65 protein-coding genes and 1 tRNA gene (2 of these 66 cut by a window edge) are annotated in these 53,578 nt (G+C 65.6%); 24 read left to right on the forward strand and 42 right to left on the reverse strand.

Annotated elements, in window-relative coordinates:
- The 3 genes from P1IM2_RS08955 to P1IM2_RS08965 form a co-directional block, all read right to left on the reverse strand.
- On the reverse strand, window positions 1–262 hold the 5' end (the start) of the coding sequence (locus P1IM2_RS08955; protein WP_062902654.1) for a DUF2271 domain-containing protein. 269 nt of this gene lie to the left of the window's left edge; only the first 262 of its 531 coding nucleotides appear in the window; it begins with the start codon at window positions 260–262; its stop codon lies beyond the left edge, outside the window.
- 9 nt (window positions 263–271) lie between these two features.
- On the reverse strand, window positions 272–913 hold the full coding sequence (locus P1IM2_RS08960; RefSeq protein WP_186402225.1) for a PepSY-associated TM helix domain-containing protein: 642 nt from the start codon (window positions 911–913) through the stop codon (window positions 272–274).
- 141 nt (window positions 914–1,054) lie between these two features.
- Window positions 1,055–1,144, reverse strand: a tRNA-Ser gene (locus P1IM2_RS08965).
- A gap of 238 nt (window positions 1,145–1,382) precedes the next feature.
- Here P1IM2_RS08965 and P1IM2_RS08970 point away from each other — a divergent pair.
- Window positions 1,383–2,153, forward strand: coding sequence for a DUF1134 domain-containing protein (locus tag P1IM2_RS08970; protein ID WP_186402226.1), 771 nt, complete (start codon window positions 1,383–1,385; stop codon window positions 2,151–2,153).
- 108 nt (window positions 2,154–2,261) lie between these two features.
- On the opposite strand, the gene P1IM2_RS08975 is transcribed toward P1IM2_RS08970, so the two are convergent.
- From P1IM2_RS08975 to petA, 5 genes are read right to left on the reverse strand one after another with little or no spacing between them, the layout of a single operon-like run.
- Window positions 2,262–2,636, reverse strand: coding sequence for a hypothetical protein (locus P1IM2_RS08975; protein ID WP_186402227.1), 375 nt, complete (start codon window positions 2,634–2,636; stop codon window positions 2,262–2,264).
- 48 nt (window positions 2,637–2,684) lie between these two features.
- On the reverse strand, window positions 2,685–3,239 hold the full coding sequence (locus P1IM2_RS08980) for an adenine phosphoribosyltransferase (RefSeq protein WP_186402228.1): 555 nt from the start codon (window positions 3,237–3,239) through the stop codon (window positions 2,685–2,687).
- Window positions 3,240–3,276: 37 nt separating this feature from the next.
- Window positions 3,277–4,089 carry a cytochrome c1 gene (locus P1IM2_RS08985; RefSeq protein ID WP_003050484.1) on the reverse strand — a complete coding sequence of 271 codons (813 nt, stop codon included), beginning with the start codon at window positions 4,087–4,089 and terminating at the stop codon, window positions 3,277–3,279.
- Window positions 4,090–4,120: 31 nt separating this feature from the next.
- The gene (locus P1IM2_RS08990; RefSeq protein WP_062902658.1) at window positions 4,121–5,404 is read right to left on the reverse strand and encodes a cytochrome b; all 1,284 of its coding nucleotides are present in this window, start codon (window positions 5,402–5,404) and stop codon (window positions 4,121–4,123) included.
- Between the two features lie 13 nt (window positions 5,405–5,417).
- Window positions 5,418–5,975: a ubiquinol-cytochrome c reductase iron-sulfur subunit gene (gene petA / locus P1IM2_RS08995; protein WP_003050479.1), complete on the reverse strand. Its 558-nt coding sequence runs from the start codon at window positions 5,973–5,975 to the stop codon at window positions 5,418–5,420.
- 214 nt (window positions 5,976–6,189) lie between these two features.
- On the opposite strand from petA, the gene P1IM2_RS09000 reads away from it, so the two are divergent.
- Window positions 6,190–6,648, forward strand: a complete 459-nt coding sequence (locus P1IM2_RS09000) for a tRNA (cytidine(34)-2'-O)-methyltransferase (RefSeq protein ID WP_186402229.1) — start codon at window positions 6,190–6,192, stop codon at window positions 6,646–6,648.
- Window positions 6,645–7,505: an oxygen-dependent coproporphyrinogen oxidase gene (gene hemF, locus P1IM2_RS09005; protein ID WP_186402230.1), complete on the forward strand. Its 861-nt coding sequence runs from the start codon at window positions 6,645–6,647 to the stop codon at window positions 7,503–7,505. The genes P1IM2_RS09000 and hemF overlap by 4 nt, the downstream gene beginning before the upstream one ends.
- 60 nt (window positions 7,506–7,565) lie before the next feature.
- Here the strand turns inward: hemF and P1IM2_RS09010 are convergent, their stop codons facing one another.
- Both P1IM2_RS09010 and P1IM2_RS09015 read right to left on the reverse strand, forming a co-directional pair.
- Window positions 7,566–8,426 (reverse strand): hypothetical protein, encoded by an 861-nt coding sequence (locus P1IM2_RS09010; protein ID WP_186402231.1) that lies wholly within the window; start codon window positions 8,424–8,426, stop codon window positions 7,566–7,568.
- A 25-nt stretch (window positions 8,427–8,451) separates the two neighbouring features.
- A complete protein-coding gene (locus tag P1IM2_RS09015) occupies window positions 8,452–9,195 on the reverse strand; it encodes a glycerophosphoryl diester phosphodiesterase membrane domain-containing protein (protein WP_062902662.1) in 744 nt (247 codons plus the stop codon).
- 128 nt (window positions 9,196–9,323) lie between these two features.
- On the opposite strand from P1IM2_RS09015, the gene lipB reads away from it, so the two are divergent.
- Both lipB and P1IM2_RS09025 read left to right on the forward strand, forming a co-directional pair.
- On the forward strand, window positions 9,324–9,977 hold the full coding sequence (lipB, locus tag P1IM2_RS09020; RefSeq protein WP_186402232.1) for a lipoyl(octanoyl) transferase LipB: 654 nt from the start codon (window positions 9,324–9,326) through the stop codon (window positions 9,975–9,977).
- Window positions 9,978–9,986: 9 nt separating this feature from the next.
- Window positions 9,987–10,316: a hypothetical protein gene (locus P1IM2_RS09025; RefSeq protein WP_062902663.1), complete on the forward strand. Its 330-nt coding sequence runs from the start codon at window positions 9,987–9,989 to the stop codon at window positions 10,314–10,316.
- A gap of 21 nt (window positions 10,317–10,337) precedes the next feature.
- Here the strand turns inward: P1IM2_RS09025 and queE are convergent, their stop codons facing one another.
- From queE to P1IM2_RS09055, 6 genes are all read right to left on the reverse strand, one after another.
- Entirely contained in the window at window positions 10,338–10,970 is a 633-nt protein-coding gene (gene queE, locus P1IM2_RS09030) for a 7-carboxy-7-deazaguanine synthase (RefSeq protein ID WP_062902664.1), read from the reverse strand.
- 3 nt (window positions 10,971–10,973) lie between these two features.
- Window positions 10,974–11,666, reverse strand: coding sequence for a 7-cyano-7-deazaguanine synthase QueC (gene queC, locus P1IM2_RS09035; RefSeq protein ID WP_062903239.1), 693 nt, complete (start codon window positions 11,664–11,666; stop codon window positions 10,974–10,976).
- Window positions 11,667–11,851: 185 nt separating this feature from the next.
- Window positions 11,852–12,223, reverse strand: coding sequence for a hypothetical protein (locus P1IM2_RS09040; protein WP_234178632.1), 372 nt, complete (start codon window positions 12,221–12,223; stop codon window positions 11,852–11,854).
- A 160-nt stretch (window positions 12,224–12,383) separates the two neighbouring features.
- Window positions 12,384–13,298 (reverse strand): Hsp33 family molecular chaperone HslO, encoded by a 915-nt coding sequence (locus tag P1IM2_RS09045; protein WP_186402233.1) that lies wholly within the window; start codon window positions 13,296–13,298, stop codon window positions 12,384–12,386.
- Complete coding sequence (argF, locus tag P1IM2_RS09050; RefSeq protein WP_186402234.1) at window positions 13,295–14,233, reverse strand: ornithine carbamoyltransferase; 939 nt, start codon at window positions 14,231–14,233, stop codon at window positions 13,295–13,297. The genes P1IM2_RS09045 and argF overlap by 4 nt, the downstream gene beginning before the upstream one ends.
- Complete coding sequence (locus tag P1IM2_RS09055) at window positions 14,230–15,417, reverse strand: aspartate aminotransferase family protein (protein ID WP_186402235.1); 1,188 nt, start codon at window positions 15,415–15,417, stop codon at window positions 14,230–14,232. The genes argF and P1IM2_RS09055 overlap by 4 nt, the downstream gene beginning before the upstream one ends.
- Before the next feature lie 160 nt (window positions 15,418–15,577).
- Here P1IM2_RS09055 and P1IM2_RS09060 point away from each other — a divergent pair, with 160 nt between their 5' ends.
- A complete protein-coding gene (locus P1IM2_RS09060) occupies window positions 15,578–16,018 on the forward strand; it encodes a hypothetical protein (RefSeq protein ID WP_222103019.1) in 441 nt (146 codons plus the stop codon).
- Window positions 16,015–16,938, forward strand: a complete 924-nt coding sequence (locus tag P1IM2_RS09065; RefSeq protein ID WP_186402237.1) for a cation diffusion facilitator family transporter — start codon at window positions 16,015–16,017, stop codon at window positions 16,936–16,938. The genes P1IM2_RS09060 and P1IM2_RS09065 overlap by 4 nt, the downstream gene beginning before the upstream one ends.
- Here P1IM2_RS09065 and P1IM2_RS09070 read toward each other — a convergent pair whose 3' ends face one another.
- On the reverse strand, window positions 16,939–17,925 hold the full coding sequence (locus P1IM2_RS09070) for an LLM class flavin-dependent oxidoreductase (protein ID WP_186402238.1): 987 nt from the start codon (window positions 17,923–17,925) through the stop codon (window positions 16,939–16,941).
- Between the two features lie 49 nt (window positions 17,926–17,974).
- Window positions 17,975–18,427 carry an Lrp/AsnC family transcriptional regulator gene (locus P1IM2_RS09075; protein ID WP_186402239.1) on the reverse strand — a complete coding sequence of 151 codons (453 nt, stop codon included), beginning with the start codon at window positions 18,425–18,427 and terminating at the stop codon, window positions 17,975–17,977.
- 74 nt (window positions 18,428–18,501) lie between these two features.
- Here P1IM2_RS09075 and P1IM2_RS09080 point away from each other — a divergent pair, with 74 nt between their 5' ends.
- Entirely contained in the window at window positions 18,502–19,092 is a 591-nt protein-coding gene (locus P1IM2_RS09080; protein ID WP_186402240.1) for a LysE family translocator, read from the forward strand.
- Window positions 19,093–19,159: 67 nt separating this feature from the next.
- Window positions 19,160–20,176 carry an aldo/keto reductase gene (locus P1IM2_RS09085; RefSeq protein ID WP_062902672.1) on the forward strand — a complete coding sequence of 339 codons (1,017 nt, stop codon included), beginning with the start codon at window positions 19,160–19,162 and terminating at the stop codon, window positions 20,174–20,176.
- Here P1IM2_RS09085 and P1IM2_RS09090 read toward each other — a convergent pair.
- From P1IM2_RS09090 to P1IM2_RS09100, 3 genes are all read right to left on the reverse strand, one after another.
- Window positions 20,161–20,700: a hypothetical protein gene (locus P1IM2_RS09090; protein WP_222103020.1), complete on the reverse strand. Its 540-nt coding sequence runs from the start codon at window positions 20,698–20,700 to the stop codon at window positions 20,161–20,163. The two genes, P1IM2_RS09085 and P1IM2_RS09090, sit on opposite strands and share 16 nt — an antisense overlap.
- 58 nt (window positions 20,701–20,758) lie before the next feature.
- Window positions 20,759–21,628 (reverse strand): dienelactone hydrolase family protein, encoded by an 870-nt coding sequence (locus P1IM2_RS09095; protein ID WP_186402242.1) that lies wholly within the window; start codon window positions 21,626–21,628, stop codon window positions 20,759–20,761.
- A 135-nt stretch (window positions 21,629–21,763) separates the two neighbouring features.
- Entirely contained in the window at window positions 21,764–22,435 is a 672-nt protein-coding gene (locus P1IM2_RS09100) for an HAD family phosphatase (protein WP_186402243.1), read from the reverse strand.
- Window positions 22,436–22,497: 62 nt separating this feature from the next.
- Here P1IM2_RS09100 and P1IM2_RS09105 point away from each other — a divergent pair, with 62 nt between their 5' ends.
- Entirely contained in the window at window positions 22,498–22,686 is a 189-nt protein-coding gene (locus P1IM2_RS09105; protein ID WP_058811798.1) for a hypothetical protein, read from the forward strand.
- A gap of 10 nt (window positions 22,687–22,696) precedes the next feature.
- Here the strand turns inward: P1IM2_RS09105 and P1IM2_RS09110 are convergent, their stop codons facing one another.
- The 6 genes from P1IM2_RS09110 to glmU are packed head-to-tail and all read right to left on the reverse strand — an operon-like array spanning window position 22,697 to window position 27,414.
- Complete coding sequence (locus tag P1IM2_RS09110; protein ID WP_186402244.1) at window positions 22,697–23,110, reverse strand: GFA family protein; 414 nt, start codon at window positions 23,108–23,110, stop codon at window positions 22,697–22,699.
- Entirely contained in the window at window positions 23,107–24,930 is a 1,824-nt protein-coding gene (glmS, locus tag P1IM2_RS09115) for a glutamine--fructose-6-phosphate transaminase (isomerizing) (RefSeq protein WP_062902677.1), read from the reverse strand. The genes P1IM2_RS09110 and glmS overlap by 4 nt, the downstream gene beginning before the upstream one ends.
- A 15-nt stretch (window positions 24,931–24,945) precedes the next feature.
- Window positions 24,946–25,314, reverse strand: a complete 369-nt coding sequence (locus P1IM2_RS09120; RefSeq protein ID WP_062902678.1) for a type II toxin-antitoxin system VapC family toxin — start codon at window positions 25,312–25,314, stop codon at window positions 24,946–24,948.
- The gene (locus P1IM2_RS09125) at window positions 25,311–25,697 is read right to left on the reverse strand and encodes a ribbon-helix-helix protein, CopG family (RefSeq protein ID WP_062902679.1); all 387 of its coding nucleotides are present in this window, start codon (window positions 25,695–25,697) and stop codon (window positions 25,311–25,313) included. Before P1IM2_RS09125 ends, P1IM2_RS09120 begins: the two co-directional genes overlap by 4 nt.
- 38 nt (window positions 25,698–25,735) lie before the next feature.
- Window positions 25,736–26,050 (reverse strand): hypothetical protein, encoded by a 315-nt coding sequence (locus P1IM2_RS09130; RefSeq protein ID WP_186402245.1) that lies wholly within the window; start codon window positions 26,048–26,050, stop codon window positions 25,736–25,738.
- Window positions 26,047–27,414 carry a bifunctional UDP-N-acetylglucosamine diphosphorylase/glucosamine-1-phosphate N-acetyltransferase GlmU gene (glmU, locus tag P1IM2_RS09135; RefSeq protein ID WP_186402246.1) on the reverse strand — a complete coding sequence of 456 codons (1,368 nt, stop codon included), beginning with the start codon at window positions 27,412–27,414 and terminating at the stop codon, window positions 26,047–26,049. Before glmU ends, P1IM2_RS09130 begins: the two co-directional genes overlap by 4 nt.
- 48 nt (window positions 27,415–27,462) lie before the next feature.
- Between glmU and P1IM2_RS09140 the strand changes: the two genes are divergently transcribed.
- On the forward strand, window positions 27,463–28,125 hold the full coding sequence (locus tag P1IM2_RS09140; RefSeq protein WP_082820068.1) for an HAD-IA family hydrolase: 663 nt from the start codon (window positions 27,463–27,465) through the stop codon (window positions 28,123–28,125).
- Here P1IM2_RS09140 and P1IM2_RS09145 read toward each other — a convergent pair.
- From P1IM2_RS09145 to P1IM2_RS09180, 8 genes are read right to left on the reverse strand one after another with little or no spacing between them, the layout of a single operon-like run.
- Window positions 28,122–29,135 (reverse strand): nucleotidyltransferase family protein, encoded by a 1,014-nt coding sequence (locus tag P1IM2_RS09145; RefSeq protein WP_186402247.1) that lies wholly within the window; start codon window positions 29,133–29,135, stop codon window positions 28,122–28,124. The genes P1IM2_RS09140 and P1IM2_RS09145 overlap by 4 nt on opposite strands.
- Window positions 29,132–29,998, reverse strand: a complete 867-nt coding sequence (locus P1IM2_RS09150) for an HprK-related kinase A (protein WP_186402248.1) — start codon at window positions 29,996–29,998, stop codon at window positions 29,132–29,134. Before P1IM2_RS09150 ends, P1IM2_RS09145 begins: the two co-directional genes overlap by 4 nt.
- On the reverse strand, window positions 29,995–30,282 hold the full coding sequence (locus P1IM2_RS09155; RefSeq protein ID WP_186402249.1) for an HPr-rel-A system PqqD family peptide chaperone: 288 nt from the start codon (window positions 30,280–30,282) through the stop codon (window positions 29,995–29,997). Before P1IM2_RS09155 ends, P1IM2_RS09150 begins: the two co-directional genes overlap by 4 nt.
- Window positions 30,272–30,721, reverse strand: a complete 450-nt coding sequence (locus tag P1IM2_RS09160) for a MarR family winged helix-turn-helix transcriptional regulator (protein WP_186402250.1) — start codon at window positions 30,719–30,721, stop codon at window positions 30,272–30,274. Before P1IM2_RS09160 ends, P1IM2_RS09155 begins: the two co-directional genes overlap by 11 nt.
- A gap of 36 nt (window positions 30,722–30,757) precedes the next feature.
- Window positions 30,758–32,845 (reverse strand): TonB-dependent receptor, encoded by a 2,088-nt coding sequence (locus tag P1IM2_RS09165; protein WP_186402251.1) that lies wholly within the window; start codon window positions 32,843–32,845, stop codon window positions 30,758–30,760.
- Complete coding sequence (gene maiA, locus P1IM2_RS09170; protein ID WP_186402252.1) at window positions 32,842–33,474, reverse strand: maleylacetoacetate isomerase; 633 nt, start codon at window positions 33,472–33,474, stop codon at window positions 32,842–32,844. Before maiA ends, P1IM2_RS09165 begins: the two co-directional genes overlap by 4 nt.
- A gap of 9 nt (window positions 33,475–33,483) precedes the next feature.
- The gene (locus tag P1IM2_RS09175) at window positions 33,484–34,509 is read right to left on the reverse strand and encodes an SO2930 family diheme c-type cytochrome (RefSeq protein WP_186402253.1); all 1,026 of its coding nucleotides are present in this window, start codon (window positions 34,507–34,509) and stop codon (window positions 33,484–33,486) included.
- Window positions 34,506–35,708, reverse strand: a complete 1,203-nt coding sequence (locus tag P1IM2_RS09180) for a parallel beta-helix domain-containing protein (protein WP_186402254.1) — start codon at window positions 35,706–35,708, stop codon at window positions 34,506–34,508. The genes P1IM2_RS09175 and P1IM2_RS09180 overlap by 4 nt, the downstream gene beginning before the upstream one ends.
- 111 nt (window positions 35,709–35,819) lie before the next feature.
- On the opposite strand from P1IM2_RS09180, the gene P1IM2_RS09185 reads away from it, so the two are divergent.
- Window positions 35,820–36,350 carry a DinB family protein gene (locus P1IM2_RS09185; protein WP_186402255.1) on the forward strand — a complete coding sequence of 177 codons (531 nt, stop codon included), beginning with the start codon at window positions 35,820–35,822 and terminating at the stop codon, window positions 36,348–36,350.
- 126 nt (window positions 36,351–36,476) lie between these two features.
- Here P1IM2_RS09185 and P1IM2_RS09190 read toward each other — a convergent pair whose 3' ends face one another.
- Together P1IM2_RS09190 and P1IM2_RS09195 are read right to left on the reverse strand one after the other, a co-directional pair.
- The gene (locus tag P1IM2_RS09190; protein ID WP_186402256.1) at window positions 36,477–36,755 is read right to left on the reverse strand and encodes a hypothetical protein; all 279 of its coding nucleotides are present in this window, start codon (window positions 36,753–36,755) and stop codon (window positions 36,477–36,479) included.
- A 579-nt stretch (window positions 36,756–37,334) separates the two neighbouring features.
- Entirely contained in the window at window positions 37,335–38,654 is a 1,320-nt protein-coding gene (locus P1IM2_RS09195; RefSeq protein WP_186402257.1) for a serpin family protein, read from the reverse strand.
- 392 nt (window positions 38,655–39,046) lie between these two features.
- On the opposite strand from P1IM2_RS09195, the gene P1IM2_RS09200 reads away from it, so the two are divergent.
- A complete protein-coding gene (locus P1IM2_RS09200) occupies window positions 39,047–39,952 on the forward strand; it encodes a hydrogen peroxide-inducible genes activator (RefSeq protein WP_186402258.1) in 906 nt (301 codons plus the stop codon).
- A 131-nt stretch (window positions 39,953–40,083) separates the two neighbouring features.
- On the forward strand, window positions 40,084–40,479 hold the full coding sequence (locus P1IM2_RS09205; RefSeq protein WP_186402259.1) for a hypothetical protein: 396 nt from the start codon (window positions 40,084–40,086) through the stop codon (window positions 40,477–40,479).
- 39 nt (window positions 40,480–40,518) lie between these two features.
- On the opposite strand, the gene P1IM2_RS09210 is transcribed toward P1IM2_RS09205, so the two are convergent.
- From P1IM2_RS09210 to pgsA, 3 genes are read right to left on the reverse strand one after another with little or no spacing between them, the layout of a single operon-like run.
- Entirely contained in the window at window positions 40,519–40,959 is a 441-nt protein-coding gene (locus P1IM2_RS09210) for a molybdenum cofactor biosynthesis protein MoaE (protein WP_062902695.1), read from the reverse strand.
- Window positions 40,956–41,213 (reverse strand): MoaD/ThiS family protein, encoded by a 258-nt coding sequence (locus P1IM2_RS09215; RefSeq protein WP_217372376.1) that lies wholly within the window; start codon window positions 41,211–41,213, stop codon window positions 40,956–40,958. Before P1IM2_RS09215 ends, P1IM2_RS09210 begins: the two co-directional genes overlap by 4 nt.
- Before the next feature lie 5 nt (window positions 41,214–41,218).
- A complete protein-coding gene (gene pgsA, locus P1IM2_RS09220; protein WP_062902696.1) occupies window positions 41,219–41,791 on the reverse strand; it encodes a CDP-diacylglycerol--glycerol-3-phosphate 3-phosphatidyltransferase in 573 nt (190 codons plus the stop codon).
- Between the two features lie 135 nt (window positions 41,792–41,926).
- On the opposite strand from pgsA, the gene P1IM2_RS09225 reads away from it, so the two are divergent.
- Window positions 41,927–43,222 (forward strand): MFS transporter, encoded by a 1,296-nt coding sequence (locus P1IM2_RS09225; protein ID WP_062902697.1) that lies wholly within the window; start codon window positions 41,927–41,929, stop codon window positions 43,220–43,222.
- A 21-nt stretch (window positions 43,223–43,243) separates the two neighbouring features.
- On the opposite strand, the gene P1IM2_RS09230 is transcribed toward P1IM2_RS09225, so the two are convergent.
- Entirely contained in the window at window positions 43,244–43,798 is a 555-nt protein-coding gene (locus tag P1IM2_RS09230) for a septal ring lytic transglycosylase RlpA family protein (protein WP_186402260.1), read from the reverse strand.
- A gap of 3 nt (window positions 43,799–43,801) precedes the next feature.
- Window positions 43,802–44,686 carry a phosphoserine phosphatase SerB gene (serB, locus tag P1IM2_RS09235; protein WP_186402261.1) on the reverse strand — a complete coding sequence of 295 codons (885 nt, stop codon included), beginning with the start codon at window positions 44,684–44,686 and terminating at the stop codon, window positions 43,802–43,804.
- Between serB and miaA the strand changes: the two genes are divergently transcribed.
- From miaA to P1IM2_RS09280, 9 genes are all read left to right on the forward strand, one after another.
- Window positions 44,685–45,644 (forward strand): tRNA (adenosine(37)-N6)-dimethylallyltransferase MiaA, encoded by a 960-nt coding sequence (gene miaA / locus P1IM2_RS09240; protein WP_186402262.1) that lies wholly within the window; start codon window positions 44,685–44,687, stop codon window positions 45,642–45,644. The two genes, serB and miaA, sit on opposite strands and share 2 nt — an antisense overlap.
- A 96-nt stretch (window positions 45,645–45,740) precedes the next feature.
- Window positions 45,741–47,495 carry a biosynthetic-type acetolactate synthase large subunit gene (ilvB, locus tag P1IM2_RS09245; protein WP_058813435.1) on the forward strand — a complete coding sequence of 585 codons (1,755 nt, stop codon included), beginning with the start codon at window positions 45,741–45,743 and terminating at the stop codon, window positions 47,493–47,495.
- Between the two features lie 163 nt (window positions 47,496–47,658).
- Window positions 47,659–48,174, forward strand: coding sequence for an acetolactate synthase small subunit (ilvN, locus tag P1IM2_RS09250; RefSeq protein WP_062902701.1), 516 nt, complete (start codon window positions 47,659–47,661; stop codon window positions 48,172–48,174).
- A 92-nt stretch (window positions 48,175–48,266) separates the two neighbouring features.
- A complete protein-coding gene (gene ilvC, locus P1IM2_RS09255) occupies window positions 48,267–49,301 on the forward strand; it encodes a ketol-acid reductoisomerase (RefSeq protein ID WP_062903244.1) in 1,035 nt (344 codons plus the stop codon).
- Window positions 49,302–49,447: 146 nt separating this feature from the next.
- Window positions 49,448–50,590: an 8-amino-7-oxononanoate synthase gene (locus tag P1IM2_RS09260; protein WP_186402263.1), complete on the forward strand. Its 1,143-nt coding sequence runs from the start codon at window positions 49,448–49,450 to the stop codon at window positions 50,588–50,590.
- Entirely contained in the window at window positions 50,587–51,195 is a 609-nt protein-coding gene (gene bioD, locus P1IM2_RS09265) for a dethiobiotin synthase (protein ID WP_062902703.1), read from the forward strand. The genes P1IM2_RS09260 and bioD overlap by 4 nt, the downstream gene beginning before the upstream one ends.
- 118 nt (window positions 51,196–51,313) lie before the next feature.
- Window positions 51,314–52,558 (forward strand): adenosylmethionine--8-amino-7-oxononanoate transaminase, encoded by a 1,245-nt coding sequence (locus P1IM2_RS09270; protein WP_186402264.1) that lies wholly within the window; start codon window positions 51,314–51,316, stop codon window positions 52,556–52,558.
- 67 nt (window positions 52,559–52,625) lie between these two features.
- Window positions 52,626–53,042 (forward strand): hypothetical protein, encoded by a 417-nt coding sequence (locus P1IM2_RS09275; RefSeq protein ID WP_062902705.1) that lies wholly within the window; start codon window positions 52,626–52,628, stop codon window positions 53,040–53,042.
- Between the two features lie 145 nt (window positions 53,043–53,187).
- A protein-coding gene (locus P1IM2_RS09280) for a CHAT domain-containing protein (protein ID WP_186402265.1) crosses the window boundary here: on the forward strand, window positions 53,188–53,578 show its start. 3,056 nt of this gene lie beyond the right edge of the window; only the first 391 of its 3,447 coding nucleotides appear in the window; the start codon lies at window positions 53,188–53,190; its stop codon lies beyond the right edge, outside the window.

The raw sequence follows: 53,578 nt of genomic DNA on the forward strand, positions 1-53,578 counted from the left end.
ACTGCCGCACGTCGCGCAGCCATTTGGTGCCCTCGTTATTCTTCATGTCATGGTCGTACCAGATCGCGACGGTCCTCGCGGGCGCGCCGGCCTTCTCTACCCAGATGGCGACATAGGGCCGATGATATTCGGCGACCTTGATCTGCGGGATAGTGACGCTGACCTCCATCATCCCCGGATCGGCGGCGAGCGCCGGCGCCGACAGCGCCGCGCCCAGCCCCAGCGAGGCGCCGGTCAGGACGGATCGAAACTCGGTTTGCATGGCATCTCCTTAATGGATGAAGAGGATCGCGATGGTGGCGGGGATCGCCACCCCCGCGCCGACGAGCGGCCAGGTGCTCTTGCGCTTGGCCGAATGAAGCTGAAGCAGCACAAGCCCGGTCAGCGCGAACACCAGGCAGGCAAAGGCGAATATGTCGATGAACAGGCTCCACGCGCCGCCCGAATTGCGCCCTTTGTGCAGATCGTTGAGATAGGAAATCCAGCCGCGGTCGGTGATTTCCGCGGTGGCGGCGCCCGTCGCGCGATCGATCGCGACCCAGGCATCGCCGCCGGGACGCGGCGCGGCCATGTAGACCTCGTCGGCGGACCATTCGGCTTCGCCCGCACGGACCGGAAAATTCGCCTCGACCCACGCCGCAACCGGCGCGGGGAGCGTCCTCTTGCCGTCCGCCGGGTCCGCCGCCGCCAGCGCTTCGAGCAGCGGCGCCGGCAATTGCGCGCTACGCTCGGCGACGCGCGGTGCCCCCTCTATATCGGCGGCATGGTTCAGCGTGAAACCGGTGATCGCGAACAACAGCAGCCCGATCAGGCTGATAGCCGAGCTCATCCAGTGCCACATGTGAAGCTGTTTGAGCCAGAAGGCGCGGCGGCTCTTCTTGGTCGGCGTGTGCGTTGGGGTCGGTGCGTGCATGGAGGAGAGAGGCCCTTGAAATTTGGCCCTCACTATCGCGAACGATTCGCATTTACAATAGATAAGCGGGCGAAATTTGCGCGCATGCCCGCAGCCGCGGGCGACCGCCGCGAGCTGCTCGAGACAGATGGAAGGAAGAGGTGGCGGAGACGGAGGGATTCGAACCCTCGGTACGGTTCCCCGTACGACGCTTTAGCAAAGCGTTGGTTTCAGCCACTCACCCACGTCTCCGCATGGTCTGCCGCGCGAACGGCAGGTTGGCCTGAGCGGGCGCTATAGCCAGACCGATCCCGCCCCGCAACGCCTAACATTGGCCTTTTTGTCACTTATTCCCCTATTGGTCGGTGGAAATGATTCGGTCCGGCGCAAAATCGACTCAAGTCATCGCCCGTTCATTGCCGCGCCGACAGGATGAGTCATGGTTAACCCGGCTTGCGGCGCCCGAAGCCGCCGATTTTTGGGGGATTATATGCGGAATGCGCTCACCAATCTTGCCGTTGCGGCTCTCGCCTCGATCGAGCTGATGCTCGCCGGGCCGGCGGCGCACGCACAGATGACATCGGTCGATCCCAATACGGCGATCGATTCTGACCTCAACAATCCGGCGCCCCCGCCGCCTCCCCCGCCCGCCACGACGACCAGCGACCCGTCGCTCGACAGCGACCTTGCGACCGGTGCCGAACAATATTCGGTCACCTCGCCCGACGCGAGCACGACCACCGCTGCGCCTGCAACCGGAACGACGGCCGCCGATGGCACCACATACAAGGAAGACGATCTGATCGGCGCCGCCGAAGGGGTCTTCGGCAAGGGCGCGCAGGGCCTCGCCGGCCTCATCGAAGATATTCTGAAGAAGCAGGGCGAGCCCAACGCTTATATCGTCGGCCGCGAAGCTGGCGGCGCGCTTGGTATCGGGCTGCGCTACGGATCGGGCACACTGTACCACAAGATCGAGGGTGAACGCCCCGTCTACTGGACCGGTCCCTCGATCGGCTTCGACGCGGGCGCCAATGCCGGCAACACCTTCGTGCTGGTCTACAATCTGTTCGACAGCGAGGATCTCTACAAACGTTATCCGGCGGGCGAAGGCGCCGCCTATCTCATTGGCGGCTTCAATGCGAGCTATCTGCGGCGCGGCGACGTAGTCCTCATCCCGATCCGCGTCGGCGTCGGCGCGCGGCTCGGCGCCAATATCGGCTATATGAAATTCCGCAAAAAACAGAGCTGGGTGCCCTTCTGAAGCACCCGCCACCCCCAAAGGGCGATGGGCCCGCGTCTCCGGACGCGGGCCTTTTTCTTTGAAGGGAAGCCGCGTTGCGGCGCGGTGGGATATGAGTGGAATCGGCCCTTAAGCAGACTCTAGCTCAATCTTTTGATCCGCCTCTCGGGGCACGATCCATCCGAATATCACTGGCACCAAGCTGATGATTGATCCGCCGATGTTGAAAGCTACATGATCCGAAAGATGCCATGTTGGTCCGATGCCAAACTGGAGGATCATCAAAAGCAACCACGCAGTGGATAGCTTCGCATCGCGAAGGCGATGATAAGTCATTATCGTCAGGGCAATCCCGGCAACGACTGCAACGAGAAAGATAAACCACGCGGGAATGCCGATATTTGCCGACGCTAAAGCAACGCCAGTAATTGCTACAAGCGCTGCCGAACCAATCCGATAGCGCGACCTCTCCCCGTAGCGTCTCACATTCATCGGCATCATCAACAGCCTAAGATATGATCCGTCCACTGACCACTTCAACTCCGCCGCACCTCAATCGCCGTCGAAGGCGATCAGCGTTTCGCACGCGAGGCCCGCGGCCTCGAGCCGCTGCGAGCCGCCGAGGTCGGGAAGGTCGATGACGAACAGCGCCGCGGCGACGTCGGCGCCGACGCTGCGCATCAATTCGGCGGTCGCGAGAATGGTCCCGCCGGTGGCGAGCAGATCATCGACCAGCACGACGCGGTGGCCCTCGGTGACGGCGCCTTCGTGCAGCTCGAGCCGGTCGGTGCCATATTCCAGTTCATAGTCGACGCCGATGGTCACGCCGGGCAGCTTGCCGGCTTTGCGCACCGGCACCAGCCCGATACCGAGCGCGGTCGCCATCGCCGCGCCGAACAGAAAACCGCGCGCCTCTATCGCCACGATCAGGTCGGGGCGATAGCGGGCCGCGCGGTCTGCCAGGCGGCGGACGCTTTCGGAAAAGCCCGCCGCGTCGCCGATCAATGTCGTGATGTCGCGAAACTGGATCCCGGGTTTCGGGAAATCGGGGATCGTGCGCACCAGCCCCGAAAGGTCGAGGTCGGGACGCGGCGGAAGGGCGATCATCCTCGACCGCCCTTCGCTATGCCCGCGTCCCCAATCCTCAATGTTCCTTGCCGGCCCAGATGTTCCGGTACGACAGATAGGCAAGGATGGTGAAGATCAGAAGGTAGAGGAACACGGCCCAGCCGGTCCACACGCGCTTCACCAGCTTGGGTTCTGCCGTCCACACAAGGAAGGCGGTCACGTCCTTTGCCATGCTCTTGAGGTCGTTCGGCGAACCGTCCGCGAAGGTCACCTGACCATCGGCCAGCGGCGGTGCCATCGCGAGGTTGAGGTTCGCGAAATAGGGGTTGTAATGCAGGCCGGTCGCCGGCTGCAGTTCCTTCGGCAGGTTCGCCGGCGGGTTCTGGAAGCCGGTGATCAGCGAATAGACGTAATTCTTGCCGTCTTCGCGCGCCTTGGTGATCAGCGAAAGATCGGGCGGCAGCGCATTGTTGTTCGCCGCGCGCGCCGCGGTTTCGTTCGCATAGGGCGCCGGGAAGTGATCCGACGGCAGGCCGGTGCGGGTCGCCGGCTCGCCCGTGTCGGGGTTGATCGACGGGATATTGTCATAGCTTTTGGCAAAGCTCTTCACCTGACCCTCGGTATAGCCGAGTTCGGCGATGTCGCGGAACGCGACGAGATTCAGGCTGTGACAGGCCGAGCATACTTCCTTGTACACCTGCATTCCGCGCTGCAGCTGGGCTTTGTCCCAATGCGGGAACATGCCGTCGCTGGCGAGCGCGAGGTGGCGCGGGTGCTTGTGGAATTCATGCACCGCGTTGGGCTCGTTCGAGAGCGGCGTGGTGAAGATCGCGCACAGCAGCGCCAGGATGAAACCCAGGCCGACGAGAAATCCGAGCGGACGAACCATGGCTGTATCAGCTCCTATAAAAGTCCGGCGCTCAGGCCGTTGCCGGGGCCGACGACGCGTCGGCATTCTTGGCGAGGACCGCCTCGGTGATCGAATTCGGCATCGGAAGCGGCCGTTCGATCCGCGAGATGATCGGCAGGATGATCAGGAAGTGCGCAAAATAATAGGCCGCGCACAGCTGGCTGAGGATCACATAGGGCTGCTCCGCCGGGCTCTTGCCGCAATAGCCCAGGATGAACACGTCGACGACGAGGATCCAGAAGAAGATGCGGTTGAGCGGACGATAGTTCGACGACTTCACCGGCGAGCTGTCGAGCCACGGCAGGAAGAAGAGCAGCGCGATCGCCGCGAACATCGCGATGACGCCCCACAGCTTCGCATCGATCCACAGGAAGTTGAAGGTGAAGGCGCGCAGAATCGCGTAGAACGGCCAGAAATACCATTCGGGAACGATGTGCGCCGGCGTCGAAAGCGGATTCGCCGGGATATAATTGTCCGGGTGACCGAGCAGGTTCGGGCTGAAGAAGGTCAGCGCCACGAAGATCATCAGGAACACGCCGAGGCCGAAACCGTCCTTCGCGGTGTAATAGGGATGGAAGGGGACGGTGTCCTGTTCGTCCTTCACCTCGATACCGGTCGGGTTCGACGAGCCCGGGATATGCAGCGCCCAGATGTGCAGGATGATGACGCCCGCGATCACGAAGGGCAGCAGATAGTGGAGCGAGAAGAAGCGGTTGAGCGCGGCGTTGTCCGGCGCAAAACCGCCGAGCAGCCAGACGCGGATCGGTTCGCCCACGGCGGGTATCGCCGAGAAGAAGCCGGTGATCACCTGCGCGCCCCAGAAGCTCATCTGGCCCCAGGGAAGGACATAGCCCATGAAGGCGGTCGCCATCATCAGGAGGAATATCACGACGCCGAGCAGCCACACCATTTCGCGCGGCGCCTTGTACGAACCGTAATAAAGGCCGCGGAAGATGTGCAGATAGACGACGATGAAGAACATGCTCGCGCCGTTCATATGCGCGTAGCGCAGGAACCAGCCGGCGTTCACGTCGCGCATGATATGCTCGACCGAGTTGAACGCGACGCCCGCATTGGCGGCATAATGCATCGCCAGCACGATGCCGGTGATGATCTGGATCGCGAGCGCGGCCCCGGCGAGGACGCCGAAGTTCCAGAAATAGTTGAGGTTGCGCGGCACCGGATAGCCGGCCCCGATCGCATTATAGACGAGACGCGGCAGCGGCAGCTTCGCGTCGAGCCACTTCATCAGCGGCTGCTGGGGTTCATAGTTCTTGGCCCAGGGAAAGCTCATCTTATCTCGCTCCTCAGCCGATCGTCACGACGGTGTCGCTGTTGAATTCATAAGGCGGCACGAACAGATTCTTCGGCGCCGGGCCTTTGCGGATACGCGCCGCGGTGTCGTAGTGCGAACCGTGGCACGGGCAGAAATAGCCACCATAATCGCCGCGCGGCTCGCCCTCGGCGGCGCCGAGCGGCACGCAGCCCAAGTGGGTGCAGACGCCTAGCGTGATCAGCCAGTTTTCCTTGCCGGGCTTGGTGCGCTCGTCGAGCGTCTGCGGATCGCGCAGATCGCTCAGTGGCACCTTCTTCGCCTCGGCGATTTCGACGGGCGTCAGGTTGCGGACGAACACCGGCTGCTTGCGCCAGCTCGTCTTGATCGCCTGACCCGACTGGATCGCGGAAATGTCGATTTCGGTCGACGAAAGCGCCAGCACGTCCGCTGACGGATTCATCTGGTTCACCAGCGGCAAAACGACGGTGGCCGCACCAACACCCGCGAAGCTGACCGCCGCGATATTGATGAAGTCCCGGCGCCGCACGCCATCCTCGATGCCGGCGTTGAGATTGGATTCACTGGCCATTCGATTGCCCTTGCGCTGGGTGAACTGACAATGGTTCTCGGAAAACTGGCCACCCCGTTTTACGCGCGCAAAGCGTCGCAAATCCCGGCGGCCCCTCCGGGAATTGCGGGCCTGATAGCCGCACACAACAGCCTTGCCAACAGGCAATTTCCGCTTTGTGACCGCTATGTTGCCCCCTCTCGATTCCGCAAGCGCGCGAAGCTAAGGCGGAGCGATGCAAATCGCCCTGTTTCAGCCCGACATCGCCGGTAACGTCGGCACCATCCTGCGAACCGCGGCCTGTCTCGGCGCGCGCGCGCACATCATCGAACCGTGCGGCTTTCCTTTTTCCGACCAGGCACTACGCCGCGCCGGAATGGATTATGCCGTGCGCGCCAATGTGCAGCGCCACGCCGATTGGGCGGGCTTCGGCGACTGGAACCGGGCCGAAGGCGGGCGGCTGGTGCTGATGACCACCGCGGGCGCGACCGCCCTGCCCGATTTCGTGTTTCAAGAGGACGACGTGCTGCTGCTCGGCGCGGAGTCGTCGGGCGTCCCCGCGCATGTCCATGCCGCCGCGGCGGCGCGGGTCGCGATTCCGATGCGGCCGGGCTTTCGGTCCTTGAATGTCGCGGTCGCGGCTGGCATCGCGCTGGCCGAGGCACTCCGGCAGACGAAAGGCTTTGCGTCATGATTTCGCTCGATCCCCAGCAACAGGCGGCGCGCGACTGGTTCGAGTCGCTGCGCGACCGGATCTGCGCCGCGTTCGAGGCGATCGAGGCCGAGGCGGGCAGCGACGCGCGCTTTACCTATACGCCGTGGGACCGCGAGGCCGAGGGTGTTGCGGCGGGCGAAGGCGGCGGCGGCGTGCGCGGGGTGATGACCGGCCAGGTTTTCGAAAAGGTCGGGGTCAATGTTTCGACCGTCGCGGGCGAGTTCGCGCCCGATTTCGCTCAGTCGATCAACGGCGCCGAAAGCGACCCGCGCTTCTTCGCCACCGGCATCAGCCTCGTCGCGCATATGGCCAATCCGCATGTTCCGGCGGTGCATATGAACACCCGCTTTCTCGCGACGACTAAGCGCTGGTTCGGCGGCGGTGCCGACCTCAACCCGCCCATCCCCTATGCCGAGGACACCGACGCCTTTCATGCGCGGCTGCGCGCCGCCTGCGCGCCCTTCGGTCCCGATGCCTATGCCCGCTATTCGAAATGGGCGGAGGATTATTTCTATATCCCGCATCGCGGCGTCCATCGCGGCGTCGGAGGGATCTTCTACGATCATCTCGAATGCGCCGACGATGCAGGCTTCGACCGCAATTTCGAGTTCACCCGCGCCGTGGGCGAGGCCTTCCTCGACATCTTCCCTCAGATCGTGCGGCGCCGGATGAACCAGCCCTTCACCGAAGCCGAGCGCGAGGAGCAACTGGTGTGGCGCGGTCGCTACGCCGAATTCAACCTCGTCTACGACCGCGGCACGCTGTTCGGGCTCAAGACCGGCGGCAATATCGACGCGATCCTGATGAGCCTGCCGCCGCTCGCCAAATGGAGCTGACGAAAAAGGGGCGCCGCGTCGGCTGCGGGCGCCCCTGAATTTTGCGATATTGACCGTCGATCAGGCGAATACGCTGCCCGCATCGACGGGCCCGAGCGCGCGGTAGATGCCCGCCGGAATCCCGACCTGCAGATAGGCGACGGGAATGCTCATCACGATGCTGCCGACGATCAGGCCGACCATCGATCCCGCGCCCGGCATCCCGCCGCTCGCAAAAACCGAAAAGCCGACCACCGCGCCAAGGATCATCGCGATCACCAGGAAGGCGATGCCCAGCAGGATGAAATAGGCAAAGATCTTCCACTGCGCCGCGCCGGTGATCCGCCACGATTCGGACAGGCCGGTCAGGACGTTGAAGGTCCGCTTGTCGGCCATGATCGGCCCGGTGCAGCACAGCCGCGCCGCGAGCCAGACGATGAACAGCAGGAACAGCGGCACGAGGATCAACATCGCGAAGCCCATCCCCGCCAGCGCCGATTCGCTCGGCTGGCGGCCGCTGAGCAGCGCCGGCGCAAAGGCGCCGCCGAAGAGCAGAAAACCGATGATGCCGATCACGAAGAGGATCGCCGCCGTGAAAAGCAGCACGGGCAGCGCGGCGACCAGCCCATAGCCGAGGGCCCCCCCGACATTTTCCTGACCATCGCTAAAGCCCAACCGCCACGAAGCAAAATAGCTGCCCGTCTGGAGGATGTAATTGACCAGGCCCAGCAGCATCGCAAAACCGCTGAACGCGGCGAAAGCCCCTGCCCCGCTCGTCATCCGCGCCGGATCGAAGGCGGCCATGCCGCCGCCGAGCGCGAGTTGCAGGATCAGCGGCACCGCGATGCCGACGCCGATCAGCGCGATGGCATGCTCGGCGGCACGGCCGCTGAAAAAGCTGGTCGCATAGGACCAGGCCTGACTGATGCTGATATTATTCACATCCATTCTCCCCTGTTGGACATGGTCAGGCGAAAATATCTCCCGCCTGGGTTGTCGCCAGCTGCCGATAGGCGGCCGCCGAAATCGCGATCGAGATCATCGTCGCGACGAGCCCGAAGCCCGCTTCGACCAACCCGCCGAGCATCTTGCCGACGCTGCCGGCGCCGCCGATCATGCCGACGAGCCCGCCCACCAGCGAGGCGGCGATGATGACGACCAGCGTGACGAGAAACAGGAAGAGGAAAATGCGCCAGCCATTGCCGCGCGTCATCTGCCAGCTCGTCGCGATCACCTCGACCGGATTGCGGATCGCGCGGTCGGCGACCAGCGGCGCGACGAAAGCGAGCCGCCCGATCAGATAAAGCCCCGGAATGACGAGCAGCAGAAAGCCGACGCCCAGCATCAGGCCGGTCAATATCTGCACCGCCACGATGGTGAGCAGCATCGAGGCGGCAAAGCCCAGCGCCTCGCCGACGCTGGTGCTCGACCGCGACAGCCACAGCCGCATGATCGCCACTGTCCCGAACATGGTGAACAGCGCAACGCCGATCTGATACGGCAGCATCTGAAGGATATTCTGCCGCATTGCTGCGGTCAGCTGGTCGATCGTCGCTTCGGCGGGCGGCTCGATCGGCGCCGGGCCGAACCAGGCCACCGCAAGCGCCGGCAGGAAAAGGAAAACCGCCGCGATGGTGCCGGTGAGCGGGCGGTGCGCCTTCAGAAGCTGAATGGCATCGTCCCACGCCGCGCCCATATCGAATTTTGCCATTGATACCCCGTCATTTATCGCTTCGGATTGGCGCTGAACCTGACTGGCTTCGCGGCCAAAGTCCAGCCCCGTTCGGTGCGGTTGCCGCCCCCTTGCGCTTCGCGCCCGCGCGGGGCAGAAGCCGCGCGATGTCCGCGCTCCCGCCTCCCGAATGGACCGTTTCGCCCGGCCTTGTCGATTATCCCGCCGCGCTTGTCGATATGGAGGCGCGCGCCGCCGCGATCCATGCAGGCACGGCGGGCGAGCGCATCTGGCTGCTCGAACATCCGCCGCTCTATACCGCCGGGACCAGCGCCGACCCCGCTGAGCTGCTCGACCCGCGCTTTCCGGTCTATGACGCGGGCCGCGGCGGGCGCTACACTTATCATGGCCCCGGCCAGCGCGTCGGCTATGTTCAGCTCGACCTCGCGCAGCGCGGGCGCGACGTGCGCGCCTATGTCCATGCGCTCGAAGGCTGGGTGATCGACGCGCTCGCGCGGCTCGGCGTCGAAGCGCGCCGCGCCGAGGGGCGGATCGGCATCTGGACCGATGACCGCGAGGGCCGCGAGGCCAAGATCGGCGCGATCGGCGTCCGCGTCCGGCGCTGGGTGACGCTCCACGGCTTTTCGCTCAACGTCGCGCCCGACATGACGCATTTCGGCGGCATCGTACCATGCGGCATCGCCGAATTTCCGGTGACGAGCCTGGCGGAGCTTGGTCGCCCCGCTGATTTCGCCGCAGTCGACGCCGCGCTCGCCGACGCCCTTCCGGCCTTTCTCGACAAGCTCGCGGCCAGCGATTAGGACCGGCACATGACGCGGATCATCCTCACCTCGCTCCTCACCCTGTCGCTCGCCGCCTGCGGAGGCAGCGAAGGCAGCAAGACCACGACCAAGCTCGACGCGGTCGAGGTCGAACCCGGCGCGATCAGCGACTCGATGATCGTCCTCGACAATGCGGCGAGCGACGGCACCGCGGTCGACACGAGCGTACCGAGCGACAATATGAAAAAGCCCGACAGCAAGGCCGACGACGAAAGCGCCGACAGCAGCAGCAGCGATGCAGCGCCCGCGGATCAGAGCGACAATCCCGACGCCGTTCCCGCTCCGGCGGCAAAGAAGGCCCAGGTCGACAGCCAGTAGGGCGGTCGCGAGCCTCTTCGCTCAGCGCAGCCCCAGCGTCTTGTGCGTCTGGAGCGACAGGCGCCAGCGCGGATCGCGCATCACCAGATCGATACAGTTCCGGACATTGTCCGCGGCATTGGCATCGTCGAGCGGCTGGATCAGCCGATGCGCAAAATCGAGTTCTGCGAGCCGTTCGACATCGCTTCCCGGCTGCGGCCACACCAGCTTGAGTTCGTCGCCGCTCGTCTGGACCAGTTCGCTGCCTGCCTTGGGACTGATACAGATCCAGTCGATCAGCCGCGGCACCGGCAGCGTACCGTTGCTTTCGATCGCGACGGTGAAGCCCTCGCCATGCAGCGCCTCGATCAGCGCATCGTCGACCTGCAACATCGGCTCGCCGCCGGTGAGCACGACATAGCGGTCCCCTTGCGCCGCCCCCCATGTTTCGCCAATCCGCTCCGCCAGCGCCGCAGCATCGGCATATTTGCCGCCCAGCGTCCCGTCGGTGCCGACGAAATCGGTGTCGCAGAATTTGCAGATCGCCCTGGCGCGGTCCTGCTCGCGCCCCGTCCACAGGTTGCAACCCGCAAAGCGGCAGAAGACCGCGCGCCGTCCGGCCTGCGCCCCCTCGCCCTGCAGCGTCAGGAATATTTCCTTGACCGCATAGGTCATGGGTCAGGCCTCGACTGCGTAGCGCGTCGGGTCGGCGAGCCCGGCGTCGGCGAAGCCCTTGCGGCGCAGGCGGCAGCTGTCACACAGGCCGCAATGCAGTCCCTCGGGCGTCGGGTCGTAACAGGACCAGCTCATCCCCGCATCCATGCCGAGCCGCGCCGCCTCGGCCGCGATGTCGGCCTTGGTCATATGCTGCAGCGGCGCATGGATCACAAAATCGACCCCCTTGTCGCCGTCGCGCGTCGCGAGCTGCGCGAGATGCTGGAAGCCCGCGATGAATTCGGGGCGGCAATCGGGATAGCCTGAATAGTCGAGCGCGTTGACGCCGATGAAGATGTCCTGCGACCGCCGCGCTTCGGCGAGGCCGAGCGTCAGCGACAGGAAGATCAGGTTGCGCGCGGGAACATAGGTGACGGGAATATCCTCGCACACGCCGTCCTTGGGCACATCGATGTCGGCGGTCAGCGCCGACCCGCCGAAGCGCCGCAGATCGAGCGGCAGCACGATATGCTCGGCCGCGCCCACCGCCGTCGCAATCCGCGCCGCCGAGTCCAGCTCGACGCGGTGCCGCTGGTTGTAATCGACGGTCAGTGCAACGATCCGTGCCCCCGCCTCGCGCGCCAGTCCTGCGCAAACCATCGAGTCCAGACCGCCCGACAGAAGGACGATCACCGTTTTTCCGGAAAGATCCTGCATCGCGGCGCGATACGCCCGCGCCGCGCTTCGCGCAAGACCGCGATTTGTGCGGCGCACCAAAGAAAATGGGCCGCGCGTCGTTCGACGAGCGGCCCAGTGCGGCATGAATGCCGTTAGGGAGAAGGACACACATCGGCGTGTCGCAATCCCCCTTCTAGCGAAGGATGGTTAACAAAAGGTTTGTTTCAGCAGCCGCCGGCGCGGCGCGCCTCGATCGCCTGCGAGAAGGGCTTGCCGTCGGCGATCCCCTGCGTGTCGATCTGAACGAGGCGGTTCGTTTCGCTGCGGATCGTGGTGCGGCCATGCCCGGCGCCGGGGCAGGTGTAATGCACCGTCACCGATGTCGGCGTATCCTCGATCACATAGCGCGAGCAGGTCGCGCGCGGATGATAGACCTGGATCAGGCGGCGCGCGTCACCCAGACATACGGTCTGGAGTACCGCATCCGTGCCGCGCTCGCGCAGCTGCCAACTGCCCTTTTCCAGCCGGTCGAGCATGGCCAGCGTCGGCGCCTGCGCAGGCACCGCGCTCGCCGCTCCGGTCAGGGCAAGCGCCATCGCCGATATGCGAAACATGGGAGAGAAGATCGTCATTTGCACCTTGTCCACCGGCCGTTCCGTGTGGAACGGCAACGACCCCGCGCATCACCTAATCATCGAACCCGCATATTTCAACCATTCAGCGCACGCATGCCTCGCTTCATCGACGGCCCGTGCGTCAGTGGCGGGTCGCGATCTCGGCGAGCGGGACGGGGAACAACCGCGAACAAAAGGCGCAATCGACCTGGATGATCCCCTCTTCGTCGGCCATTTCCTGCCGTTCGGCTTCGGGAAACTGTGCCAGCACCCGCGCATAATGGTCGATGTTGCAGCGGCAGCCGCGCGACACCGCCACGCCGGGTTCGACGCGCACTTCCTCTTCGTGGAACAGCCGCCACGCCAACGTCTCGAGCGAGGCCGCGGCGTCGGTCAGTTCCTCGTCCTTCAGCGTCGCCGCAATCGTGCGCGCATGGTCCCATTCGGGATGATCGGCGCGCGCTTCGATCCGGTCGCGCCCGACCTCGCCGTCGGGCAGATGCTGCAGCAGCAGCCCGCCGGCGACACAGCCGAGCTCAGCGTCGTGCCGCGCGCAAAGGCGGACGAGGCTCGGTATCTGCTCGGACTGCTCGAAATAATGTTCGGCGGCATCGGCGATCGACGATCCTTCGAGCGGGACGATCCCCTGCCAGCGCTCGCCGCTCACCGCCTGATCGAAGGTGATCGCCAGAAAACCCTCGCCGAACAGACCGAACAGCGTCGGATCGGGGCCGACCTCGGCCAGTCGTTCGGCATCGAACTTCAGATAGCCACGCAGCTCGCCAGCGCGATAATCGCAGACGAGCAGATCGACGGGACCGCCGCCGGTCTGCGCCTGCAGCGTCATCTGGCTTTCATCGTCCTTGAGCGTCGAACCGAGCAGCACGGTCAGCACCAGCGCCTCGGCGAGCAGCTTTTCCATCACCGGCGGATAGCTGTGCGCCGCCATGATGCGGTTGAGCACCGGCCCCAGCCGCACGAAGCGGCCGCGGACATGCCGCTCGGCGATGGTGAAGATCAGGGGTTCGTCGAACCAGGTTTCGCGCGTCTCGCTCACAATTTCCCCAACGCCCACAAAAGAACCGATTTCTGTGCATGGACGCGGTTTTCCGCCTCGTCCCACACGCGCGACTGCGCGCCGTCGATCACCGCATCGACCACCTCTTCGCCGCGATGAGCGGGCAGGCAGTGGAGGAAGAGCGCATCGCCCTTCGCCTTGCCCATCAATCGCTCATCGACCTGATAGGGCGCCATTGCGGCCAGTTTGTTGTGGGCATGCTCCTGCCCCATCGACACCCAGGTATCGGTGACGACGATATCGGCGCCCGCGACCGCCTCGGCCGCGTCGCGCAGGATGTCGATGCGCGCGCCCTGTGCGCGGGCCGCCTCGACGAAGCGCATGTCGGGGTCGTAGCCTTGCGGTACCCCGGCGCGAACATTGAAGCCGAACAGCCCCGCCGCCTCGATCAGCGAGGCGAGCACATTATTGCCATCGCCAAGCCACGCGAGCTCAAGGCCGGGCAAGGCCTTGCCGCCCTCGACGATCGTCAGCAGGTCGGCAACGATCTGGCACGGGTGCGACAGGTCGGTCAGCCCGTTGATCACGGGGACGCTGGCATGTTCGGCCAGCTCCTCGATCTTCGCATGATCATCGGTGCGGATCATGATCGCATCGACATAGCGCGACAGGACGCGCGCCGTATCGGCGATGGTTTCGCCGCGGCCGATCTGCATCGACCCCGCTTCCATCACCATCGCGCTGCCGCCGAGCTGGCGGATCGCCATGTCGAACGACGCGCGCGTGCGGGTCGAATTCTTCTCGAAGATCATCGCCAGCACATGGCCCGCAAGCGGCGCGTCGGCATCGACCCGGCCCTTGGGCCAGGCTGCGCGCGCCGTCTTGCGGTCGATCGCGCCGGCAAGCATCGCCGCGATGGCATCCCCGCCCGCGTCGGACAGGTTCAGGAAATGCCGCAGCGCGGGTGCGCTCATGCTTCCGGCGGCGTGTAGCTCGCCGCCCCCGCCGACAGTTTCTCGATACATTCGTCGATATGACCCTGTTCGATGTTCAGCGGCGGCAGGATGCGCACGACATTGTCGCCCGCCGCGACCGTCAGCAGTCCGTGGTTGTCGCGCAGATGCGCGACGAAGGCACGGCTGTCGGACTTCATCTTGATGCCGAGCATCAGGCCCATGCCGCGGATGCTTTCGAACAGATGATCGTGATTGGGGATAAGCTGTTCGAGCGCGCCGCGCAGCCGCTCGCCCGTCGCCTTGACCTGATCCATGAAGCCCTCCTCCAGGATGACGTCGAACACCGCCTGCCCCGCCGCCATCGCCAGCGGATTGCCGCCATAGGTCGATCCGTGCGTGCCGATGACCATGCCGCGCGCCGCCTTTTCGGTGGCAAGGCAGGCGCCGAGCGGGAAGCCGCCGCCGATGCCCTTTGCGGTCGCCATGATGTCGGGCGCGACGCCGAACTGTTCATGGGCATAGAGCGATCCGGTGCGCGCGACGCCGCACTGGACCTCGTCGAACACCAGCATCAGGTCGCGTTCGTTGCAGATGTCGCGCAGCCCCTGCAGAAAGGGTTGCGACGCCGGGCGGATACCGCCTTCGCCCTGCACGGGTTCGAGCAGGAAGCCCGCCGTGCTGTCGTCGACCAGATCGAGCGCGGCGTTGAGATCGTCGAAGGGCGCATAGGCAAAGCCCGGAAGCAACGGGTCGAAGCCCTTGCGCAGCTTTTCCTGATTGGTCGCCGAAATCGTGCCGAGCGTGCGCCCATGAAACGCATTGTTGAAGGTGATGAGCGTGTGCTTGTGCGCATTGCCCGCGCTTGAATGATAGGCGCGCGCGGTCTTGATCGCACATTCGACCGCCTCGGCGCCCGAATTGGTGAAGAACACCGTATCGGCGAACGTATTGTCGACCAGCCGCTGCGCAAAGGCTTCACCCTGCGGGCTGCCGTAAAGGTTCGACACATGCATCAGCGTCGCCGCCTGATCCTGGATCGCCTTCGTCAGATGCGGATGGCCGTGACCGAGGAGGTTGACCGCGATGCCGCTCGCGAAATCGAGATAACGCTCGCCGCGCTCGCCGATCAGATAGGCGCCCTCGCCTCGCACCGGACGCACACCGCACCGGGGGTAAACGGGCATCAGCGGCGTGATCGACATATCGGGCACCTTTCCAAAAAGCCTAAAGTAAAAAGGCGACCCCAAAGCGGGCCGCCCTTGCACGGGCCGCCCCTATACCGCCGCCGCCAGAGGCGCGTCAACACGGCGCCTGACCCTGTCCTGTTCGATGCAACCAAGCCCTTTGATCCGCGTTCGCCCAATGATGCGAAAGATGCCCGCGCTCCTGTTGCTGCCCCTGCTGCTCGCCGCATGCGACGGCATGCCGCGCGATGCCGGCGGCACCAGCGAACGCATTTCCCGCACCGGCACGATGCGCGTCATCGTCCTTCCCGCGACACCCGACGCCGCGCCCGCGCTCGCCCTGCTCGGTCGCTACGCTGCGGCGCATGGCGCAACCCTCGCGCGCGTCGAGGCGCATGGCGAGCACGCCCTCCACATGCTTGAAGAAGGCGATGTCGATGCGGTGGTCGGCCATTTCGCCAAGGCCTCGCCGTGGAAGACCGAAATCGCGCTGTCGAAGCCGCTGACGCATGGCGAGCCCGACGATGCCGACACGCCCGTCCTGCGCATTGCGCGCCGCAATGGAGAAAATGCCCTCGTCCTCGCTACCGACCGCATGGTCGCAGAGGCGCGGCGATGACCGTCCACGGCGGTATTGATCCCGTCATCGCCGCCGACGTCCGGCGCGGCGAACGGCTCGAATGGTGGACGCTCTTCTGGATGAGCAGCGTGATCGTGCTGATGTGGCTGACGATGGGCGCCAGCCAGGCGATGAAATCGGCGGTGATCGAAGATTTTCTGAGCCTGGTGCCCGCGATCGTCTTCCTGCTCGCGGCGCGATGGGAACGCCGCGATCCGAACCGGCGCTTTCCCTTCGGCTATCGGCGGGGCAACAGCCTGGCCTTTCTGATCGCGGCAACCGCGCTGCTCTCGGTCGGTGCCTTCCTGTCCTATGAAAGCATCACCACGCTCATCCGCCGCGAACATCCCACCGTCGGCGGCGTCACCCTCTTCGGCCACACGGTCTGGCTCGGCTGGCTGATGATCGCGGCGCTGGTCTATTCGATCGTCCCGCCGATCATCCTCGGCCGGATCAAGCAGCCCGTTGCCGAACGCATCAAGGACAAGGTGCTGCACACCGACGCGCTGATGCAAAAGGCCGATTGGCAGACCGGGCTGGCGGGCATCGCGGGCATCGTCGGCATCGGTCTCGGCTGGTGGTGGGCCGATGCGACGGCAGCGCTGTTCATCGCGCTGTCGATCGTCAAGGACGCGATCGGCGCGCTCGATCAGGCGGTCGCCGAACTGCTCGACGGGACGCCGCGCAAACTGGCCTCGAACGAACTGTCCGACGATGCCGAGGATCTGATCGCGGCGCTCAAGGCCCGCTATGGCGATGTCAGCGTGCGGCTGCGCGAAACGGGCCGCTATATCGATGCCGAGGTCGATTGCCCTTCGCCCGCCGACGTGCCGACCGCCGCCGACCTGATGGGCGACGACGCGGCGTGGCGCCTCGCCAGTCTGAGCTTCCGTCCCGAACCGAGCGATCCGCCCGCCTGATCAGAGGCGCTTCGCCGCCTCGATCGCGATGGCGAGCGAGCGCTTGCGCGCGACATGGTCGTACATCGACGACGCGACGATCACCTCGTCGGCGCCGGTGCGCGCGGCAAAACTCTCTAGGCCCGCGGCGATGTCGTCGACCGTGCCGACCGCCGAACATTGCAGCACATGGTCGAGGATCGCGCGCGCATTGGGCGGAAGGCTGTCCTTGTAACCCGCCAGCGGCGGCTTCATCTTGCCCGGATTGCCGGTGCGCAGCGCGACGAACGCCTGCTGCTGCGACGAGGCGAGCAATTCGGCCTCCTCGCGCGTGTCGGCGGCGAAGACGTTGAACGCGGCGGCGGCGTAGGGCTCGGCCAGCTGCTCCGAGGGCCGGAACTGGCGGCGATAGATGTCGAGCGCCTCGTCGAGCGCGTCGGGCGCGAAATGACTGGCAAAGGCATAGGGCAGCCCGAGCATCGCCGCGAGCTGCGCGCCGAACAGGCTCGACCCCAGGATCCACAGCGGCACATTCGTCCCCTCGCCCGGCACCGCGCGGATACCCAGCCGGTCGTCCCCGGCAAGGAAGGCCTGCAATTCGACCACATCCTGCGGAAACTGGCGCTCGTCGCTCGCAAGATTGCGGCGCAGCGCCTGCGCGACGCGGCCGTCCGATCCCGGCGCGCGGCCAAGGCCCAGGTCGATGCGGCCGGGAAACAGCGCCTCCAGCGTCCCGAATTGTTCGGCGATCACCATCGGCGCATGATTGGGCAGCATGATTCCGCCGGCGCCGATCCGGATGGTCGACGTCGCCTGCCCGATATGCGCGAGTACCACCGACGTCGCCGCACTCGCGATCCCCGCCATCCCGTGATGCTCGGCCACCCAGTAACGCGCATAGCCGAGCGCTTCGGCATGGCGGGCAAGATCGGCGGCATTGGCGAGCGACTGGGCGATCGTGCCCGTGTCGGTGACGGGGACGAGATCGAGGAAGGACAGTTTCAGCATGAAACCGATATGCGGTGGCGGACGATGAGGTTCAAGGCGTTACCCTCGATCAAGCCCGCTCGTCCTTCGGCGAATCCATCAGCACATAGGTGGTGATCGAATGGACCTGCGGCAGCACGCCGAGCACTTCGGTATGGAAATGCTTGTACGCCGCCAGATCCTGCGTCTCGACGCGTAGCAGATATTCGATCGTCCCGGTAATATTGTGGCATTCGCGCACTTCGGGTGCGAGCGCCATCGCCGCTTCGAAATCGCTCTGCGACTTCTTCGTGTGCGACGACAGGCCGACGGTCACATAGGCCAGAAAGGTCAGCCCCAGCTTCGCCGGATCGACCACCGCGCGATAGCCCTTGATGACCCCGCTGCGCTCGAGTTCCTGCACGCGGCGCAGACACGCCGAGGGCGACAGCCCGACGCGGTCGGCGAGCTCGATGTTGGAGATTCGCCCCTCGCTCGCAAGTTCGCGCAATATCTTGCGGTCAATCTGATCCAGTCCAGCCATAAGTTGCAAAACTTATCACATTGACGCCCAAATTTGCAACCCGCCGGGACAGTTTCGCCCTTATGTTGCGCGGCATGCAACAGACCACCTTCGCCGCGCTTGCCGCCTTTGCCCTCGTCTCGTCGATCACGCCGGGGCCGAACAACATGATGCTGATGGCTTCGGGCGCCAATTTCGGACTGCGCCGCACCGCGCCGCATGCGCTCGGCGTGGGGTTCGGCTTCACGCTCATGATCGTCCTCGTCGGCGTCGGGCTGATGGGCCTGTTCGACCTGTTTCCGGTGTTGAACCTCATCCTCAAGGTCGTGAGCGTCGCCTATCTGCTGTGGCTGGCGTGGAAGATGGCCAACGCCGGCGCGCCGAGCGGCGGCGACAGCCTGCGCGGCAGACCGATGAGCTTCGGGCAGGCGGTGCTGTTCCAGTGGGTCAATCCCAAGGCCTGGTCGATGGCGCTGACCGCGATCGCGCTCTATGCGCCCGATCGCAATATCGCCGCGGTCCTGCTCGTCGCCGCGATTTTCGGCGTCATCAACCTGCCCTCGACCAGCCTGTGGGCGGTGATGGGCGTTTCGCTGCGCGGCTGGCTGTCATCGCCCGCACGGCTGCGCGCCTTCAACTGGACGATGGCGGCGCTGCTCGTCGGATCGCTCGCGTTGCTGATCTGATTGCAAGGTTGCGATCCGCAACCTATGCACGGGCCAGCTACCCCTCTCGAGACCGGAGATCCGCCCCATGAAAACGCGCCGCCTGGGCCAGAGCGCCATCCACGTCACCGACATCTGCATGGGCACGATGACTTTCGGCAGCCAGACCGACGAGGCCGAGGCGCTGCGCATCCTCGACCGCTGCTTCGACGAGGGGATCAATTTCTACGACACCGCCGAAGGCTATCCGGTACCGCCGGACATCAAATGGGTCGGCCGCACCGAGGAGATCGTCGGTCGCTGGCTCAAGACCAAGAACCGCGACGCAATCATCCTCGCGACCAAGGTCTCGGGACCGAGCCATGTCTGGTTCAAATCGCCGTGCCGCGGCGGCATGACCGCGCTCGACCGCCACAACATCCGCACCGCCATCGAAGCAAGCCTGACGCGACTACAGACCGACTATGTCGACCTCTACCAGACGCACTGGCCCGACCATGACGCGCCCTATGACGAGATCATGGACGCGCTCGACGAGCTGGTCCGCGAAGGCAAGGTACGCATCCTCGGCTGCTCGAACGAGACGAGCTGGGGCCTCATGAAATCGCTCGCGGCGTCGGAAAAGCTGGGGGTCGCCCGTTATCACACGATCCAGAATAATTTCAGCCTCAACAACCGCCGCTTCGAGGACGAGCTGGCGCAGGTCTGCCGCCAGGAGGGCGTCAGCCTGATCCCCTATTCGCCGCTCGCCGGCGGCGTCCTGTCGGGCAAGTATCAGGGCGGCGCGACGCCCGAAGGCGCGCGCTTCTCCCGCTATCTGGCGATGGAGGGGCGGCAGGCCGCAATGGGCCGACGCTTCGTCAACGACAAGTCGCTCGCCGCCACCGAACGCTATCTCGCGATCGCCGCCGAGGCCGGCATCGACCCGGTGACGATGGCGACCGCCTGGTCGAAGCAGCATGACTTCGTCGCCTCGACCATCGTCGGCGTCAGCGGCTACGACCAGCTCGAACCGATCCTCGCCGCAAAGGAGCTGGTGCTCGACGCCGCGCTGATGAAGACGCTCGACCGCGTCGGCAAGGACATCCTCTACCCGATGGGGTGATCGACACGGCGAAGCGTCGGCCATTCGAGGACGAGCGCCTCCCCACACCGTAAGCCCCGCCATGCCTTCGACACCGTATCGAAGGCAGCAAACACGTCGGCTTGGACAGCGTCGATCCGCGCGCGCTCGTCGCTGCTGAGCGTTGTGCGCACGCGCGCAGCCTCGTCCACCGCCGCGCGCTGCGACGCGCTGTCCGAACGGGTCCGGCTGCGCCAACCGATGTCGAACAGGAAAGCGGCGAGCTCGGACAGTTCGCCTTCGCGCCCCTGCCCCTTCATCAGCGCTGCACCCTTCGCTGCCTGTTTGCGCGCCGCGCGGCGATGGGTCCTGGCATCAGCGCCTTCCGGGGCGCCGATATGAAAGGACCCGGCATCCCCGCCCGCCGCAATCTGGCCGAACACGCCGCCTTTCAACCCGAGAAGCGCTTCGGCGACAAAATGCACCATGTCGTGCGGCAAGTCGGGATCGAAACCCGGCGCGGGATCCATCACCAGGGCCGGCGCCGACGCGCGATCGATCCGCATCGCGTAACGCCGCTCGCCCGACCGAATGAAATGAACCCTCATCGCATCATCGGCGGCGTCAGAGCGCCGCCTTGAACAGCTCGAGCATCCGCCCCCACGCCTTTTCGGCTGCCGCCTCGTCATAGGCCCGGCCGTCGGGCGGGCACCAGCCGTGCATCGCGCCCTTATAGACCTCGACCTCGTGCCACTGCTTGCGCGGCAATAGGACCGCGTTCAGCCGGGTCTTTTCTTCAGGGTCCTTCGCATCGTCATTATCGGCGATCGCAAAGAGATACCCGGCGTCGCTCGCGGGGATCAACAGATGCGGGCTGTCGGGCTTGTCGGTCGCGACCGACGCGCCGTGAAAGCTCGCCGCCGCCTTGACGCGCGCCGGGTTCAGCGCCGCGGTATAGATGACCATCGGCCCGCCCATGCAATAGCCCGCGGTGCCGACCCCTTTCGCCGTATCGACCTCCGCCTGCGCATCGAGGAAGGCGAGATGCGCCTTGGCGTCGGTCTGCACGAGCGCGCGGTTCAGTTGCTTGAGATAGCCGAACAGCGTCTCGCGCACGCCGGGATCGTCGAAATCATGTCCTGCATAGACCACCGGCGCCTTCGCCCAGCGATAGAAGGGGTTGACGCACAGCACGGAATAGCCCGCCCCGGCAAGCCGGTCAGCCATCTGGCGAAAGGCGGGGCGCAGCCCGCGAATGTCGGGCCACATCAGCACACCGGGATGCTTGCCCTCGCCGGGCGCGACGAAATAGGCGTCGACGGTGCCGTCGTCGGTCGTGATCGTGACGTCGCGCCCCTTGATCGTCCCAGCCGCACAGGCCGCTGCGGGCAGCATTGCCGCCACCGCCCCGACGCCCATCAGCGCGCCGAAGTCGCGGCGCCGCACGGGCAGACCGGCACGGTCAAGGTCGGCTTCGGTAAATTCATCGCACATCGCATCTCTCCTCGGGTGAGGTGGGCCGTGAGAAACGGCAGGAAACCGCCGCTCGTCACGCGCGATCAGGGTTCGCGCGGACGGATCGCCGGGTTACCCGCAGCCTAACCGGCCTTTCCCTTGCAGGACAGCAATTTATGCGGTGGCTGCAATCGGCAGGCGGTGCAGCGTGGCGAAGTCCTCCGCAACATGGTGGACGCCAACGGCGCGCAGCATCGCGCCATGCGCGCCGCGATCGACGATATGCCCGGCGCCGCAAAAGCCGACGACTGTCATCCCCGCGGCAAGCGCCGCCTGCGCGCCCGTCGGCGAATCCTCGATCGCCAGACAGGCGGCGGGAGCGGCGCCGATACCCTTCGCCGCCGCCAGATAGATGTCGGGATGCGGCTTGCCGCGATCCCAGCCGTCGGCGCTGTAGACGTGCCGGCCGAAATGATGCGCAAGCCCGAAGCGGTCGAGCGACATGGCGATATAGGCAGGGCTGCTCGACGAGGCGATCGCGCGCGGCCGGTCGCCCAGCGTCGCCAGAAACTCGGGCGCGCCCGGCACCGGCGCAAAGCCCTCGGCAAAGCGCTCGCGCGCCCGCGCCCGGTGCTGCTCGCGAAAATCAGGTGGCAGCGGCCCGCCGAGCCGCACCTCGATCCGCCGCTGCGTCTCCTGCCAATTATGGCCGTAATAGTCGCGCAGACACTCGTCATAGCTCGTCGGCAGGCCGATCGCGGTCAGGCTTTCGGCAAGCGTCGTGTTGGCGCGCACCTCGCTGTCGGCGATGACGCCGTCGAAATCGAAAATGATGGCGGTGGGCATTACGCGAAACTCATTATCTTCATACTTCACCGATAGAGCGGCCGGGGTCAGGAGACACAGTCATGAAATTCATTACCCTGAAATCGCGCGGCGGCGACTATCTCCTCGTTGCCGAAAATGTCGCCTGGCTTCGCGACTATGAAAATGGCCAGACGCAGGTCGGTATGGTCGGCGGTGCGCCGCTTCTGGTCGCCGGCAAGATCGACGACATTGCGGCGTCGATCCTGGCGCAAGCGAACGCGGCGGAGTGAACCACCGGACTCAGGGCATCACCGCGGCTTCGCGCGCATAGCCCCACGCCCCCTCGCCCGACCAGCCGCGCCCGTCGGGATAGACGAGCTTCAACCCGCTGAGCCGGTCGGGCGCGAACAGCCGCATGTTGACCCCCATCAGATCGACCGCGCCGCCCATCCGCTCGATCAACCCTGCGGTCGCCGACCAATGCGTCGAACAGCCGCAGGTCGTACAGAAATGCAGATCCGAATTGGGGTTCGCCCGGTCGGCGCGATTATAGGTCCGCGTTTTGCCCCCGATCGCGACGTCCTTCGGCGAATAATAGGCCCAGAGGATGCCGTGCGAAAGGCAGAGCGAGCAATTGCACTCGGCCACCTCTTCGGGCGCCTTGGCAAGACGCACCGAGACGGCGCCGCAATGGCAGGTCGTGTTCCAGGTCACTCCACCGTCACCGATTTCGCCAGATTGCGCGGCTGGTCGACGTCGGTCCCCTTCGCCACAGCCACATGATAGGCCAGCAGTTGTACCGGCACCGCATAGACCAAGGGCGCGATCAGCGGGTGGACCTTGGGCATCTCGATCGTCGCCATGCAGCCGTCGCCGGCTTCGGCGAGGCCTTCCGCATCCGAAATCAGTACGACCTTCCCGCCGCGCGCCATCACTTCCTGCATATTGCTGACGGTCTTTTCGAAAAGCGGCCCGCTGGGCGCGAGGACGATCACCGGAACCGCCTCGTCGATCAGTGCGATCGGGCCGTGCTTCATCTCGCCCGACGCATAGCCTTCGGCGTGAATATAGCTGATTTCCTTGAGCTTCAGCGCCCCTTCGAGCGCCAGCGGATAGTCGGGGCCGCGCCCCAGATAGAGGACGTCGCGCGCCGGGGCGATCAGATGCGCCATCGCTGCGATTTCCTCGTCATGCGCGAGCGCCGCATTCAATGCGGCGGGCGCTTCGATCAGATGCTTTACGATCTCGCGCTCGTCAGCCTCGCTGAGCTTGCCCTTCTTGAGCGCGAGGTGCGCGGCGAGCGCCGCGAGCACCGCGAGCTGACAAGTGAAGGCCTTGGTCGAAGCGACGCCGATTTCCGGCCCGGCGTGCGTCGGGAGAAGCAGGTCGGCCTCGCGCGCCATGCTGCTCGTCGGCACGTTGACGACCACCGCGATCGTCTGGCCGTTGGCCTTGCAGTGGCGCAGCGCGGCGAGCGTGTCGGCGGTCTCGCCCGACTGCGAGATGAAGAGCGCGAGCCCGCCCGGTTGCAGCACCGGATCGCGGTAGCGGAACTCGCTCGCGACATCGATGTCGACCGGAACCCGGGCAAAGGTCTCGAACCAATATTTGGCGACCATGCCGGCATAATAGCTGGTGCCGCACGCGACGATGGTGATGCGGTCGATCGCCGACAGGTCGAAATCCATCTGCGGCAGCGCCACCGTCTGTTCGAGCGGGCGGATGTAGGAGGAGAGCGTCTGCGCGACGACGGTCGGCTGCTCGAAAATCTCCTTCTGCATGAAGTGGCGGTAATTGCCTTTTTCGACTGCCGCGGCGGTGACGCCCGACGTCGTGATCTCGCGCGTCACCGGATTGTTGTCGGCGTCGTGGATCTGCGCGCCGCCCTTCGTGATGACGACCCAGTCGCCCTCTTCGAGGTAGGAAATCTTCTGCGTGAGCGGCGCGAGTGCGAGCGCGTCCGAACCGAGATAGGTCTCGCCTTCGCCATAGCCGACGACAAGGGGCGAGCCGAGGCGCGCGCCGATCAGCAGGTCGGGATGCTGGCGAAACGCGATCGCGAGCGCGAAGGCGCCGCGAAGCTGCGGCAGCACCGCCTGCACTGCCTCCTGCGGCGACTTGCCCGCCTCGACCTGTTCCGAAACGAGGTGCGCGACGACTTCGGTGTCGGTTTCGCTTTCGAACACCCGGCCGCGCGCCTGCAGCGCCTCGCGCAGCGGCTTGAAATTCTCGATGATCCCGTTGTGGACGAGCGCGACTTCCTGCGTCGCGTGCGGGTGCGCATTGCTCGTCGTCGGGGCGCCGTGGGTCGCCCAGCGCGTGTGCGCGATCCCGACGGTGCCGGGCGCCGGATGGCCCGCCAGTTCCTTGACGAGATTATTAAGCTTCCCCTCGGCGCGGCGGCGGATCAGCTGGCCATCCTCGACCGTGCACACCCCCGCCGAGTCATAACCGCGATATTCCATGCGCCTCAGCCCGTCGACGAGGCGATCCGCCACTTGGGCCTGGCCGATAATTCCGATAATTCCGCACATGGGGATTCTTTCTGCTTAGCGAATTTGAGGGACGCGAATACCCGGCATATTTGCCGGGAAATCCTTGACATTTCGGGTCACGAGGATGCGATGATTAACCTGCGCCGACGCCAGGATCATGGCATCGGCAAGCTTCAGGCGCGGACGCTCCCTGCGCAAAGCAGCCGCATGTGCCGCGATGCGCGTATCGACTTCATCGATCGAAAAGCCGCCCAGAAAATTTTCGATGATCTTGAGCGTGCCGCCGGGCTCTTTCGACAACACCTCGATCCATGTGATGCGGCTGATCCAGGGACGGTCGACGCGCGCAATTTCCGCATGCGCAATCCGGTCCCCGGTCAGCGCATCGATCAGGATGTTGCTGTCGAATGAGTAGCCGCTCACTTTTTCTTCTGCTTGCGCGAAGGCTTCTTGCCCGACTTTCGGGGCGCCTTCATTTCAAGGTAACGCTGACGCTCCCGGCCATCATCCTCGTCGAACAAATCTGGGAATTCAGCCTTCACTTCCTCATAATCATCGTCCCACGGACGAGTCCAGGATGCCCGCTCGCGACGCTGCCATTCAACGGCGTCGCCGATGTCATCCCGATCATTCCATGCGCCGAAGGCCTGATCGAGCCAATGCTTCGAACCGGCATCGTGCGATTGCGCCTTATAGGTGGCCACGACATCGCGGAGAATCGACGCGCGCGACTTGCCCTGCTCGGTCGCAAGCTGGTCGAGCCACTTGATGTCCTCATCGGGCAGGTCGGCAAGTATCCGCGTCATTGATATACTGATATCATATCATGATATCATGTCAATCCTCACGCGCGCCCGAAATTGCGGTCGACGAAGGTCATTGCAAATTGCGCCGGATCGGCAGGGCGGCCGTGCGCGGCAGCGAATTTGACGCGGCCGTCGTCCCAAATCTTGCGGATCTGCGCCGCAAGGTCGGGCGCGAATTTCATCTGCTGCGCAACCATCTCCTGCCAGCTTCCGGCAAGGCCCAGGCTGTGGCGCAGCGTCGGTTCCATCGCCGCACAATAGCTGCGCGTCGGCTCGTCGAGATGCCCGATCGCGTCGAGCACCCAGGCGTCGACATAACGCAGGAAGGGCTTGTCTTCGTAACGGTCGCTCATGCCTTTTTCTCCGCCGCCTTCTTCTTGCGCATCGCGTCGTGGAAGCGGTCGGCCCAGCCGGGCTTTACCGACTGTTCGGCGCGGACAATGCGCAGCTCGCCATCCATCACGTCGCGCGTCACGGTGCTGCCCGCCGCGACGATCGCGTCGGCGCCGATCTTCACCGGCGCGACCAGCGCGCTGTTCGACCCGATGAAGGCGCGTTCGCCGATCACCGTCTGATATTTGAAATAGCCGTCGTAATTGCAGGTGATTGTGCCCGCGCCGATGTTAGCGCCCGCCCCCACCGTCGCATCGCCGATATAGCTGAGGTGGTTCGCCTTCGCGCCCCTGCCGAGCACCGCCTTTTTCACCTCGACGAAATTGCCGACCTTCGCCTTGTCTTCCAGCACCGCGCCGGGGCGCAGCCGGGCAAAGGGGCCGACCTCGCACCCCGCGCCGATACTCGCGCCCTCGATATGGCTGAAGGCGCGGATCGTCGCGCCGTCGGCGACGCGGACGCCGGGGCCGAAGACGATATTGGGCTCGACCGTCACGTCGCGGCCGATTTCGGTGTCCCAGCTGAACCAGACGGTTTCGGGCGCACGCAGTGACGCGCCGCCCGCCATCGCCTCCTCGCGCTTGAACGCCTGCCACTGCGCCTCGGCAGCGGCGAGTTCGGCGCGGCTGTTGATCCCCGCGACGTCGGCAGCGTCTGTCCTGACCACGGCGCAGTGCCGACCGTCGGCATTGGCGATATTTACGATATCGACGAGATAATATTCCTTCGCCGCGTTGTCGTCGGTTACGCGTGCGAGCAGCGCGAATAGATCGGCCGCCTTTGCCGCCATCAGTCCCGAATTGCAGAGGCGTACCGCGCGTTCGGCCTCGCTCGCGTCCTTGTGCTCGACCATTTTCACGACGCGATCGCCATCGGTGATCACGCGGCCATATTGCAGCGCATCATCAGGCTCGAACGCGAGGACGACGACTGCGGGCGCATCGGCAGCGTTCAGACGGTCGACCATTGCCTGCATTGTCGCGCTGGGCACAAAAGGCACATCGCCATAAAGGATCAACACATCGCCGGCGAAGCCCGCAAGCGCACCTTGCGCCTGCTGCACCGCGTGCCCCGTGCCGAGCTGCGGCTCCTGCACCGCCAGCGCCGCGCTGCCCGCGAGTGCCGCCTCGATCTGGTCGGCCTTGTCGCCGACGACGACGACCTTCTTCGCGGGCGCCAGCGCGTCGACCGCGGCCATCAGATGCATCAGCATCGGCCGCCCGGCAATGGGGTGCAGCACTTTGTGGAGATCGGACTTCATGCGGGTGCCCTTGCCCGCGGCAAGGATGACGGCGGCGATGGAATTGCTCATGCCGCGTGCCATGCCAGCAAATCATTGCGGTTTCCAGAGCGAGCGGCCATGCGGACCGGCATGAGCGACTTTCCCTTCCGCATCGTCGGCTTCGATCTCGACGGCACGTTGATCGACACCGCGGGCGACCTGACCGCCGCGGTGAACCATGCGCTGGCGCGGATAGACCGCGCGCCGCTTGCCGAAACAATGGTGCGGCCGATGATCGGGCTCGGCGCGCGTCACATGCTCGAACAGGGGCTGATCGCGACCGGCGGCGTTCCGGCGGAGGATTTCGATCGCTTGCTCGGCGAACTTCTTGCCTATTACGAAGCGCATATCGCGATCGAGAGCCGCCCCTACCCCGGCCTGATCGCGGCGCTCGACGCGCTCGAGGCGCGCGGGGTGCGCTGCGCGGTGGCGACCAACAAGGCCGAACATATGGCGCGCAAGCTGCTCGGCGAACTGGAACTGGCGGATCGCATGGCTGCGATCGTCGGCGGCGACACGCTCAGCGTCCGCAAGCCCGCGCCCGACCCCATCATCGCGATGATCGAGCGGAGCGGCGGCGGGCGAACCGCCTTCGTCGGAGATTCAATCTATGACGTCATGGCGGCGCGCGCCGCCGGGGTGCCCAGCGTCGCGGTGCGTTTCGGCTTTCTCGATCGCCCCGCCGAAGCCTTGGGCGCCGACCATCTGATCGGCCATTATGACGAGCTTCTGCCGCTGCTAGCGGGACTCTAGCTCTTCCGCCACTTCGTCCAAAGGTGCTTCGCCAGCAGCACCGGCGGCATGCGCAGCCAGTGCGAGCGGATGTAGAAAGCCTGTTGCAACGCGAAATTCGTGGGTCGCCCCCAATCGTCGCGCGCGAGCAGGCGGCGGACGAACCAGCCATCGCCCGGCTCGCGCCGGTCCCAGCCGGGCGGCAGCGCCGCACCGTAAAGATCGCGCGCCAGCCGGGCGGCGCGCTGCACCGGCGCGCGCAGTCCATGAAGCGCGGCGCGCGCTTCGAGCTTAGCCCAGAAATCCGCATCGGCGGCCGCGAAGTCGCGCGTCAGGCAATGGAAATCCCACAGATTGCGCAGGCCGCCCTGCAAGTCGCCGTCGGCGAGCAGATGCGCGGCGCAGTGGCACGCCATGTCGCTCGGACACAGCACGGCAAAACCGCCATCGACCAAGACTGCATCGCCGATCATCGCCAGCGCATCGGGCGTCACCCGGTGCGTGCGCGGCAATATCGTGTGGTGGACGTCGATCATCCGGTCTCGGCCCGAGTGGATCAAGGGCGGCAACTCGTGCATATGCTCGCGGTAATAGGCGTCGTCATAGGGATCGGGCTTCACCCATTCCCAGCCCGCCTCGATCAACTCGTTTTCGGCGCGGCCGATGTCGTGCCAGCCGACCAAAATGTCGAGGTCGCCGATCTGGCGCCCCTCGGCGCAAGACAGGCCCGCCGCCGCATAAGCGGTGCCCTTCAGCAGCACGAACGCGATCCCTTCGGGCGCGAGCGCGCGGCGCGTCATCTCGGCCTCCCACAGCGCCTGCGCCCGCGCGACCGCGGCGGCGGCGCGCTGGTCGGCAAGCAGCGCCGCGACGGGCGGCGGCAGCGCCGCATCCGCAAGCCGGTGGGCGAGCGTCGCGAGCAGCGCCTCGGCGCGCGCGGCGCCGATCACTCCGTTCCAGTCGCGCGGCGCTAGGCCGTCCGCATCGCGCCGCCCCGCGAGCAGATCGATCAGCGTACGCACCGCGCTCATCGCGCTGCCTCCGTCCATAATTGCTCGACCAGCGCCATGCCGGCCGCGCTGTCGGGATAGCTGATGCCGAAAGCGGGGGCCTCGCGGACCAGCCGCGCCAGTGCGGCAAAGCCCGCCTCGCCGAGCGCGACATAGTTCGTCGATGCTTCGGTCAGGCGGACGAACACCTCGCCCGGCGCCATCGGCTCGATCGCCGCCGTGCCGCCGAAGCGCGGAAACAGGATCAGCGCGGGCCGGGCCGGTTCGTGCATCGCGGCGATCGCATCGGCGCGCGGGATCAGATGGCGGATATCGCCCTTGGGCGTTCCGGCAAGCAGCGGGCCGAGCCGTGCGGGGTCGACGCGCACCGCCATTTCGGCGATCGCCGCATTCTTCAGGCTTATGGCGCGCGGAAAGCCCAGCGCATCGCCGCTTGCGGGTTCGATCAGCGTGAATTCGTCGCCCATCAGCCGCCACGCGCCCTCGCCGAGCAGCGCCGCGAGCGTCGATTTCCCCGACCCTGATTCGCCCGACAGGATCACCGCGCGCCCGGCGCGCGCCACTGCGCTCGCGTGGAGCAACATGTGCCGCCGCCAGCCGAGCGCGACCTGCAAATTCATCCCCATTTCGGCGGCCAGCAAGCCCATCGACAGCGGCAGCGGCAGAGCGTCAGGAACGATAAAATCGCCGCCGATATGCACCGACGGGCGCAGCCAGCGGCGCCACGGGCGCGCGGCGAACAGCCGCACCGTCGCATCGGCGGGGCGCGCCATGTCCTCGGGATAGCCCGCATAAAGGCGGTCGAGCGCCTCGATCGGCGCGCGCCAGTCGCTGCCGATGCGAAACTGGACCGGCCCTACCGCGATGCGCGTGCTGTACCTCACGCCGGTGCCACCAGCCCCAGCGCCGCAAGCTCGGCGAGCCGCTCGCGCAAGACCGCCGCGACATCGGCGCCGCCCGCGCCCCCCAGGTCGAACATGGCGGCAAGCCGCTCCGCCAGCGCGCCCGCATCGCAGGGCGTATCGCCCATTGCGGCAATTATTTCGGGCATGGGCGCGACGACAAGGTGCGTCTGCATCGATCGCCGGTCGAAGATCGCGGTCAGGTCGCCAAGCGGCTCGATACGCAGCGCGCCGGCTTCGGGGGCACGATAAAGCCTATCCGCCATAATCTTCCGCGGCGCTCGTCAGCTTGGCGAGGATCGCCATCAGCGCGGCGCGCTCGCCCGCGTCCAGCGCCGCCTCCAGCTTCGCCTCGCTGGCGAGCGCAGCGGGCACGATCGCGTTATAGAGCGAGCGGCCCTCCGCGGTCAGTTCCAGATGGTGCGAGCGTCCGTCGGCCTCGTGCGCCTGGCGCGCGATAAGCTGGCGGTCGGCCAGCGCCTTGGCGGCGCGATTGACCGTCACCTTGTCCATCCGCGTCGCGGCGACCAGTTCGCGCTGGGTCAGCGGTCGCCCTTCGCCGAGCACCGCCATCAGTCGCCATTCGGGGATCTTCAGGCCGAAGCGGCTCTGATATTCGGCGGCAATCCGGCTCGATACCGCGTTCGACGCAATCGACAGCCGATAGGGCAGAAATTCCCCGAGATTGAGTGTCTTCGCCGCCATGCCCTTATCCTTATCGCCTCTGCGCCGCCTGCGAAATCAATAAGCGGCGCGTATACCTACCCACAAGGTCCGCGGCGTCGCGCGTTCCAATATGCCCGCCGACGACAGCGCCGCCGGAACGAGCGCGTCGAAGATATTCTCGCCGCGCGCTTCGATCCGCAAGCCCTGCGTCAACCGCAACGACATCCCGGCATCGACGGTCAGCGCATCGCCGAGCGGTTGCAGCCCCAGATCATCCTCATTCTGCCTGCCGATATAGCGCAGGGTCGCGAAGCCGCCGAACGGTCCCGCATCGCCTGCGCGCAGCGACAGGCTGGCGCCATGTTTCGCGATCTGCGCCGGCCGCTTGCCGTCGAGCGCAGCCGCGGCGCCCGACGCCGCGACGCGCGCATCGGTGAAGGCATAGGTGGCGCGCAGCGTCAGCGGGCCGGCGCGCTGTTCGGCGCTGACTTCGGCGCCCTTGCTGTCGATCGCATCGAGATTCTGGCGCTGGCTATAGCTCGCCCCCGCCGCGACGAAACCGACGCCGGGGAAATTGCCCGGACCGGTGCCCAGCGTGACATTGGCGATCGCATTGTCGAGCCGGTTCGCGAACAGCGTTACGCTCAGCTTCGTACCGCCGCGCCTCCAGTCGGCGCCGATCTCGCCGCCCCACAATCGTTCAGGAGCCAGCGCCTCGTTCGCGGCCGTCGCATCGGCGCCGACGCGGAAGGGCCGGTAGAGTTCGTTGAGCGTCGGCAGGCGCCAGCCGCGATAGGCGGCGGCGCGCAGCGCCACATCGCCCGCCGACCAGCGGACACCCGCACGCCCACTGCCTTCCCAGCCCTGCCGCGCCGCAAAGCGGGCGTCGGTGATCGTCGATCCACCGAAATTATATTCGTGCCGGTACCCGGTGCCGATCCACCATTGATCGACCCGGCCGCTGAGCGTCCACAGCAAGCCGTCATCTTCGCCACCCGACGTCCATTCGGCGAAGGCGCCGACGGTGTCGCTTCTGCCCCCCGCGCTGCGGTGACGGCCGGGATTGAGGCCAGTGAAGAAATAATCCTCCTCGGTCCGCCCGACGGTGCGGTGCCAGTCGGCGCCGATACGCAGCGGGTTGGCCGCGCCGAACGCAGGCCGCAATTCGACGCGCGCGCCGAGCCCGGTCGCCGGCACCTGCTGAAAGAGCGCCGGCGCCACGCTGTTGCGGTTCGCCGCGACGCTGGCAAAACCTGTGTCGAAGTCGCGGACCTGGACATAGCCGAGCGCGAGCCATTGCAGCCCGTCCGCGGGTTCGTGCAGGTACCGCAAGCTGGCATCGATCCCGTCGACCGTGCTGGTCGTGAAATCAGTGCCGCGGTCGCGCCGGTCCGAAAAGCCGCGCACGCTCGCCTCGATCCGGCTGTCGGGGCCGGTATCGAAGCGCAGGCGTACGCCCAGCCCGCCTTGCCGATAGGGCGCGGCGCGATCGGCGCTGCCCCACTGTCTTTCGACGACGGGCACAAAGCCATCGCCGCGGCTGTAGCGGCCGTCGACCGCGACCTGTCCGTCGCCAAGCCGCGTGCCGACGCTGAACGCCGCATCCCAGCCGTCACGGCTGCCATAGGCAAGGCTCGCCTCGCCGCCGTCGGTCATCTGCGAATAGAGCGCAACGGTGCCCGCCAGCGCGCCCGGTCCGTCGGCGCCGCTGCCGCCGCCACGGGTAATCGCGACGCCGCCCAGCCGGATCGCATCATAGGCGCTCCACGCCACCCAGCCGCCGAACGGGTCGGCCTGCGGCACCCCATCGAGCGTCACCAGCGCGCGGCTCGACGCATTGCCGCCCAGCCCGCGCAGCGTGACGCCTTGGCTCGTCGGATGCGCCGATCGGCTGTCGCTGCGGCGAAACTGGACCAGCCCCGCCTCGTCGCGCAGCCGGTTCTCGACGCGCGCGCCAAGGCCGGGATCAAGGTCGGTCAGCACGGCCACCGCCTGCCCCGCGTCGCCGCTCCCGCTGAGCAGGCCGCCACCGGTCACGATGATGTCCTGCGGCTGCGGGCGACGATAGTCGGCGATCACAATGTCGCTATCGGACGCCGCCTCCTGCGCCAGCGCCGCCGCCGGCATCGCCAGCGCGGCCACCCCCAACACCAGCCGGATCACGCGGGCTTCACCGCATCGGGATGCGCGCGCCGGAACGCCTCATGCTCCATGCACGCAGCGTCGATTTCCATGAGGCGCGGATAATGATCCAGCGGCACCTCGAACCGGCGTGCATTGTACATCTGCGGCACCAGACAGCAGTCGGCGATCCCCGGTTCGTCGCCGCCAAGATATGGGCCTTCGCCGACCATTGCCTCCAGCGCATCGAAGCCTTGCAATATCCATTCGGCGATCCAGCGATCCTTGGTCTGTTCGTTGAGCCCCAGGTCGCGGGTCAGATATTTGAGCACGCGCAGATTGTTGAGCGGGTGGATATCGCACGCGACGACATAGGCCTGCGCCAGCGCTACCGCGCGCGCCATCGGATCGTCGGGGATCAGCCGCGGTTCGGGGTGCGCGCGGTCGAGCCAGTCGATGATTGCAAGGCTCTGGATGATCGGCTCGCCGTCGGCGACGAGCATCGGCACGAAGCCCTGGGCATTTTGCGCAAGATAGGCGTCGCTCTTCTGTTCGCCGGCGATCAAGCTGACCTCGACGCGCTCGTAATCGAGACCTTTGAGGTTCAGCGCGATGCGAACGCGAAAGCTGGCCGACGAGCGGAAATAATCATGGAGGATGAGAGCGGTCATCGGGCCAGCCTAATGCGCGTCTTTGGGCATCGCCGCAATCCATTCCCGCAACAGCGCCGCGCCTTCCTTGTGAACCGTCGAGCGGCCAAGTTCGGGCATCGCAATGCCGGGGTCGAGACTTTCGAGGCGGTAGATCAGGAAACTGTGGTCGGGATCGCCCGGCTGGATCGCGAAATCCATGCCGCCGCTTCCGCGCCCGGCCGCAGTCGGACGCTTGCCGATGCCGTAGTTGACCCCGACCGGGTCGGTCCAGCGCAGGAACAGCCCGCTGTTCGACGCGCTGCCCTCGGGATTGTGGCAATGTGCGCAATTGGCCTCGAGATAGGCGCGCGCGCGGTCCTGCAGCGTGCCGCTCGCCGGATCGTCCCAGCGCGGCATCGCCGGCTTCAGCGCCGCAGGGTTGGTGAAATAGAGCGCGCGCGTATCGGCGCCGACCGTATCCGCCAGCACCATGTTGCGGGCCTTGGGGCCGATCGGGACGATCGCACCCGCGCGGCTGTGGCATTCCTTGCACTGGTTGCGGTTGGGCACGCCATATTGGATCGCATGCGCCGTCCCGTCGGGGCTTTTGAACGCCACCGGCACGCGCCGCCCCGCGATGGCGAGCGAGGCGTCCCGGCCGTCGGCGTCCCAGATATAGGGCAGCGCCACCCAGCCGCTCGCGCGGTGGATCAGCAGCCGCGTCTCGACCGGACGGCCATCGTTGAAGTCGGGCCAGCCGAAGCTTTTGACGATCACAGTGCCGACCGGAAAATCGACCGTGCCGTCCGCCAGCACCGTCGCCCGCTTGCCCGCCGGGATCGACACGAACCGATGCTTTTCGGCATAGTCGCTGAACAAGGGCGTGGGCAGCGTGTAGGCAAAGCTCGCGACCGGCCGCGCCGGATCATTCCCCGCGAACAGCCCAAAGGCGGAGAGCTTTGCGGGCATCGCGCTGCCCTCGATCAAGGCCTGATCGACCGCGGCCGGCGCCGCCCCGCCGCCCGCGCTGGCGCAGAGCAGCGCCGCGATCAGCGCGGCGGCGATACGCTTCACTGGACCTTGGCCTCCATGCCCTCCGGCAGCACGATGGCGGGCAGCGCGGGCGGCGGCGTGCCGCCCAGCTTGACCGGCACCGGCTTCGCTTCGCTCTGCGGCGTCGTCACGTCGGGCAGGCCGAGCGACAGCACGCCGACATCGTCGAGGACGATCGCGTCGCCCGCGCCGTCCCACAGCACCGGCGGAATAGCTCCGCCCATCGCCGCCGCGATCTCGGCTCCGCCCGGAAAGGCCGGCGCGAAGCCCGCCTTGCCATGCGCATTGTCGCGCACGACGATCTGCCGCGGCAGCGGCTGATATTTGGGGTCTTTCTGGTCGTAGCGATAGCCGACGATCATCACATTGGCGGTGCCATTGTCCTCGAACACATTGTCGAAAACCTCGACATTGCGGTTCGCCATCACCAGAACCCCGGTCCCCGTCGGCACGCTGGCGACGATATTGCCCTTCGGCGCGAAATTGGGCGTGCTGTTGTCGCTGACGACATTGTCGAAGACGCGGACATTATGCCCGCCTTGCTGCGGCAGATTGGGCAGGTCGAACACCAGGATCCCGCCGGTATTCTTGTTCGCGATATTGTCGTGCACGTCGGCGTCGAAACAGTTTTCGATCTCGATCCCGGCGACATTTTCGGTCGCGATCGAATCGCGCACGACGATGTTGCGCGACTGGCCCACATAAATGCCGGCGTCCGACGCGCCGCGCACATAGACGCTGTCGATCAGCACATCCTGGCTTTCGACCGGATAGATGCCATAGGCGCCGTTGGTTTCCTTAGGGCCCGCGGTCCATTCGACGCGCAGTTCGTTGTAGACGATGCGGTCGGCACCTTTCGACTTGATGCCGTCGCCGCGCGTGTTGAGCACCGCGAAATTGGTCAGCAGCACATCGTCGGAGGTGACGAGCAGCCCCTCGCCCGCTCCCTGCTGCCCTGAAAAGTCCAGGATCGATCCGCCCTCGCCGGTCCCCGCGCCGCGCACCGTGACGTTATCGACATCAAGCGACAGCCCGTCGGTCAGCTTCCAGGTGCCCGCACCCAGTTGCACGACATCGCCGGGCTCGGCGAGGATCAGCGCTTCCTGCAGTTTCTCGTTGGCGTCGGCGCCCTCGGCCGAGACATTGATCGTCTTGGCCGCGGCCGGACTGGCGGCGACCGCGACCATCGCGGCGGCCAGCGACAGGACATGGAATCGCATTGCACACTCTCCCTTGTTTTGCCCGAGCATGCGGCAAGACTTGACGGATGCCAAGCGGCTTGCTGACAAGCATGTCATTGGCGTGGCGGCACGCGCGCGGGAGACAGGCCGATGATCGACAATCGCTTTGTGCAGATGATGGCGCGCTACAACGGGTGGCAAAACCGCGCCGCCTATGCCGCCGCCGACACGCTGACCGATGCCGAGCGACGGCTGGATCGCGGCGCCTTTTTCGGGTCGATCCACGCGACACTCTCGCACCTTCTGTGGGCCGACCGCATCTGGCTGTCGCGCTTCGACCGCTGCCCGCCGCCCGATTGTCCGGGCAATGAAAGCGGCGGCTTCGTCGCCGACTGGGACGATCTGAAGGCGCAGCGCACCGCGATGGACACGCTCATCGTGACCTGGGCCGACGCGATGGCGCCGGGCGCCGTTGCCGGCAATCTCGACTGGTACAGCGGCGCCGCGGGCCGGAACGTCTCCGCCCCGCTCGGCATCGTGCTGCCGCATATCTTCAACCATCAGACGCACCACCGCGGTCAGGTGCACGCGATGCTGACCGCCGCCGGGTGCCGCACCGAAGACACCGACCTCTTCCTGATGCCGACGGCCGACTGGCTGGGCTTCGATCACAGAAGCTAGGCGCCGGAGACTGGGCCGCGTAGACAAATTCCAATGCTGCGAGGACGGCAGCTAACCTCCATTTCGTTCCGAAAGCTGCTTTTCCGGACACGACCGATTGTAGACGTCCGGCCGCTCAACTGACTGCTATTTTGTGACCCCGCTTTGAAAAAGCTTCATTCGAGCGAGCCAGAAAAGCCATATCATTCCAGAATAGGTTGCTATCGCCAGCATCCGTCCCGGCCAAAGCACCTCGAAAACAATCTCGGAGTCAGGTCGGAAAAACGGCAGACCGATCCACGATCCCAGCGGCGCATAGTAGAGCTGATGAAGGGCAAACAATATCAGATTGGGAAAAAGCTTTAGTAGCAGGAGCAAGGCCGCGGGTGCCGCCAATATGGCTATCGTGATGATCCTGATGGACATACTGCCTTTTTTAAGCGCGAAATCTTAATGGCAGCTCACCACCCCGGTTTTCGCCATCGGGTGCAGTTCGGGACGAGATGGCAGCTAAAGACCATTGCGGACGTCGCATCGCAGCGGCATTAAGCGTCGATGAAACCAAGCCTTCTGATCGCCTTTATCGCGCTAGCGGTCATTTTAGCATGGATGGGGTGGGCTTTCCGGGGGTTACTTGTCGTTGATGCATGTCTTGACGCGGGCGGCAGATGGCAAGCCAATGGGCAATATTGCCAAAGTGCTCGCTGACCGGTGCTACGACAGCATTCGACAGATACTGTTGAAAAAGTCGGCCGCCGCACGGCGCCCATCGAATTTCGGTAATAATGATTCATGAAGTCTCGGCCGCGCGAACGATCGATGCGCATAGGCAACTATGCTTGGTTCCAATATGGCCCGGCAAAACCCCTTTCGGACTTTTTCAACAGTATCGACCGATCTTAGGCCATTCCAATCGAGACGAGGGTGCGCCAATAGCCGTCATACGTTGACGCCCCGGGGGGGCATCGCGGTGCTTGAATATCGTGTGGCCGGAGGCCTGAATCCCTAGTCGCCGAGCGGACGCTCCGCTTGGGTTTTCACATAGCGTCCCATGAACAGGATCAAACCAGTCCGTAGGTCGCGCAGCAGGAAAAAGAACGGCTTGTCCGCCCGGAATATGAACGGCGGCGGAGGTGGTTCCCTTCGGGCGCTGGAGACGACGATATCCCCGACCGCAGTGGCGGCCGCAGCCTCCGCACCGACCTCGTCCACATCAAGATATGTCTTGTGAATGACGCGAGCGATTTTCAGTCCGACGGCTTCGGGAACCTCGCCGGGGTATGGAATTGTGGCCATTCCCGAAAAGTCGGCATCGTCTGAAAATGCTGTGGGTGCGCCCATCGAGATAAGAGAATTCTTGAGGTCCTGCCGCAATTCTACATGCATCTTGGGTATCGTCAGGATGGTTTCGCGCCGCTCGGCGTTGGCGAGGTCGGTAAGCCAATTTGCGAGATCAGCGGCGGTAAGCTCTTCCTCGAATTTCGGCAGGCCCTTTGCCGAATTGGGCAGAAACACAACCATTTCGACTTCGTGACCCACGTACGGCAGCGAGATCGCCTTGAAGCCGCCCCGCTCGATCAGTCGAAAGTTGGACTGCTGGCGCATGAGCGGCGTGGAAACCTGATCGCCACTCAATTGCGTGAAAGGCTCCGTTTTTGTCTGCTTTTTATCGAAAGCGCCAGCCCATGCGCCCTTCCAGTAGATGGCATTGACGAGGATCGCGCGAGTTCGTTTTGTGATGTCGTCCGGCAGCAGCAGGTCTTTGATCTTGCCCCGAGTGCTTTCTGCAACCCAGCTATTGATCTGGATGCGCGCGGCATTCGCTCCTCCGCGAAAGTTCACACGCTGCAACCCTGCCTGCGCAAAAGCCGTCACGTCCTTCTCATACTCGGGCAGAAGGGGCATCTCGTCCTGCAACCAGACGGCATTCGCCGTTCGTAGTTCGCGTCGCGGTCCGGAAAAAGTCATCGTGTCAAGCACTTGCCCGTTGGCACGCAGATAGTCCCACGGCGGCTTGGTGAAATGGAATGTCTTCTCAAGCTCCCCCGCCGTCGTACCGCGCGCGCCGCGATAGGCAAGACCTATGGCAACCGAAACGCTGGCGGGCGAAAGGAAATGGTTTTCATCAGCGGTCAGCGTGCGCCGATAAAGGTCAAGCGAGAACGTGTTGATCCCTGAAATAGCTGCTTTCGCATCTGATTCGACCACTGCCGAAATGGTGCGGATTGGCTCGTTCGACGAGACATCCGCGTCCTGGCAAAAAGCTGGCGAGGCCGTTGTCGTCGCCGCAATAACAACGATCTCTGCGATCCTGCGGAATGACATTTCTTGCTCCCACCCCTTCTTCAGCGCTACCCTTGTGCAAATTTCCTATGACTGCGTTAATTCTATCTTGGCTGATAATTATTAAGTCGTGGCACCATCGGATACTTGTAGCCAAATCCCGGCAGCATTTGCATATAGAAGACGCAGAGCAGCCTTTCAGCTCCCCATCCCATCCCGCTCATTCAGCTCGATGCCGAACATTCGCGAAAGCGGACGCTCCATGAGGTTGGTTTTTGTCCATGCGCCTTAGCTCCCCGACCCCAGCGCCCCGTCTTCGTCGTCCACCTTCGTCTGCCATCGGCTCGGTCCCCTTGCCTTCCTCTCATGCGACCGCGACGCATATAATCGACGAAGTCACTCGAAATTACCAATCCGATTGCTATATTCGATCAATGCAATATTACCTGCCCTCGCTAAAGCAGATGCAATATCTCGTCGCGCTGCACGAGCATGGCCATTTCGGCCGCGCCGCCGATGCCTGCAACGTCACCCAGTCGACGCTGTCGGCGGGTATCCGCGAGCTGGAAACCCTGCTCGGCCAGACCCTCGTCGAACGCACCCGCCGCGTCGTCCGCTTTACCGGGCTCGGCGACGCGATCGTCGAAAAGGCGCACCGGGTGCTGCGCGAGGCGGAGGAGCTTGCCGACATGGCCGCCGCCGCCTCGGCGCCGCTAGTGGGCGAATTGCGGATGAGCGTGATCCCGACGATCGCGCCTTTCCTGCTGCCCGACCTGTTGCCGCGGCTGCGCAAGGAACGCCCGTCGCTCAAGCTGTTCCTGCGCGAAGAGCCGAGCGCGCAGGCGTGTGAATCGCTGCACCACGGCCAGGTCGATTGCGTGCTGCTCGCCCTGCCCTACGCCTGCGGCGATGTGGAGAGCGAGGCGCTGTTCGACGACGCGCTGTTCGTCGCCTTCCCCGGCGATCAGTCGGAGGAACTTCCCGCAATGGTCAGCGCCGACCAGATCGACCCCGCGCAGATGCTGATGCTCGAGGACGGCCACTGCCTCAAAGACCACGCCCTTGCGGCGTGCAACCGCCCCGAACTGCGCGCGGGCGCACGCATGATGGGCACTTCGCTCCATACGCTCGTGCAGATGGTCGACAACGGGCTGGGTATCACCATGTTGCCGCAGATGGCGATCGAGGCGGGCATACTCGACCACACCGACATCGACACCCGCCCGCTCGATTCCGACCACGACTGGCGCACCATCGCCCTCGTCTGGCGCAAGGGCAGCCCGCGCGCCGACGAATTCCGCATGCTCGCCGACATTTTCCGCAAACACCGGGCAAATTGACCGACAGACCGCAACCGCGCCAGGGCGCGCAGCAGTAAAGCGCCCGGCCGGCAGCGGCCCCATTTATAATCTTATGAAAGTCCCGCGTCGATATATTGGTCCCCGGCGATCGAACGATCGCTAACGACCCCATGGCAGTTGCGGCGAATATTGATTATCGAACGCCGATGCGGCTTATGATTTCGGCCTTTTCTTTGCTCGCGGCGTCCATCGTGATCACCTGTGTTATCGCGAGCGGGATGGAGCGAATCCCGGAGATCACGCGAGATCTCCCAGCAACATACGCCGAGGGTGAGCCGATCTTCGATGCGAGGCTGAAAGCTCGCTTCCCCCTCGGCACTGCTGAAAACGCCATCATCGAGGAGTTGGAGCGACAAGGTTTCTCAATCAAAGAGGGGCCACATGGTCGGTTCGCCACATTCGTAGAGAAGAAGCTGATCGTCTCAAACATATGGAATGTCGGCTGGGAGGCCGAGAACGGGGCGGTCTCGAAGATATGGGGGGTCTATGGTGGTCGCGGCCCGTGAAGCAGCTAACCATCCCAAACCGTCCCTTCCGCCCGCTCCCTAGTCCCAGCCCTCCGCGCGCTCTTGATCGGCCGCGCGCGGTTCGACCCAGCGGACGGCGCCGTCAGCCAGCGTCTCGCGCTTCCACAGCATGACGTCGGTCTTCAGCCGGTCGATCAGAAAGGTGCAGGCAGCGAGCGCTTCGGCGCGGTGCGGGCTGCTGGCGAGGACGAGCACGATCGCCTCGCCCGGCGCCATCGCGCCGACGCGGTGGATCAGCGTCAGCGCCGGCAGCCGCCAGCGGTCCGCGGCGGCGTGCGCCAGGTCGGCGAGGCCGCGCTCGGTCATTTGGGGGTGATGTTCGAGGAACAATTGGATCACGCCGTCGTCGCCGCGCACCCGGCCGACGAAGCTAGCGGTAGCGCCGTGCCCGCCCGCGTCGTGGCGGTCGGTCTCGGTCGCAAAGTCGATCGCCGCGTCCTGGACGACGACGCGGATCATCCGCCCGTCACCGGCGGGAACAACGCGACGTCTTGGGCGCCGGCAAGCGCCGCGTCATTGCCCATCATCTGGCCGTCGATCGCGACGCGAATCCGCGCCGGATCGGCAAAGGCCCGGGCGCCGCGGTCGTCGCGCGCGGCGAGCCATGCGATCAGGTCGGACGCGGTCGCGACATTGGCGGGCGGTTCGACCTGCTCCTCGCCGCATCCCATGCGTTCGCGCACCCAGGCGAAATAGGCGAGCTGCAGCGCCACCGGCGTCAGTCCATATGCTTCAGGCCGACGCGCAGATAATCCCAGCCGGTGATCATCGTCAGCACCGCCGCGCCCCACAGGGTCGCCAGGCCGACGCTGCGGACCCATTCCATAGCGGGCAGCGCGCCCGCCAGGATCAGCGCGCCGAACGAGACAAGCTGAAAGGTCGTCTTCCATTTGGCGAGCCGGGTGACCGGCATCGACACCTGCAAGGTCGCGAGGAATTCGCGCAGTCCCGACACGATGATCTCGCGCAGCAGAATGACGAGCGCGGCGATGACGTGGATGCCGGTGATGTCGCGCGTGAAGACGAGCAGCAGGATCACCGCCGCGATCATGATCTTGTCGGCGATGGGATCGAGGAAGGCGCCGAGCCGCGACACGGTGCCGCGCGCGCGGGCAACATAGCCGTCGAAATAATCGGTGATGCCCATCAGGCAGTAGAGGACGAAGGCCAGCGCATAATAGAGCGGCGCCGGCTGGTGCGTCCCCTCGCGCGCGCCCGGCCACAGCAGCGCCAGCAGGATCGGAACCGTCAGGATGCGCGAAAGCGTCAAGATGTTCGGTAGGCTGAGCATGACCCCTGATCGCGCGAAAGTTCCAAAATGGGCTTTGACCGTCCAAGCCCTAACCGATAAGCCCCCCGGGCGACAACCGAATTGCCCCTTTGGCGCGGCCGGGTCGCTATGTCGGACTGCAATGATGGAATTTCAATGACCGGATCCTTTGCGCTTTTGAAGCAACGCCGGTTCCTTCCCCTGTTCGTCACGCAATTGCTCGGCGCGTTCAACGACAATCTGTTCAAGAATGCGATGGTGCTGTTCGTCGTCTACGGCGTCTTCAACGACGAAGCGTCCGAAACGCTGTTCAGCGCGGTCGCGACCGGGCTGTTCATCCTGCCCTTCTTCCTCCTGTCGGCGCTCGCCGGGCAGCTTGCCGACACGCGCGACAAGGCGATGATCATCCGCATCGTCAAATTCTGCGAAATCCTCATCATGGCGGTCGGCGGCACCGGGCTCGTCCTCGCATGGATGGGCTGGGCGGTGCATCTGGTCGCCATTCCGCTGATGATGCTGGCGCTGTTTTCGATGGGCATCCACTCGACCTTCTTCGGTCCGATCAAATATGCGATCCTGCCGCAGCATCTGGAAAGCGACGAGGTGCTGGGCGGCACCGGGCTGGTCGAGGCCGGCACCTATATCGCGATCCTCGCGGGCACGATCCTCGCAGGTATCATCGACGTCGAATGGGCGGCGCTCGGCGTCGTGCTCGTCGCCTTCATCGGCTACTGGACCGGGCGCAAGGTGCCGCCGGCGCCGCCGCAGCACGAGGAAACGGGGATCGACTGGCACATCGTCCGCTCGTCGATCGCGCTGGTGCGCGGCACGATGCATATCAAGCGGCTCTATCTCGCGATCCTGTCGATCAGCTTCTTCTGGACGATTGGCGCGGTGCTGTTCATCCAGTTCCCGCCGCTGGTGAAGAATATCCTCCACGCCGACAAGAGCGTCGCGAGCCTGTTCCTCGCGGTCTTCTCGATCGGCATCGCGATCGGCTCGGTCGCGGTCAACCGGCTGCTCAAGGGCGAGGTATCGGCGCGCTACAGCCCGGCGAGCGTCGTCGTGATGGGCGCGTTCGTCGTCGCCTTCTATTTCGTCTGCCGCAACTGGGAGCAGGATCCCGCGGGCACGCTCTACGGCATCGGCGGCTTTTTAAACCACGCCGATGTCATCCCGCTGCTCGCCAGCCTGATGGGCATCGCGATCAGCGGCGGCATGTTCGTCGTGCCGCTCTATGCCTTCCTGACCACCACCGTGCCCAAGGACCAGACCGCGCGCACCGTCGCGGCGAACAATATCGTCAATTCGGGCGCGATGGTCGCGGGCTCGCTGCTCGCTATCGGGCTCGGCTTCGCGGGCGTCGGCGTCGTCGATCAGCTGTTGATGAGCGCGGTCATGTGCCTGATCTCGGCGTGGCTCGCGGTCAAGCTCCACCGCGCCTGCGACTGACGCCCGCCGCCCTCTTTCGCCTCAGCGCTCCCCCGCCGCCAGCCGCGCGCGCAGCGCCGCCAGCTCGCGCGGTGGCAAGGGGGCGAGCGCCGCCGCCGGCTTGCCCTTGCGCAGCCGAGCGCGATCCTCGTCGGACGGTTCGACCCGCCGCACGCGCACCGGCACCACGCCATGGCGGTGCGCGCCGAGAGCTTCGGCGGCGCCTTTCGACAGGTCGATGATGCGCCCGCCGCCGGCGAACGGCCCGCGGTCGTTGACGCGCACGACGATCCGCCGCCCGCTGTCGAGCGCCGTCACCTCGACATAGGTCGGCAGGGGCAGCGTGGTATGCGCGGCGGTGATCCAGCCGGGCCGGAATTTCTCGCCATTTGCGGTGCGATTGCCCGATTCGCTGCCGTACCAGCTCGCATAGCCGACGGCGTCATAGGCAGGCGCGGCGGCGGGGACATAGGTCGTTCCGCGGACCGCATAGGGCTTGCCGATCCGCACCGGAGTATCGGCCACCGGGCGATATTGGCCGCCCGCGCAGGCGGACAGCGCCAGCATGGCAAGGCCCGCCCCCGCCGCGCGCAGCATCGCCTATCCCATCACCCACTGGCGCCGCGCATAGCCCTGCGCCCACAAAAGCGCGGTCAGGTCGTGGTGGCGGATCGCCGCATCGGCGGCCGCGGCGGCGGCGGGATGCGGGTGATAGCCGATCCCGAGCCCCGCCGAAGTGATCATCGGAATATCGTTCGCGCCGTCGCCGACCGCCAGCGTGTCACCCAGCGTCAGCCCGCGCGCCGCGGCCTCGGCGCGCAGCGTTTCGAGCTTCGCCGAGCTGTCGACGATCGGTTCGGCAACCTTGCCGGTCAGCTTGCCGCCGGCGATCTCCAGCTCGTTCGCGACCACCTTGTCGAAGCCGATCGCTTCGGCAACCGGCGCGGCAAAGGGCAGGAAACCGCCCGACACCAGCACCGACCAGGCGCCATGCGCCTTCATCGTCTGGACCAGCGTGCGCGCACCGCGGGTCAGTCTGACGCGTTCCGCCCGGCATTCGGCGATCGTCGCCTCGGCCATGCCGCGGAGCAGCCCGACGCGCTCGATCAGCGCGGCGCGAAAATCTAGTTCGCCGCGCATCGCGCGTTCGGTGATCGCGGCGATCTGCGGCTTGATCCCGGCATAGTCGGCCAGTTCGTCGATGCATTCGACGGTGATCATTGTCGAATCCATGTCGGCGATGATCAGCTTCTTCGTCCGGTCGCCAAGCGGCTGGACGACGACGTCGAGCGCGCCATGATCCATTTTTGCCAGTTCGGCGCGCGCGCTGACCAGACTGCCCTGAAAGAAGATGTCCGCGGCGTCGCCCTCGTCGATCCAGTGCGGCGCGCCCACCTCATGTCCTGTCGCATCGAGACGGTCGATCGCTTCGCGGACCACCTCGCCCGTCAGCTTCCCGGCTGCTATCAGCGTTGCAACGAACATGGCATCTCCTTCTTCTTCCTTCACGCACCGTCCACCGGTGGCGCTTATCGCTGGCCCCACCGCCAGCGGCAAGAGCGCATTGGCGGTCGCCCTCGCCCAGGCGCTCGGCGACGCAGAGGTCGTCAACGCCGACGCGAGTCAGGTTTATGTGGACATCCCCCTCCTCTCGGCACGGCCGGACGCGGCGGAGATGGCCGGCATCCCGCATCGCCTCTTCGGTCATGTCGATGGCGGGTCCGCCCACAATGCGGCGCGTTGGGCCGAAGAAGCGCGCCGCACCCTGTCCCACGCGCACGCCGCGGGGAAGGTTCCCATCCTCGTCGGCGGCACCGGCCTCTATCTGCGCACGCTGCTCGACGGCATCGCCCCGGTGCCCGAAATCGACCCGGATATTCGCGAAGCAGTGCGCGCCCTGCCCGTCGCCGACGCTTATGCCGCGCTCGCCAAAGCCGATCCCGCCGCTGCCGCCCGGCTCAATCCTGCCGACACGACCCGCATCGCGCGCGCGCTCGAGGTGGTGCGCGCGACCGGCCGGACGCTCGCTGCGTGGCAACAGGAACGCAGCGGCGGCATCGCCGAGGCGATCACGCTGGTGCCGCTCATTCTGCTGCCGCCGCGCGACTGGCTGCGCGAGCGCTGCGACACCCGCCTTGTGCGTATGTTCGACGGCGGCGCGATCGAAGAGGTGAGCGCGCTGCTCGCGCGCGGGCTCGACCCCGATCTGCCTGTCATGCGCGCGATCGGCGTGCCGCAGGTCGCGGCGCATGTCCGCGGCGAAAGCAGCCGCGAGACGGCGCTCGAGGCGGCGCAAGCGGCGCCCCGCCAATATGCGAAGCGGCAATATACCTGGTTCCGCCACCAGCCCCCCGCCGGATGGCCGCGCCACGAAGAGTCATTATCCGTCGATTCCGTCAATCAGATCGCAATATTATTACGTGATGGACTGTTGACAGGATAGAATCATATACCTATTGCCCGCTGCCTGCTGCGGCGCAACAAGGCCGCGGACAGGCTGCGCCCAGCATCGGGCCGCACGAAGGAAGGAGCGCATGTCGTGAAGGAAATGAGTGGTGCCGACATGGTGGTTCAGGCGCTGGTCGACCTCGGGGTCGATACGGTGTTCGGCTATCCGGGCGGCGCGGTACTTCCGATCTACGACGCCCTCTTCAATCATCCCTCGATCAAGCATGTCCTCGTTCGCCACGAACAGGCCGCGACCCACGCGGCAGAGGGCTATGCGCGCTCGACCGGCAAGCCCGGGGTCGTGCTCGTCACCTCGGGGCCCGGCGCGACCAACGCCGTCACCGGCATCACCGACGCGCTGCTCGATTCGATCCCGATGGTCGTGCTGACGGGTCAGGTGCCGACGACGCTGATCGGCACCGACGCCTTTCAGGAATGCGACACGGTCGGCATCACGCGCCACTGCACCAAGCATAATTATCTGGTCATGGACCCCGACCGGCTGGGCGCCGTGATTCACGAGGCTTTCTACATCGCGACGCACGGCCGCCCCGGCCCCGTCGTCATCGACATTCCGAAAAATGTTCAGGTCGCGACGGGCAGCTATAGCGTGCCCGAAAAGATCGAGCATCAAAGCTATCGTCCGCAGGTCGAACCCGATGCCGGCGCCATCGCGCAGGCGATCGACATGATCGCCGCGGCCGAACGCCCGATCTTCTATACCGGCGGCGGCGTCATCAACGCCGGCCCCGACGCCAGCGCGGCGCTGCGCCAGCTCGTCAGCCTGACCGGCGCACCGATCACCTCGACCCTGATGGGGCTGGGCGCCTTCCCGTCGGACGATCCGAAATGGCTCGGCATGCTCGGCATGCACGGCACCTATGAATCGAACATGGCGATGAACCGCGCCGACCTCATCATAGCGGTCGGCGCGCGCTTCGACGACCGCGTCACCGGCCGCCTCGACGCCTTCGCGCCCGAGGCGAAGAAGATCCACATCGACATCGACCGCAGCTCGATCAACAAGATCGTCCCGGTTGACATCGCGGTCGTCGGCGATGCCGGCCGCGCGCTCGACGCGCTGATCGCGGCCTGGGCCGACAAGGGCCACAAGGCGCGCGACCTTGGCGAATGGTGGCGCCGCATCGACGGCTGGCGCGCGACGCGCTGCCTCGACTTCCCCGAAAAAAAGGACGCGGGCGCCGAAATCATGCCGCAGCGTGCGGTCAAGGCGCTCTTCGACGCGACCCGCGGCCGCGATCCCATCATCACGACCGAGGTCGGCCAGCATCAGATGTGGGCGGCGCAGCATTTCGGCTTTGCCGCGCCCAACCGCTGGCTCACCTCTGGCGGGCTCGGCACGATGGGCTACGGCTTTCCCGCCGCCGTCGGCGCACAGATCGCGCACCCGAACCGCCTCGTCGTCTGCATCGCGGGCGAAGCCTCGCTGCAGATGAACATCCAGGAAATGGGCACGGTCAGCCAGTACCGCCTGCCGGTGAAGATCTTCATCCTCAACAATGAATGGATGGGGATGGTCCGCCAGTGGCAGGAACTGACCTACGAAAGCCGCTATTCGAACAGCTATTCGGACAGCCTGCCCGACTTCGTGAAACTGGCCGCCGCCTATGGCTGGACCGGCCTCAGGATCGACACGCTAGGCGAGCTTGAGGACGGCATCCGGCAGATGATCGAGACGCCGGGTCCGGTGATCGTCGACTGCCGCGTCGCCAAGCTCGCCAACTGCTTCCCGATGATCCCGTCGGGCGCGGCGCACACCGACATGATCCTCCAGCCGAGCGACGTCACCGGGACGATGGACGACGAAGCGAAAGCGCTGGTGTGATGATGGCAGACGCTCTTCATCCCCTCCCGCCTGCGGGAGGGGCAGCAAGGCTTGCGAACTTGTTCGCTCGCCGCAGCGGGGTGGGCACCGCAACGCCGCCTGCTCGATGCGCTCGCACCCACCCCTCGATCCCCTCCCGCAAGCGGGAGGGGAAGGAATAACGATGAAAATCACCACCGAAACGGGCGAGCGCCACGTGCTCGCCGTCACCGTCGATAACGAGGCGGGCATCCTCGCCAAGATCACCGGGCTCTTCTCGGCGCGCGGATATAATATCGAAAGCCTGACCGTCGCCGACATCAGCGCCGATCATGCGCTGTCGCGGATCACCATCGTCACCTCGGGTCCGCCCGCGGTGATCGACCAGATCATCGCGCAGCTCGACCGGCTGGTGCCGGTGCATCAGGTCACCGACCTCACCGATCAGGGCGCGCATGTCGAACGCGAGATCGCGCTGGTGAAGGTCGCCGGCACCGGCGAAAAGCGCATCGAGGCGCTGCGCCTTGCCGACGTCTTCCGCGCCAAGGTCGTCGACACGACGCTGACGAGCTTCATTTTCGAAATCACCGGCAACAGCGACAAGGTCGACCGTTTCATCGCGCTGATGCGCGAATGCGGTCTGGTCGAGGTCGGCCGCACCGGCATCGTCGCCATCGCCCGCGGGCCGGAGGCGCTCTAGTTTCACTTTCGCGTTCCCCCGCGAAGGCGGGGGTCCAGTCAACGTCAAATGGGTCCCCGCCTTCGCGGGGACACACTATGGGGAAGAAGAAAATGCAGGTTTACTACGATCGCGACGCCGACCAGGATCTGATCAAGAACAAGAAGGTCGCCATCCTGGGCTATGGCAGCCAGGGCCACGCCCATGCGCAGAACCTGCGCGACAGCGGCGTCAAGGATGTCGCGATCGCGCTGCGCCCCGGCTCGGCAACCGCGAAGAAGGCCGAAGGCGCCGGCTTCCGCGTCCTGTCGAACAAGGAAGCCGCCGCCTGGGCCGACGTCATCATGATCGCGGCGCCCGACGAGCATCAGGCAAGGATTTATTACGACGATCTCGCCGACAATCTGAAGCCCGGTGCCGCGCTCGCCTTTGCGCACGGCCTCAACATCCATTTCGGCCTCATCGAGGCGCGCCCCGACATCGACGTCTTCATGGTCGCGCCCAAGGGCCCCGGCCACACGGTGCGCAGCGAATATCAGAAGGGCGGCGGCGTTCCCTGCCTGATCGCGGTTGCGCAGGAAGCATCGGGCAACAGCGGTAACGGCCACGCCAAGGCGCTCGCCCTCAGCTACGCCTCCGCCGTCGGCGGCGGCCGCAGCGGCATCATCGAAACGACCTTCAAGGAAGAGTGTGAAACCGATCTTTTCGGCGAACAGGCGGTGCTGTGCGGCGGCATCACCCACCTCATCCAGGCGGGTTTCGAAACGCTCGTCGAGGCGGGCTACGCCCCCGAAATGGCCTATTTCGAATGCCTCCACGAAACCAAGCTGATCGTCGATCTCCTCTATGAAGGCGGCATCGCGAATATGCGCTATTCGATCTCGAACACCGCCGAATATGGCGACATCAAGACGGGTCCGCGCATCATCACCGACGAGACCAAGGCCGAAATGAAGCGCGTCCTTGCCGACATCACCTCGGGCCGCTTCGTCAAGGATTTCGTCCTCGACAACCAGGCCGGCCAGCCCGAACTCAAAGCCAGCCGCAAGGCCGCCGCAGCGCATCCGATCGAACAGACCGGCGCCCAACTGCGCGCGATGATGCCGTGGATCGCCAAGAACAAGCTGGTCGACAAGGCGGTCAACTGATCGGCGACGGGGGAAAGCGTTCCCTCTCTTTCCGCTCGTGCTGAGCCTGTCGAAGCACCGTTCTTCCTTCTTCCATCGTCGAAGAATAGAACCGCCCTTCGACAGGCTCGGGGCGAGCGAATTTTCCTGTTGTGAGATTATCATCCTTGCCCCCACGGCCTGATCCCTTTCACGCCCACCGTGCCGACCTCGAAGCCCTCGCCGCCGCCGACCGCCGCCGCGCGCTCGCGCCGCGCGCCGGGATCGATTTCGCCTCGAACGACTATCTCGCGCTCGCGGGTTCCTACGCGCTCGCCGAAGCATTGGCGCAGGGCGCCGCGCGCGGCATTCCGGCTGGCTCGGGCGGCTCGCGGCTGCTGCGCGGCAACCATGCCGAGCATGAAGCGCTCGAGGCGCATGCGGCGCGCCACTATGGCACCGAGGCGGCGCTCTTCTTCCCCACCGGCTTCGCCGCCAACGCCGCGCTGTTCGCGACGCTGCCGCAGCGCGGCGACCTGATCGTCCACGACGAGCTGATCCATGCGAGCGCGCACGACGGGATGAAACTCGGCCGCGCCGAGCGCACGGAGGCTGCGCACAACGACCCGCAAGCCTTTGAAGACGCGATCCTCCGCTGGCGCGCGGGCGGCGGTACCGGCACGCCATGGATCGCGGTCGAAAGCCTCTATTCGATGGACGGGGACAGGGCCCCGCTCGCCGATCTCGCCGTCCTCGCCGACCGCCACGACGCGGTGCTGATCGTAGACGAAGCGCATGCGACGGGCGTCTATGGCCCGGCAGGACAGGGGCTTGCCCACGCGCTCGCGCCGCGGGCCAATCTGATCACGCTCCACACCTGCGGCAAGGCGCTGGGCTGCGAGGGAGCGTTGCTCTGCGGCCCCGCGATCGTGCGCGACTTCCTCGTCAACCGCGGCCGTCCCTTCATCTTCTCGACCGCGCCCTCGCCGCTCATGGCGTGGCTCGTCCGCCAGGCGCTCGAAATCGTCGCCGAACAGCCCGAGCGCGCGGCGCGGCTCTCGGGGCTCGTCCGCCACGCCGAAAAGCGGCTCGCAGCGCTCGGCATCGCGCCGAGCGGCAGCCAGATCATCCCCGTCGTCATCGGCGACAACGCCCGCACGATGCGGATCGCCGCCATGCTGCAGGCCGAGGGTTTCGACATCCGTGGCATCCGCCCGCCGACGGTACCGCAGGGCACGGCGCGGCTGCGCATCGCGATCACCCTCAACGTCTCGACCCGCGACATCGACGCGATGGTCGATGCGCTGTCGGCGGCGATGGCGGCGGCATGACCCGCTTCGTCGTCACCGGCACCGATACCGGCATCGGCAAGACTGTCTTTTCGGCCGCGCTCGCGGGCGCGCTCGGCCTGCCCTACTGGAAGCCGATCCAGTCGGGGCTCGAAGAGGAGACCGACAGCGAAGCCGTCGCGCGCCTCGCCGGCGTTCGCGTCCATCCCGAAGCCTGGCGCCTCGTCACCCCCGCCTCGCCGCACCTTGCCGCCGAAATCGACGGCGTGACCATCGACGCCGACGCGCTCGCCCCGCCGCCCGGCGACCTGTTGATCGAAGGCGCGGGCGGCGCGCTCGTCCCCGTCACCCGCACGATGCTCTACGCCGACCTGTTCGCGCGCTGGCAGATTCCGGTGATCGTCTGCGCGCGCACCGCGCTCGGCACGATCAACCACAGCCTGCTCACGATCGAGGCGCTGAAGGCCCGCCACGTCCCCATCCACGGGATCGCCTTTGTCGGCGAGGCGGCCCCCGACAGCGAAGCGATCATCGCGGCACTATCGGGCGCAAAGCGTCTCGGCCGCCTCCCCCACCTTGACCCGCTGACCCCCGAGGCGCTCGCGGCGGCTTTCGCGGCCAATTTCAACATCGCGGATTTCTCCTGACTCCAATTCCCGTTCGCCCCCGAGCTTGTCTAAGGGCCGTCCTTGTCTTTATCGGGCATCCGACGAAAATGCGGTGTTTCGACAAGCGCAGCGCAAACGCAAAAGAGAGAAACCGCCAATGTCCCCCGTCTGGCACCCCTTCACTCAGCACGGCCTCGGCGAGCCGATCCCGCTGATCGACCGCGCCCGCGGCGCGCGCCTTTACGACGCCGAGGGCAATAGCTGGATTGACGCGATCTCAAGCTGGTGGGTGACGACGCACGGCCATGCGCACCCGCAAATCATGGCCGCGATCCGGGCCCAGACCGAAAAGCTCGACCAGCTCATTTTCGCGGGCTGGACACACGAACCCGCCGAGAGCCTCGCCGCCGAACTGATCCGCATCACCCCCGACCCGCTCACCCGCGTCTTCTTTTCGGACTCGGGTTCGACCAGCGTCGAGGTCGCGCTCAAGATGGCGCTCGGCTACTGGTTCAACATCGGCGAGGCGCGCAGCCGCATTCTCGTCCTCGACCACAGCTATCATGGCGACACGATCGGCACGATGTCGGTCGGGGAGCGCGGCGTCTACAACCGCGCGTGGCAACCTTTGCTGTTCGACGTCGACGCCATCCCCTTCCCCCATGAAGGCATGGAGCAGGCCACGCTCGACGCGCTCGAAGCCGCCTGCCTGCAAAAGCCCGCCGCCTTCATCGTCGAACCGCTGATTCTCGGCGCCGGCGGCATGCTGATCTATCCCGCGTGGGTGCTCGCCGAAATGCGCAGCATTTGTGCGGCGCACGGCGTTCTCTTCATTGCCGATGAAGTGATGACCGGCTGGGGCCGGACCGGCACGCGCTTCGCCTGCGACCAGGCGGGGGTGATCCCCGATATCGTCTGCCTGTCGAAAGGCCTCACCGGCGGCGCGATGCCGCTCGCGGTGACGCTGTGCAGCGAAGCGATATTCGCGGCGCATTATTCGCCCGACCGCGCAAAGACCTTCTATCATTCGTCGAGCTACACCGCGAACCCCATCGCCTGCGCCGCCGCCAACGCCAATCTCGCCATCTGGCGCAACGAACCGGTGCAGCAGCGGATCGACGCGCTCGCCGATGCGCAGGCCGCGCATCTCGCGATGCTGGCGGCCGATCCGCGCATCACCAACACGCGCCACCTTGGCACCATCGCCGCGCTCGATCTCGTGGTTCCCGATGCGGGCTATCTTTCGGCGCTCGCTCCCCGCCTCACCGCCTTCTACCGCGATCGGGGCGTGCTGCTGCGCCCGCTTGGGAACAGCGTCTACGTCATGCCGCCCTATTGCACCGGCGCTGACGAACTCGCTGAAATATGGGCCGCCATCGCCGCGTCGCTCGATATCGCCTGAGCCCGGTTCGGCTTGCGTTCATCTTCGCGTGCCTATTGCGGATACGGGGATGGTCAGAGGGAACGCCATGTCGATTTCAACCGCCGCCCCGTCGCTGCTGCTCGCCGCTGCCATGCTGCTGGCCCCGCTACCCGCCGCCGCGCAGGACGAAAGCCTCGCGCAGCACAGCGAACCGCCCGAACGCATCTCCTTTCTCGTCACCTATGGCGACGACCATTGTCCGGTCGCCGAGGGTGAGGACATCGTCGTCTGCGCCCAGCGCCCTGAATCGGACCGCTACCGCGTGCCGAAGGAGTTGCGCGGCAAGGACGAGGACACGTCGGTCGGCGGCAGCGCCTGGGGCGCGCGGGTCGAGGATTATGATAATGTCGCCCGCCTGACGCGTCCCGACAGTTGCTCGGTGATCGGCTCTTACGGCTTCACCGGCTGCACCGCCGCGATGCTGCGCCAATGGTTTGCGGAGCGCCGCGCCGCGGGGCAATAACCCTCGCTTCCCGCCAAAGCCGCCCAAGCTCCCCAAAGCCCTCTACGCCCGATTTGCGCCGCGTCGCAATTTTGCCTAACCCTTTGGCTTCCGGCTTCGCCGCCTTGTCGGCGCGGCCGTTCGCGGGGGGCGGGATATGCGGCGGATGCGGACGATGCTGGCGGGGATATGGGCGGTGTTCTGGCTCGTCGCCGCGCTACCGGCCGCGGCGCAGATCGTCCCCGACCTGTCACCGGCGACCGCCGAGAAGGTTGCCGAGAATGACCGCAAGGAACTGGCGGCCGATCTTACCGACCGCGCCGCCATCTCCGAACGCACGCTCAAGCTGATCGCCGCCGACCGCGGCGAGAAGAGCGCTCCCTATCTCGCCAAGCTGCTCGTCCACGCGAATAATCTCAGCTGGGCGCACCGGGCACCCGAATCGCGGCAGGCGCTCGTACGCGCCGTCGAAATCGCCACCGCGCTGTACGGGGCGGGCACCTATGCGACCGCCGATGTCGAACGCCAATATGCGATCGCACTGCGCGTCAACGGCT

Source organism: Sphingopyxis sp. P1IMeth2 (assembly GCF_900185685.1).
In the GTDB taxonomy this organism is placed as follows: Bacteria; Pseudomonadota; Alphaproteobacteria; order Sphingomonadales; family Sphingomonadaceae; genus Sphingopyxis; species Sphingopyxis terrae_A.

Coding starts and splice junctions, on each gene's coding strand:
- P1IM2_RS08980 (WP_186402228.1), bottom strand. CDS start 3,239: ATGATCGCCCTTCCGCCGCGTCCCGACCTCGACCTTTCGGGGCTGGTG.
- glmS (WP_062902677.1), bottom strand. CDS start 24,930: ATGTGCGGAATTATCGGAATTATCGGCCAGGCCCAAGTGGCGGATCGC.
- P1IM2_RS09100 (WP_186402243.1), bottom strand. CDS start 22,435: ATGCCCACCGCCATCATTTTCGATTTCGACGGCGTCATCGCCGACAGC.
- P1IM2_RS09210 (WP_062902695.1), bottom strand. CDS start 40,959: ATGATCCGCGTCGTCGTCCAGGACGCGGCGATCGACTTTGCGACCGAG.
- P1IM2_RS09070 (WP_186402238.1), bottom strand. CDS start 17,925: ATGCTGAAACTGTCCTTCCTCGATCTCGTCCCCGTCACCGACACGGGC.
- P1IM2_RS09185 (WP_186402255.1), top strand. CDS start 35,820: ATGATCGACAATCGCTTTGTGCAGATGATGGCGCGCTACAACGGGTGG.
- P1IM2_RS08985 (WP_003050484.1), bottom strand. CDS start 4,089: ATGGTTCGTCCGCTCGGATTTCTCGTCGGCCTGGGTTTCATCCTGGCG.
- P1IM2_RS09000 (WP_186402229.1), top strand. CDS start 6,190: ATGCAAATCGCCCTGTTTCAGCCCGACATCGCCGGTAACGTCGGCACC.
- P1IM2_RS09180 (WP_186402254.1), bottom strand. CDS start 35,708: ATGCGATTCCATGTCCTGTCGCTGGCCGCCGCGATGGTCGCGGTCGCC.
- miaA (WP_186402262.1), top strand. CDS start 44,685: ATGGCATCTCCTTCTTCTTCCTTCACGCACCGTCCACCGGTGGCGCTT.
- P1IM2_RS09230 (WP_186402260.1), bottom strand. CDS start 43,798: ATGCTGCGCGCGGCGGGGGCGGGCCTTGCCATGCTGGCGCTGTCCGCC.
- P1IM2_RS09125 (WP_062902679.1), bottom strand. CDS start 25,697: ATGACGCGGATACTTGCCGACCTGCCCGATGAGGACATCAAGTGGCTC.
- queE (WP_062902664.1), bottom strand. CDS start 10,970: ATGACCTATGCGGTCAAGGAAATATTCCTGACGCTGCAGGGCGAGGGG.
- P1IM2_RS09195 (WP_186402257.1), bottom strand. CDS start 38,654: ATGTCATTCCGCAGGATCGCAGAGATCGTTGTTATTGCGGCGACGACA.
- P1IM2_RS09105 (WP_058811798.1), top strand. CDS start 22,498: ATGAAATTCATTACCCTGAAATCGCGCGGCGGCGACTATCTCCTCGTT.
- P1IM2_RS09060 (WP_222103019.1), top strand. CDS start 15,578: ATGATGCGAAAGATGCCCGCGCTCCTGTTGCTGCCCCTGCTGCTCGCC.
- P1IM2_RS09140 (WP_082820068.1), top strand. CDS start 27,463: ATGAGCGACTTTCCCTTCCGCATCGTCGGCTTCGATCTCGACGGCACG.
- P1IM2_RS09160 (WP_186402250.1), bottom strand. CDS start 30,721: ATGGCGGCGAAGACACTCAATCTCGGGGAATTTCTGCCCTATCGGCTG.
- P1IM2_RS09065 (WP_186402237.1), top strand. CDS start 16,015: ATGACCGTCCACGGCGGTATTGATCCCGTCATCGCCGCCGACGTCCGG.
- P1IM2_RS09040 (WP_234178632.1), bottom strand. CDS start 12,223: ATGGCGCTTGCCCTGACCGGAGCGGCGAGCGCGGTGCCTGCGCAGGCG.
- P1IM2_RS09055 (WP_186402235.1), bottom strand. CDS start 15,417: ATGTCGATCACGCCGCTGATGCCCGTTTACCCCCGGTGCGGTGTGCGT.
- queC (WP_062903239.1), bottom strand. CDS start 11,666: ATGCAGGATCTTTCCGGAAAAACGGTGATCGTCCTTCTGTCGGGCGGT.
- P1IM2_RS09200 (WP_186402258.1), top strand. CDS start 39,047: ATGCAATATTACCTGCCCTCGCTAAAGCAGATGCAATATCTCGTCGCG.
- P1IM2_RS09155 (WP_186402249.1), bottom strand. CDS start 30,282: ATGGCGGATAGGCTTTATCGTGCCCCCGAAGCCGGCGCGCTGCGTATC.
- argF (WP_186402234.1), bottom strand. CDS start 14,233: ATGAGCGCACCCGCGCTGCGGCATTTCCTGAACCTGTCCGACGCGGGC.
- bioD (WP_062902703.1), top strand. CDS start 50,587: ATGACCCGCTTCGTCGTCACCGGCACCGATACCGGCATCGGCAAGACT.
- P1IM2_RS09075 (WP_186402239.1), bottom strand. CDS start 18,427: ATGGCTGGACTGGATCAGATTGACCGCAAGATATTGCGCGAACTTGCG.
- lipB (WP_186402232.1), top strand. CDS start 9,324: ATGTCCGCGCTCCCGCCTCCCGAATGGACCGTTTCGCCCGGCCTTGTC.
- P1IM2_RS09145 (WP_186402247.1), bottom strand. CDS start 29,135: ATGAGCGCGGTGCGTACGCTGATCGATCTGCTCGCGGGGCGGCGCGAT.
- P1IM2_RS09095 (WP_186402242.1), bottom strand. CDS start 21,628: ATGTGCGATGAATTTACCGAAGCCGACCTTGACCGTGCCGGTCTGCCC.
- P1IM2_RS09205 (WP_186402259.1), top strand. CDS start 40,084: ATGGCAGTTGCGGCGAATATTGATTATCGAACGCCGATGCGGCTTATG.
- P1IM2_RS09190 (WP_186402256.1), bottom strand. CDS start 36,755: ATGTCCATCAGGATCATCACGATAGCCATATTGGCGGCACCCGCGGCC.
- P1IM2_RS09225 (WP_062902697.1), top strand. CDS start 41,927: ATGACCGGATCCTTTGCGCTTTTGAAGCAACGCCGGTTCCTTCCCCTG.
- serB (WP_186402261.1), bottom strand. CDS start 44,686: ATGTTCGTTGCAACGCTGATAGCAGCCGGGAAGCTGACGGGCGAGGTG.
- P1IM2_RS09270 (WP_186402264.1), top strand. CDS start 51,314: ATGTCCCCCGTCTGGCACCCCTTCACTCAGCACGGCCTCGGCGAGCCG.
- P1IM2_RS09275 (WP_062902705.1), top strand. CDS start 52,626: ATGTCGATTTCAACCGCCGCCCCGTCGCTGCTGCTCGCCGCTGCCATG.
- ilvC (WP_062903244.1), top strand. CDS start 48,267: ATGCAGGTTTACTACGATCGCGACGCCGACCAGGATCTGATCAAGAAC.
- P1IM2_RS08960 (WP_186402225.1), bottom strand. CDS start 913: ATGCACGCACCGACCCCAACGCACACGCCGACCAAGAAGAGCCGCCGC.
- maiA (WP_186402252.1), bottom strand. CDS start 33,474: ATGACCGCTCTCATCCTCCATGATTATTTCCGCTCGTCGGCCAGCTTT.
- pgsA (WP_062902696.1), bottom strand. CDS start 41,791: ATGCTCAGCCTACCGAACATCTTGACGCTTTCGCGCATCCTGACGGTT.
- P1IM2_RS09015 (WP_062902662.1), bottom strand. CDS start 9,195: ATGGCAAAATTCGATATGGGCGCGGCGTGGGACGATGCCATTCAGCTT.
- hemF (WP_186402230.1), top strand. CDS start 6,645: ATGATTTCGCTCGATCCCCAGCAACAGGCGGCGCGCGACTGGTTCGAG.
- P1IM2_RS08990 (WP_062902658.1), bottom strand. CDS start 5,404: ATGAGCTTTCCCTGGGCCAAGAACTATGAACCCCAGCAGCCGCTGATG.
- petA (WP_003050479.1), bottom strand. CDS start 5,975: ATGGCCAGTGAATCCAATCTCAACGCCGGCATCGAGGATGGCGTGCGG.
- glmU (WP_186402246.1), bottom strand. CDS start 27,414: ATGGCACGCGGCATGAGCAATTCCATCGCCGCCGTCATCCTTGCCGCG.
- P1IM2_RS09085 (WP_062902672.1), top strand. CDS start 19,160: ATGAAAACGCGCCGCCTGGGCCAGAGCGCCATCCACGTCACCGACATC.
- P1IM2_RS09090 (WP_222103020.1), bottom strand. CDS start 20,700: ATGCGGATCGATCGCGCGTCGGCGCCGGCCCTGGTGATGGATCCCGCG.
- P1IM2_RS08970 (WP_186402226.1), top strand. CDS start 1,383: ATGCGGAATGCGCTCACCAATCTTGCCGTTGCGGCTCTCGCCTCGATC.
- P1IM2_RS09080 (WP_186402240.1), top strand. CDS start 18,502: ATGCAACAGACCACCTTCGCCGCGCTTGCCGCCTTTGCCCTCGTCTCG.
- P1IM2_RS09025 (WP_062902663.1), top strand. CDS start 9,987: ATGACGCGGATCATCCTCACCTCGCTCCTCACCCTGTCGCTCGCCGCC.
- P1IM2_RS09130 (WP_186402245.1), bottom strand. CDS start 26,050: ATGAGCGACCGTTACGAAGACAAGCCCTTCCTGCGTTATGTCGACGCC.
- ilvN (WP_062902701.1), top strand. CDS start 47,659: ATGAAAATCACCACCGAAACGGGCGAGCGCCACGTGCTCGCCGTCACC.